The sequence below is a fragment of the Pseudomonas sp. NPDC079367 genome, assembly GCF_044542195.1.
Taxonomy (GTDB): domain Bacteria; phylum Pseudomonadota; class Gammaproteobacteria; order Pseudomonadales; family Pseudomonadaceae; genus Aquipseudomonas.
This window is the reverse complement of record NZ_JBITTW010000001.1, coordinates 1-57,671: the sequence shown is the minus strand read 5'-3', so window position 1 is coordinate 57,671 and position 57,671 is coordinate 1. Positions and strand designations below refer to the sequence as shown.

General features: G+C 58.7%; 45 protein-coding genes (1 of these 45 running past the window's edge). 25 read left to right on the top strand and 20 right to left on the bottom strand.

From position 1 onward, the window contains the following. The 4 genes in view from ACIGDJ_RS00225 to ACIGDJ_RS00210 are tightly spaced (at most 55 nt apart) and all read right to left on the bottom strand, a layout consistent with a single transcriptional unit that may run on beyond the window. Window positions 1-493, bottom strand: partial view of a polyamine ABC transporter substrate-binding protein gene (locus ACIGDJ_RS00225; protein WP_397478102.1) — the beginning only. Its footprint begins 593 nt before the window's first position; the window shows 493 of its 1,086 coding nt (coding positions 1-493); its start codon is at window positions 491-493; the stop codon falls past the left edge of the window. A gap of 55 nt (window positions 494-548) precedes the next feature. Continuing rightward, entirely contained in the window at window positions 549-893 is a 345-nt protein-coding gene (locus ACIGDJ_RS00220; RefSeq protein WP_101160392.1) for a cupin domain-containing protein, read from the bottom strand. Between the two features lie 31 nt (window positions 894-924). Continuing rightward, window positions 925-2,331, bottom strand: a complete 1,407-nt coding sequence (locus ACIGDJ_RS00215; protein WP_397478101.1) for an NAD(P)/FAD-dependent oxidoreductase — start codon at window positions 2,329-2,331, stop codon at window positions 925-927. A gap of 51 nt (window positions 2,332-2,382) precedes the next feature. Further along, a complete protein-coding gene (locus ACIGDJ_RS00210; protein WP_101160513.1) occupies window positions 2,383-3,198 on the bottom strand; it encodes an AraC family transcriptional regulator in 816 nt (271 codons plus the stop codon). 265 nt (window positions 3,199-3,463) lie between these two features. Between ACIGDJ_RS00210 and ACIGDJ_RS00205 the strand changes: the two genes are divergently transcribed. Then, complete coding sequence (locus ACIGDJ_RS00205; RefSeq protein WP_101160516.1) at window positions 3,464-3,736, top strand: DUF1652 domain-containing protein; 273 nt, start codon at window positions 3,464-3,466, stop codon at window positions 3,734-3,736. A 49-nt stretch (window positions 3,737-3,785) separates the two neighbouring features. Here the strand turns inward: ACIGDJ_RS00205 and ACIGDJ_RS00200 are convergent, their stop codons facing one another. Then, window positions 3,786-6,260: a UvrD-helicase domain-containing protein gene (locus ACIGDJ_RS00200; protein ID WP_397478100.1), complete on the bottom strand. Its 2,475-nt coding sequence runs from the start codon at window positions 6,258-6,260 to the stop codon at window positions 3,786-3,788. 257 nt (window positions 6,261-6,517) lie between these two features. Here ACIGDJ_RS00200 and ACIGDJ_RS00195 point away from each other — a divergent pair, with 257 nt between their 5' ends. Continuing rightward, window positions 6,518-7,216 (top strand): pirin family protein, encoded by a 699-nt coding sequence (locus ACIGDJ_RS00195; RefSeq protein ID WP_101160519.1) that lies wholly within the window; start codon window positions 6,518-6,520, stop codon window positions 7,214-7,216. 54 nt (window positions 7,217-7,270) lie between these two features. Here ACIGDJ_RS00195 and pgm read toward each other — a convergent pair whose 3' ends face one another. The 4 genes from pgm to ACIGDJ_RS00175 all read right to left on the bottom strand — a co-directional run bounded on the left by pgm (window position 7,271) and on the right by ACIGDJ_RS00175 (window position 13,513). After that, on the bottom strand, window positions 7,271-8,917 hold the full coding sequence (pgm, locus tag ACIGDJ_RS00190) for a phosphoglucomutase (alpha-D-glucose-1,6-bisphosphate-dependent) (protein WP_101160400.1): 1,647 nt from the start codon (window positions 8,915-8,917) through the stop codon (window positions 7,271-7,273). A 108-nt stretch (window positions 8,918-9,025) separates the two neighbouring features. After that, window positions 9,026-10,426 carry an aminotransferase class I/II-fold pyridoxal phosphate-dependent enzyme gene (locus tag ACIGDJ_RS00185; protein ID WP_397478365.1) on the bottom strand — a complete coding sequence of 467 codons (1,401 nt, stop codon included), beginning with the start codon at window positions 10,424-10,426 and terminating at the stop codon, window positions 9,026-9,028. Between the two features lie 50 nt (window positions 10,427-10,476). Beyond that, window positions 10,477-11,943: a hypothetical protein gene (locus ACIGDJ_RS00180; RefSeq protein ID WP_397478099.1), complete on the bottom strand. Its 1,467-nt coding sequence runs from the start codon at window positions 11,941-11,943 to the stop codon at window positions 10,477-10,479. 547 nt (window positions 11,944-12,490) lie between these two features. After that, complete coding sequence (locus ACIGDJ_RS00175; protein ID WP_101160407.1) at window positions 12,491-13,513, bottom strand: zinc-dependent alcohol dehydrogenase family protein; 1,023 nt, start codon at window positions 13,511-13,513, stop codon at window positions 12,491-12,493. A 270-nt stretch (window positions 13,514-13,783) separates the two neighbouring features. Between ACIGDJ_RS00175 and ACIGDJ_RS00170 the strand changes: the two genes are divergently transcribed. Then, complete coding sequence (locus ACIGDJ_RS00170) at window positions 13,784-14,698, top strand: LysR family transcriptional regulator (protein ID WP_101160410.1); 915 nt, start codon at window positions 13,784-13,786, stop codon at window positions 14,696-14,698. 18 nt (window positions 14,699-14,716) lie between these two features. On the opposite strand, the gene ACIGDJ_RS00165 is transcribed toward ACIGDJ_RS00170, so the two are convergent. The 3 genes from ACIGDJ_RS00165 to gcvA form a co-directional block, all read right to left on the bottom strand. Continuing rightward, window positions 14,717-15,478, bottom strand: coding sequence for an SDR family oxidoreductase (locus tag ACIGDJ_RS00165; RefSeq protein WP_397478098.1), 762 nt, complete (start codon window positions 15,476-15,478; stop codon window positions 14,717-14,719). Between the two features lie 27 nt (window positions 15,479-15,505). Then, window positions 15,506-16,333: a DMT family transporter gene (locus ACIGDJ_RS00160; RefSeq protein ID WP_101160416.1), complete on the bottom strand. Its 828-nt coding sequence runs from the start codon at window positions 16,331-16,333 to the stop codon at window positions 15,506-15,508. A gap of 75 nt (window positions 16,334-16,408) precedes the next feature. Next, window positions 16,409-17,314: a transcriptional regulator GcvA gene (gcvA, locus tag ACIGDJ_RS00155; RefSeq protein WP_397478097.1), complete on the bottom strand. Its 906-nt coding sequence runs from the start codon at window positions 17,312-17,314 to the stop codon at window positions 16,409-16,411. Between the two features lie 308 nt (window positions 17,315-17,622). Between gcvA and ACIGDJ_RS00150 the strand changes: the two genes are divergently transcribed. From ACIGDJ_RS00150 to ACIGDJ_RS00135, 4 genes are all read left to right on the top strand, one after another. Continuing rightward, window positions 17,623-18,075: a DUF805 domain-containing protein gene (locus ACIGDJ_RS00150; RefSeq protein ID WP_313001409.1), complete on the top strand. Its 453-nt coding sequence runs from the start codon at window positions 17,623-17,625 to the stop codon at window positions 18,073-18,075. A gap of 270 nt (window positions 18,076-18,345) precedes the next feature. Further along, window positions 18,346-19,599: a multidrug efflux RND transporter periplasmic adaptor subunit MexE gene (mexE, locus tag ACIGDJ_RS00145; RefSeq protein ID WP_101160425.1), complete on the top strand. Its 1,254-nt coding sequence runs from the start codon at window positions 18,346-18,348 to the stop codon at window positions 19,597-19,599. Between the two features lie 15 nt (window positions 19,600-19,614). Further along, entirely contained in the window at window positions 19,615-22,806 is a 3,192-nt protein-coding gene (locus ACIGDJ_RS00140; RefSeq protein WP_101160428.1) for an efflux RND transporter permease subunit, read from the top strand. Beyond that, entirely contained in the window at window positions 22,803-24,224 is a 1,422-nt protein-coding gene (locus tag ACIGDJ_RS00135) for an efflux transporter outer membrane subunit (protein WP_397478096.1), read from the top strand. Before ACIGDJ_RS00140 ends, ACIGDJ_RS00135 begins: the two co-directional genes overlap by 4 nt. A 223-nt stretch (window positions 24,225-24,447) precedes the next feature. On the opposite strand, the gene ACIGDJ_RS00130 is transcribed toward ACIGDJ_RS00135, so the two are convergent. From ACIGDJ_RS00130 to ACIGDJ_RS00120, 3 genes are read right to left on the bottom strand one after another with little or no spacing between them, the layout of a single operon-like run. After that, window positions 24,448-25,371: a biotin/lipoyl-binding protein gene (locus ACIGDJ_RS00130; protein ID WP_397478364.1), complete on the bottom strand. Its 924-nt coding sequence runs from the start codon at window positions 25,369-25,371 to the stop codon at window positions 24,448-24,450. 25 nt (window positions 25,372-25,396) lie between these two features. Then, window positions 25,397-25,597 (bottom strand): DUF1656 domain-containing protein, encoded by a 201-nt coding sequence (locus ACIGDJ_RS00125; protein WP_101160436.1) that lies wholly within the window; start codon window positions 25,595-25,597, stop codon window positions 25,397-25,399. Next, on the bottom strand, window positions 25,587-27,722 hold the full coding sequence (locus ACIGDJ_RS00120) for an FUSC family protein (protein ID WP_313001423.1): 2,136 nt from the start codon (window positions 27,720-27,722) through the stop codon (window positions 25,587-25,589). Before ACIGDJ_RS00120 ends, ACIGDJ_RS00125 begins: the two co-directional genes overlap by 11 nt. A 170-nt stretch (window positions 27,723-27,892) precedes the next feature. Between ACIGDJ_RS00120 and ACIGDJ_RS00115 the strand changes: the two genes are divergently transcribed. The 3 genes from ACIGDJ_RS00115 to ACIGDJ_RS00105 all read left to right on the top strand — a co-directional run bounded on the left by ACIGDJ_RS00115 (window position 27,893) and on the right by ACIGDJ_RS00105 (window position 32,256). Then, window positions 27,893-28,948 (top strand): tetratricopeptide repeat protein, encoded by a 1,056-nt coding sequence (locus ACIGDJ_RS00115; RefSeq protein ID WP_101160442.1) that lies wholly within the window; start codon window positions 27,893-27,895, stop codon window positions 28,946-28,948. 132 nt (window positions 28,949-29,080) lie between these two features. Further along, the gene (locus ACIGDJ_RS00110) at window positions 29,081-30,583 is read left to right on the top strand and encodes an ATPase domain-containing protein (protein WP_101160445.1); all 1,503 of its coding nucleotides are present in this window, start codon (window positions 29,081-29,083) and stop codon (window positions 30,581-30,583) included. Further along, window positions 30,580-32,256: an ATP-binding protein gene (locus tag ACIGDJ_RS00105; protein WP_397478095.1), complete on the top strand. Its 1,677-nt coding sequence runs from the start codon at window positions 30,580-30,582 to the stop codon at window positions 32,254-32,256. The genes ACIGDJ_RS00110 and ACIGDJ_RS00105 overlap by 4 nt, the downstream gene beginning before the upstream one ends. Before the next feature lie 60 nt (window positions 32,257-32,316). Here the strand turns inward: ACIGDJ_RS00105 and ACIGDJ_RS00100 are convergent, their stop codons facing one another. Genes ACIGDJ_RS00100 through ACIGDJ_RS00080 form a run of 5 tightly spaced genes read right to left on the bottom strand, consistent with a single transcriptional unit; the run spans window position 32,317 to window position 38,843 of the window. Continuing rightward, the gene (locus ACIGDJ_RS00100; protein WP_016774860.1) at window positions 32,317-32,694 is read right to left on the bottom strand and encodes a response regulator; all 378 of its coding nucleotides are present in this window, start codon (window positions 32,692-32,694) and stop codon (window positions 32,317-32,319) included. 44 nt (window positions 32,695-32,738) lie between these two features. Further along, window positions 32,739-33,953 carry a hybrid sensor histidine kinase/response regulator gene (locus ACIGDJ_RS00095; RefSeq protein ID WP_101160450.1) on the bottom strand — a complete coding sequence of 405 codons (1,215 nt, stop codon included), beginning with the start codon at window positions 33,951-33,953 and terminating at the stop codon, window positions 32,739-32,741. Beyond that, a complete protein-coding gene (locus ACIGDJ_RS00090) occupies window positions 33,947-34,540 on the bottom strand; it encodes a chemotaxis protein CheB (RefSeq protein WP_101160452.1) in 594 nt (197 codons plus the stop codon). Before ACIGDJ_RS00090 ends, ACIGDJ_RS00095 begins: the two co-directional genes overlap by 7 nt. After that, window positions 34,537-35,370: a protein-glutamate O-methyltransferase CheR gene (locus ACIGDJ_RS00085; protein ID WP_101160455.1), complete on the bottom strand. Its 834-nt coding sequence runs from the start codon at window positions 35,368-35,370 to the stop codon at window positions 34,537-34,539. The genes ACIGDJ_RS00090 and ACIGDJ_RS00085 overlap by 4 nt, the downstream gene beginning before the upstream one ends. Further along, on the bottom strand, window positions 35,370-38,843 hold the full coding sequence (locus ACIGDJ_RS00080) for a response regulator (protein WP_101160457.1): 3,474 nt from the start codon (window positions 38,841-38,843) through the stop codon (window positions 35,370-35,372). Before ACIGDJ_RS00080 ends, ACIGDJ_RS00085 begins: the two co-directional genes overlap by 1 nt. Window positions 38,844-39,107: 264 nt before the next feature. Here ACIGDJ_RS00080 and ACIGDJ_RS00075 point away from each other — a divergent pair, with 264 nt between their 5' ends. The 15 genes from ACIGDJ_RS00075 to tssI form a co-directional block, all read left to right on the top strand. Further along, the gene (locus ACIGDJ_RS00075) at window positions 39,108-39,473 is read left to right on the top strand and encodes a response regulator (protein ID WP_101160460.1); all 366 of its coding nucleotides are present in this window, start codon (window positions 39,108-39,110) and stop codon (window positions 39,471-39,473) included. Between the two features lie 154 nt (window positions 39,474-39,627). Continuing rightward, window positions 39,628-42,174, top strand: a complete 2,547-nt coding sequence (locus tag ACIGDJ_RS00070; protein ID WP_397478094.1) for a hypothetical protein — start codon at window positions 39,628-39,630, stop codon at window positions 42,172-42,174. Next, window positions 42,171-43,454: a hypothetical protein gene (locus tag ACIGDJ_RS00065; RefSeq protein WP_397478093.1), complete on the top strand. Its 1,284-nt coding sequence runs from the start codon at window positions 42,171-42,173 to the stop codon at window positions 43,452-43,454. The genes ACIGDJ_RS00070 and ACIGDJ_RS00065 overlap by 4 nt, the downstream gene beginning before the upstream one ends. A gap of 101 nt (window positions 43,455-43,555) precedes the next feature. Continuing rightward, window positions 43,556-44,848, top strand: coding sequence for a glycosyltransferase (locus ACIGDJ_RS00060; RefSeq protein WP_397478092.1), 1,293 nt, complete (start codon window positions 43,556-43,558; stop codon window positions 44,846-44,848). Window positions 44,849-44,971: 123 nt separating this feature from the next. After that, window positions 44,972-45,829, top strand: coding sequence for a phospholipase (locus tag ACIGDJ_RS00055; protein ID WP_101160465.1), 858 nt, complete (start codon window positions 44,972-44,974; stop codon window positions 45,827-45,829). A gap of 79 nt (window positions 45,830-45,908) precedes the next feature. After that, on the top strand, window positions 45,909-46,814 hold the full coding sequence (locus ACIGDJ_RS00050) for an AraC family transcriptional regulator (protein WP_101160467.1): 906 nt from the start codon (window positions 45,909-45,911) through the stop codon (window positions 46,812-46,814). Window positions 46,815-47,151: 337 nt separating this feature from the next. Next, window positions 47,152-48,462: a sugar ABC transporter substrate-binding protein gene (locus ACIGDJ_RS00045; protein WP_313001469.1), complete on the top strand. Its 1,311-nt coding sequence runs from the start codon at window positions 47,152-47,154 to the stop codon at window positions 48,460-48,462. Between the two features lie 156 nt (window positions 48,463-48,618). Next, window positions 48,619-49,545: a sugar ABC transporter permease gene (locus ACIGDJ_RS00040; RefSeq protein ID WP_341637392.1), complete on the top strand. Its 927-nt coding sequence runs from the start codon at window positions 48,619-48,621 to the stop codon at window positions 49,543-49,545. Between the two features lie 8 nt (window positions 49,546-49,553). Continuing rightward, on the top strand, window positions 49,554-50,384 hold the full coding sequence (locus ACIGDJ_RS00035; RefSeq protein ID WP_016774872.1) for a carbohydrate ABC transporter permease: 831 nt from the start codon (window positions 49,554-49,556) through the stop codon (window positions 50,382-50,384). 162 nt (window positions 50,385-50,546) lie between these two features. After that, complete coding sequence (locus tag ACIGDJ_RS00030) at window positions 50,547-51,650, top strand: ABC transporter ATP-binding protein (protein WP_397478090.1); 1,104 nt, start codon at window positions 50,547-50,549, stop codon at window positions 51,648-51,650. Between the two features lie 15 nt (window positions 51,651-51,665). Continuing rightward, on the top strand, window positions 51,666-53,141 hold the full coding sequence (locus ACIGDJ_RS00025) for a mannitol dehydrogenase family protein (RefSeq protein WP_101160478.1): 1,476 nt from the start codon (window positions 51,666-51,668) through the stop codon (window positions 53,139-53,141). Between the two features lie 123 nt (window positions 53,142-53,264). Continuing rightward, the gene (gene xylB / locus ACIGDJ_RS00020; RefSeq protein ID WP_397478089.1) at window positions 53,265-54,761 is read left to right on the top strand and encodes a xylulokinase; all 1,497 of its coding nucleotides are present in this window, start codon (window positions 53,265-53,267) and stop codon (window positions 54,759-54,761) included. A gap of 13 nt (window positions 54,762-54,774) precedes the next feature. Next, on the top strand, window positions 54,775-55,713 hold the full coding sequence (locus tag ACIGDJ_RS00015; protein WP_397478363.1) for a carbohydrate kinase: 939 nt from the start codon (window positions 54,775-54,777) through the stop codon (window positions 55,711-55,713). Window positions 55,714-55,757: 44 nt separating this feature from the next. Next, on the top strand, window positions 55,758-56,378 hold the full coding sequence (locus ACIGDJ_RS00010; protein WP_101160487.1) for a hypothetical protein: 621 nt from the start codon (window positions 55,758-55,760) through the stop codon (window positions 56,376-56,378). Window positions 56,379-56,658: 280 nt separating this feature from the next. Beyond that, window positions 56,659-57,671 (top strand): type VI secretion system tip protein TssI/VgrG (tssI, locus tag ACIGDJ_RS00005; protein WP_397478088.1); only part of this gene is annotated, 1,013 nt, incomplete at its 3' end.

The following is a 57,671-nucleotide window of genomic DNA, read 5'->3' as shown; positions in this document are numbered from 1 at the left end:
GCAGTTTTTCCATGTATTCGGGTTTGAAGATCAGATCCCAGGAATTCACCGGCGCGTTGTCGCCCAGCACCGCTTTGACCTTGGCAATGTTGTAGCCGATACCGGTGCTGCCCCAAAGATACGGGAAGCCGTGCTCGTTGTTGGGGTCGTTGGTCTGCAAGGCCTTGAGCAGCGCCGGGTTTAGATTCTTCCAGTTCGGCAACTGACTCTTGTCGAGTTTCTTCAGCGCCCCACCCTGAATCTGCCGCGCCATGAAGTGGTTCGACGGAAAAACCACGTCGTAACCGGATTTGCCGGTCATCAACTTGCCGTCGAGGGTTTCGTTGCTGTCGTAGACGTCATAGGTGACGCCGATACCCGTGTCTTTCTGGAAGTTCTTTGTGGTGTCCGGGGCAATGTAGTCGGACCAGTTGTAGACCTTGACCGTCTCGGCCGCGTGACTGACGGAAGCGGCCAGCAGCAGCGGCGCCAATGCGAGGGTTTTCTGGATCATGGGGCGATTCCTGTATGGGCTTTTTTTGTTGGCAGGCAATCAAAGGATCAAACAATCAGAAAATCAGCACGTAGCTCTTGCGCACGGTTTGCTGGATATCCCAGATTCCGAGCGTGTTGGCCGGCAACATCAGTGCGTCGCCGCCTTGTATGTGAAGGGTTTCGCCGCCGCCGTCGGGGGTGAACGTGCAGCGCCCGGAAATGAAATGGCAGAACTCCTGCGCGGTGATCTGCCGGCGCCAGCGACCGGGGGTGCATTCCCAGACGCCGGTTTCAACGCCGTCGTCGCGCTCGACGCTGGTGGTCGAAGCAATTGCGACGGGCTCGCCGAGGGGGACGGCGACCGGGTTGGATTCCTCAAGCTCGAGCGTGGCAGTGTTCTTGAATTGGGTGATGCTCATGGCGTGACCTGTTTATTGAGGGAAACGGCGTTTAGTGCATGAAACCTTCCATGAACCCGGCGACACGGCTGGCGAGCTTGCGCCGCCACGGTGCGGTCGCCGGATTGGCCAGCGTCTGGTCTTCATGCACGAAGCTTTTGATGATCGCGTTGTAACCGAGCCAGCGGCATGGCTCCGGCTCCCAGGCACGGAGCGCGTGAATGCCGCCGTCAGGCAGCACCCACGGTTGTTGGGTCAGCTCGCTGTCGCGCTCGAGAATCAGATCGGCCAGCGTCCGGCCGCCGAGATTGCTGGCACCGACGCCCTCGCCGCCGTAGCCGCCCGATAGGGCGATGCCGTTGGCGCGATCGCAGAGCATGTGCGGTTTGAAATGCCGCGACATGCCGAGGTTGCCGCCCCAGGCGTGGGTGATCTGCACATTTTTCAGTGGCGGGAACAGTTCGCCGAACAGATAGCGGCGCAACTCGACCTCGTCACGGGTCAGGTTGAAGTCATGGCGCAGCTTGCCAGCGAACTGATAACCGCCACGGGCGCCGAAAATCAGGCGGTTGTCGGCACTGCGTTGGCCATAGGTGACCTGACGGCTGAACTCACTGAAGGCCTGCCCGCGATTGAGACCAATTTCGTCCCAGGTCGCAGCAGACAGCGGCTCGGTGGCGACGATCAGGCTTTGCACCGGCAACTGGTAGCGACCGAGTGGCGGCAACGTCACCGAGTAACCTTCCACGGCCGGGACGATCCAGCGGCTGCGCACGCTGGCCTTGGCGGTGCGCAAACTGCCGGATTGCCATTGAATGACCGGGCTGTTTTCGTAGATTTTCACGCCCATGTTCTGCACGGTCCGCGCCAGGCCACGCACCAGTTTCGCCGGGTGAATGGTCGCCACGTGAGGGGCAAAGATTCCGCCGTAGGGTTTCGCCACACGGATCTGCTGAGCCAACTGCTCGGGGCTGAGCCAGCGGTAATCGTTGTCGGTCAGACCCTGAGCGTGCAGCTTGCTCAGGTATTCGCGCAACACCGCCTCCTGCTCGGGATAGCGCGCCGCACAATAAAGCACCCCGCCCTTACGGTAATCGCAGTCGATGCGTTCGCGTTCGAGGACGATCTCAACTTCGTCCGGGATGTTGTGCAGCAGGTCGTACGAAGCGCGGCGCTGCTCTGGCGATAATGCTGCCAGCAGACGATCCTCGCCGAGCAGATTGCCCATCAGCCAACCGCCATTGCGTCCGGATGCACCGAAGCCGGCGGTTTGCGCCTCGACGATGGCGATATCCAGGCCAGGCGCGTGTTTCTTCAGGTAGTACGCCGTCCACAATCCGGTATAACCGGCGCCGATGATTGCTACGTCGACATCCAGGTCCCGCTCCAGCGCAGGCCGCGCCAGTAGGGGCTCATCGAGCTGATCCATCCATAAACTGATCGTGCGCCACGCCGACATGCCAGACTCCGCCCTGAAAACCTTCGATGGCGTCGATCCTAGTGGTTGCCTTCAGTGGCTGTCTTGCGCGCGTGCCCGCAGAGAAATTTGTTTGGCGTAGGCCTTGGGTGATTGGCCGGTGTGCTCGCGAAAGCACTTGTAAAACGCCGACAGCGAGTTGAAGCCAGCGGCAAAGGCCAACTCGTCGACGCGCAACGGCGGCATGGCGCTGTTCAGCGCACGCAGCAAATGCTGCAGGCGCGCCTGATTGACGTAGCGATAGAAGCTCTGCCCGAGCACCTGGTTGAGCAAATAGGAAATCTGATTGCGGCTGTACCCGCACTCCTTTGCCACCCGTTGCAGGTCGAGTTCAGGATCGAGATACGGTTGCTGTTTTTCGAAATATTGCTGCAGGTCCTCAGCCATGAAACTCAGTTGCCGTGGCGACAGCCCCAGACGGCTGACCGCCGGGCGCTGATTCGGCGCTGTGCTGCCATCGGCTTGGGTGCGCACCAGCGAGGCGTACTCATTGACGCGCCAGATCAAGCCATCCTTGACGGTGATCGCTTCGCTGGAACGGAACGACACCAAGCCGTCGCCGCCGCGCAAGGTCACTTCGTACTGAATGAACGCGGTGTCGCCATCCACCCGAATACGATCGCAATGCTCGAGCAGTTCGTCTGATTCTCGCGGCATGCTTACGCGCACGTATTCGCGCAACTCATCCAGAGCAAGCACGCGGTTCTGAAAGAAATCGTTGTACCGGATATCGGCGTGATAAAGCGCCATGACGCTGTCCAGATCCCGGTGTTTCCAGCTCAGGTGATAGCGCATGACCGTGGCGGCCGTGGCCTGGGTCTGTTCTGGGCCGTCGTCATCGGCGTGCATAAGCGGCTCGGCGAAAAAGAACCGAGCTTGCCCAACTTCCACTGCCGCTTCAATGAAAAATCCATAGTGGCGTTTTGGCGATAATCGATGAGCCAGTGACTTACATCAAAAAATGCGAATCAATCGCTAAACGGACTGAAAAATCTCACAGTTTTTTCACACACGGATGCTACTTTTAAAGCTCAAGCACTGGTTGAGCCAATGAAGGCTCTTCCCACCTAACATGAGCAAAAGGAAGCGCTCGATGAAGCAGGCGGGCAACACCATGAACAAAGGGTTCAGCAAAGTCACCTTTCCCAACGCTTGCCAGCTGATGCGCTGGCATTTTCATCCTATGGGTTTCGAGGCGACGATGGATGCGCCGGGCAGCATGATTGCCCGTCTATTCGATCGCGCCAGCGGCGAAACCATGATCGCCATCGCCGGCATTCCCTGCGCGACGGTGATGAACGCGGCGGATGTCGAGCGAATCATTGAAGCCATCGAGGATGAGCTGGAAGCTTTCACTCCTCCTGCATCGCTGAAGAACTACGCCTAACCTTATGATTTAAAAGAAAAAGCCCGCAGCAATGCGGGCTTTTTATTGCTCAGGCAATGGTCTTTTCCATCCGGTGATCGACGAAGAATGGCTTGTCCTTCGCAACTCGGTCTGACGCTCGCGGCATGTTCACCGCCTGGGCCTCCTGCGGTTCGACGTACCAGTAACAATGGCTGACGGCCCGAGTGATGCCCACGTAGGCCAGACGCAGGATTTCGTCCTTTTGCGCAGTGTCGTACGGCTCGCTGTCGCCATGTTTACCCAGCCCGGCCATGCGGTAGACCTGATTTTTGTACGGTGAACTGGTCAGGTGCTGACAATCGCCAAGCATAAACACCGCATCGGCCTGCAAGCCTTTGGCGCTGTGATAGGTCAGTTGTTTCAGCCGCCGAGCTTCATGCGGCAAGCTCGAATCTACATTAAGAACAGGCGCAATGTGCTTTTCAATCAATAACTTATCGCTGCTTTTTCGATACAGCATCAGGATTGAATCACCCCGCCGGTAATGCTCGGCCAGTTGCTGACCCAGCGCTTCATCGTCACGCTCAAGCACGTTGACTGGCTGCAGCGATTTAGGCTCGCCACTCGCCTTGGCCTTCTTGCCCGCGATCGCTGGCGCTGCGCGGACAATGTGTTCGGCGGCGTCGATGATGTGCTGGTGGCTGCGGTAGTTGTCACTGAGCATGACCCGCGTGGTGCTCGGCGAAGGGAATTGCTTGTTGAACTCCATGAAGTAGCTTGGCGAACTGCCGCGCCAGCCGTAAATCGATTGCCAGTCATCGCCAACGCACAACAGCGACGACCGTTGCGCCCCTCGGCCGATGTGCATGGCCGGGCCACGGCTGCGGATTTCATTGAGGCTGGCACGAATCCACGAAACGATCTGCGGCGATACGTCCTGGAATTCGTCGATCATCAAATGTGCCATCGGCCGCAGCAACTCATCGCTGAGCAGCTTGAGGTTTTCCGGCGAGTGTTCACTGAACAGCGCGAACATACGGTTGTAAGTCATCACTGGCGGTTTCTGATCCAGCAAGTGATCCTCAAATGCGCGCCAGAACAGGCTCAGAGCCTCGAAGAAAAAGCGATCTGGATCGTCCTTGGCGAAGCTCATCCGACTGACCGCGTCCGGCACATCCAGACCGAGGTTTTCGATGAAGCCTGCGGCACTGACAAAACAATCCAGCAGCGGTGCTGATGCCAGCTCGCCCTTGACCTTGTAATCGAAGCCGGGGCCGGCGCTGGCATCACCGGCCAATGTCGCCAGAACACGCTTGGATGACTCATAAGTATCAAGCCATATCAACGGCTTACGGCAGAAAGCTTGAAACAGGGTGCGCTTTACCGCCCATTCCGCGCGGACACTCAGCCTGGCATTGGCTCGACTTAGCTGGGCGTTTTCCCTGGGATCAAACCCCAACACCACCCAGGCATCGAGGCTGGGAATATAGCCGTGAGCGTGGAAGTTCGACCCATTGATTTCGAAGGTCTGACGATTGGGCTCGATGCCTTTGATGGGCCACGCTTTGGCGCGAATCCACAGGTCCTCGATGACGTCGCACAGTTCTTCATCGCGCTTGGCCGCCAGTTCCGTGACCGCCATGCGCTTCTGCACATCGGGATGATCGCGCTCCAACTCCTTCAACTGCAACCCGGCGCGGGACAATGGCTGAATCAACTGACGGAAACGCTCATCGTCGTTGAACAAGCGGTGATAACAAGCGTTCAGTTGCTGTCGCTGCGCATCATTGATGCGCAGGTCAAACGGATTGCTGTCGACCGCCTCTGCGCCGCTTTGCGGGCGATCGCTGAGGTTCTCGAAGGCCTGCAAGCGCTCGAAACCCGGCAGACTGCGGACCATCGGCAGAATGCGCGAGTGAAATGTTCGCACCAGTTCCCGGGCCTGCTTGAGGTTCAGCGCCTGCCCCCATAGCGTGAAGATTTCGATGAGCTTGTTGATGAAGTCCTTGCGCGATTCGCGGGTGAAGGTCACCACGGTCATTGAATCCAGCTCAAAACCCAGATAATGGCTGAGCAATAGAATGCGCAGCACCAACGTAGTCGACTTCCCGGCCCCGGCGCCCGCCACCACCGAGGTGGACGGCGTCTCGCTGAAGATCATTTTCCACTGCGCAGCGCTGGGCTGAGCGTGGGCCGGGAGTAAACGGGCGACGTCAGCCTTGATGCGTTTTTTCAATTCCGCCGTCAGTGGCAGACGCCAGTCATCGAACAGGTTGTTATCGACACTGGGCGGACGATGCTCGGTGTTGCGGCTGTCGCGAATCAGCAGAACCTGGCGGCCCTCTTCCAGCCCCTCGAGTTTGCCTTCCTTGAAGCCGTATTCGACACCGGCGGTGTGTCCGCTGCGAAATCCGTCGGCTTGCCCGTGCAGCCACGACGCCCGGTGCTGGGCGCGTAGTTTTGTCAGGCCGTGACCGAAGAATCGCGCGGCCAGACGCTTGAACCATGGCATCTCGGCCAGTGGGCGAAGTTCAGGAGGAATATCGGGGGTGTGTTGCGCCACGCTGACGGACTCCAGGTGAGAGGCTGTGGCGGCTATGGTGTCTGGATTTACCGTTCAGTTCTAGCGAAATGCTTACAGGTCATCGGTTTAGGCGACGAATTGAAAGTCGGATGAAATGATCCCGAGGCAAGATTCCATCTAATTCTCTGATCCTGATGCGGCAGTTTTTGCGCTTTTTATCGATGATTGTTTGATAGATGATCGCCGTCATCAACCACGGGGCCCGTTCCCTGACGAACCTTATCGAGGAGACGATCATGCTTGAACTCAGACCCTTCAGCTCGCTGGGCGGCGCTCATCATGGCTGGCTGGACGCGCATCACCACTTTTCGTTTGCCGAATACTACGACCCGCAACGGATGAGCTGGGGCAATCTGCGTGTGTGGAACGATGACATCATCGCCGCAGGCACCGGTTTCCCTCAGCATCCGCACCGCGACATGGAAATCATCACTTATGTGCGTGAAGGCGCAATCACGCACCAGGACAACCTCGGCAACAAGGGCCGTACCGAAGCCGGCGATGTGCAGGTAATGAGCGCTGGCACTGGCATCGCCCACAGCGAGTACAACCTGGAGGACAAGGAAACCAGGATCTTCCAGATCTGGATTCTGCCGACGGAAACCGGTGCGCCGCCGTCATGGGGAGCCAAGCCATTTCCAAAAGGTGAGCGCGAAGGGTTTGTAACCCTGGCCAGCGGCAAGGACGGCGACGACGACGAAAGTCTGCGCATTCGCGCCAATGCACGTCTGGTCGCCGCCAACATCAAGGCCGGTGAAACCGCTGAATACCGGCTGGACGAAGGGCGTCGCGCCTATCTGGTACCGGCTACCGGCGTGATCGAGGTCAATGGCTTGCGTGCCCATGCGCGTGACGGTGTGGCGGTCGCGCACGAGCAAGTGCTGACGGTCAGGGCGCTCGAAGACAGCGAGATCGTATTGGTCGACCTGGCCTGATCCGCAGGCAGCAAAAAAGGGCAACCATCACGGTTGCCCTTTTTCATGTGCGCCTCACTTGCTGGAAATAGCGCCATCTACCAGTGTTTGCGCTTCGGCCACCAATTGCTTGAGGTGGTCGTCGCCGAGGAAGCTTTCTGCGTAGATCTTGTAAATGTCTTCAGTGCCTGAAGGACGCGCGGCGAACCAGCCGTTTTCGGTCATGACTTTCAGACCGCCAATCGCCTGATCGTTGCCCGGTGCGTGGCTGAGAATGCTCTGGATCTTCTCGCCAGCCAGTTCGGTCGAGGTAACCTGCTGCGGCGACAGTTTGCTCAGCAGTGCCTTCTGCTCCGGGTTGGCCTTGGCATCAACACGCACCGAGAACGGTTCGCCCAGTTCCTCGGTCAATGCGCGGTAGGCCTGGCTTGGATCGCGCCCGGTGCGCGCCGTCATTTCGGCAGCAAGCAAGGCTGGGATCAGACCGTCCTTGTCTGTACTCCAGACCCCACCATCCTTGCGCAGGAACGAAGCGCCGGCACTCTCTTCGCCGCCAAAACCCAGCGAACCGTCGAACAGACCGTCGGCAAACCATTTGAAGCCGACCGGCACTTCGTACAGGCGACGGCCCAGGCGCTTGGCCACGCGATCGATCAGGCCACTGCTGACCACGGTTTTACCGACGGCGGCATCGGCGCGCCACTGCGGACGGTTCTGAAACAGGTAATCAATCGCCACCGCCAGATAATTGTTCGGCGCGAGCAAACCACCGGACGGTGTAACAATGCCGTGGCGGTCATGATCCGGGTCGCAGGCAAACGCCACGTCGAAACGTTCTTTCAGACCGATCAGGCCCTGCATCGCATGGCTGGACGATGGGTCCATGCGGATCTGGCCGTCCCAGTCGACGGTCATGAAACGGAAGGTCGAGTCGACCTGTTTATTCACCACGTCCAGATCAAGACGGTAGTGCTCGGCAATGGCGGACCAGTAGCGCACCCCTGCTCCGCCCAGCGGATCGACACCCAGACGCAGCTTGGCGTCGCGGATCGCATCGAAGTCGATCACGTTGATCAGGTCGGCGACGTAGGTGTTGAGGTAATCGTGGCGATGGGTCGTGCTGGCCTTGAGCGCTTGCTCGTAGCTGATGCGTTTGACCCCGGCCAGTTTGTTCGCCAGCAGTTCATTGGCCTTGGCTTCGATCCACTTGGTGATGTGGGTATCGGCCGGGCCGCCGTTGGTTGGGTTGTATTTGTAGCCACCGCTTTGCGGCGGGTTGTGCGACGGGGTGATGACGATCCCGTCGGCCAGACCGGAGGTACGGCCGCGGTTGTAGCAAAGAATGGCGTGGGAAATTGCCGGGGTCGGCGTGTACTCATCGCCTTCGGCGATCATCACCGTGACACCGTTGGCGGCGAGCACTTCCAGTGCGCTGGCGCCGGCCGGGGTCGACAGTGCGTGGGTGTCGATACCGACAAACAGTGGCCCGGTAATGCCTTGAGCTTCGCGATACAGGCAAATCGCCTGGCTGATGGCCAGAACGTGCCATTCGTTGAAACTCGAATCGAAGGAGCTGCCACGGTGGCCGGAGGTGCCGAACGCCACTCGCTGGGTAGAAATAGATGCATCAGGCTGGCCGGTGTAATAGGCCGTAACCAGTCGCGGGATATCGACCAACAGTTCTGCCGGTGCCGGTTTGCCCGCAAAAGGACTGAGTGTCATGCAAAAACCTCTGAAATCGGAGTGGTTCAGGAAATGCTGTGCAGTTTACTGGCAGTTTGACCACTGTGCGACGGGATGTATCCAAACCTCGTCCGATGTTTTCTAACGTTATGGATCGGGCGACAGACGCAAGGCATCGCCGAGCAAGCAGATGACACTCGCCAAATCCCGTTCGCCATGGCTCAACGCACTCAACCGCAGGTGGTCGGCGTATAAGCCCTGCAGGCTGAACAGCTCGCCCGGTGCCACGATGATCTGTTGCCTGAGCAATCGTTGGAACACATTTGCCATGTCGACCGGGCGCAACGAACGCACCCACACCGTCGCCCCGCCCTGCGGCTCGACAATCTGCAAGGTATCGCCCAAACGCTCGCGCAACACTTGAATCAACAAGGTTCGACGTTCGCAGAGCATGCGCCGCAGCACAGGAAGATGCTGATCAAGCCGCCCGCCACTCAACAATCGGGCAATCGCCTTCTGCCGGATTGGCGACAAGCGAAACGCGCGTAACAGAAAATGACGTTGCAGCTCCTGACGCCAATGTCGCGACAGTACAAAACCGAAGGGCGCTTCTGTGCCGATGAGCTTCTCGAAAGTGGAAAACACCAGCAGCCGTCGCGGATCCAGCCAGTGCCGCAAGCGCTGGTTATCACAGCGCTCATCAAGCTCGCTGTAACAGTCATTCTCCAGCACCCAGATGCCATATCGATCCAGCATTTGCGCAATGGCCTGCTGATGCTCATGGGTGAAACCGGTGCCTTGGGGTGTGCTCAACACCGAAGACAACAGGATCAAGCGCACCGACTCCCGCTCCAGCAGCGACTCGAGCAAGCGGAGATTGAGCTCGCCTTCCACCAGTGCAGGCCACTCGATCACACGCACTCCGCAAGACTCGAGCAGGCGCAATATCACCCAGTCACAGGGTGATTCAACAATGACGGCGGATTGACGCAACTCCAGTACCGAAATCAGGATCTCCAGCACTCCCCGCAGGTCGGCTCCGATGTAGACGTCATCGGCATGCCAGAAATGCTCCGTCGAGCAGGTGTATCGCGCAGCCAGGGCAACTCGCAGTTCCAGCTCACCGCAAGGCTGTATGAAGGATTGAAGCTGACGAGGGTATTGACGCAGGAGCTCGCGCTCCAACGTTAACAGAGGACTGTCCAGCGGTTGCAGCGAAGCCGGGTCGTCGTCGCTCAAAACGCACATTCCGGGACGCCTGGCGTTGACGTAAACGCTTTCCAGCAGATCTCTGCCGTTGCCCGGGGTATCGATGCCTGGCAGCACCTGCGCGTAATACCCCGACTTGGCTATCGAATAGACCCGTCCTTCCTTCTCCAGCAATGAATAGGCGTATTGCACTGTCGAGATCGACACATCCAGCCGGTCGGCCAGTTGGCGTAACGAAGGCAGACGTACCGCCGTGCTACCGCCGGCGTCATCAATCAGTGTTGTCAGATATCGATAGACCGCCTGATAAACAAAGTCGTTGTCCCGTGCGCCCTTCACGCCCTCTTTTGCACAGGCATTTGTTTCGCGCCCCAGGCTTCGGTTCACCGTCAGCGTTCCGTCGACCGCTCGAATGGCGAGGCTGAAACCACCTCATCCAGGCCCGCATTCTGCGAGGCGAATTCTGCGGGCGCGTGAACCTGCACAGGTCCCATGGCATAGAGGCGGATGATCATCCCGACGGGCAAACCACTGACTTCCGTTATCCATTTCACCACCTGTTCAGGGGCGTGCAGGCCTTGCATGGCACGGTGCAGATCGGGCATTGCCACCAGCATCCCGGGGTGACAGTTGCGCAGAAACCGCTCAAGTCCTCTGCCGTTGTCAATAAACGGTGCGAACAGCAGGCACGTCAATTGCGTTTCGTTCAGAGCGAAACCATGCAAGAGATAATCCTGTGCCAGTAAACGCAGCGGCTCTGGCCCCCCGAGACTGTCGAAGCTGCCCATCAAATGTTCGCAGACGGACTGCGCAGCTTCTTTTCGATGCAGGTCGGCCAGCGTCTTGTGCAAATAGTCGTCGACACCCGCTTCATAGGTTCGTCCCTCGATGAACCGGGCGTGCATACCGCGCACGTGTGCGGAAATCAGCGGATCGGCAAATAGCACTTCACCTTGATACAGCGTCAGTTCGTCAGGCTCGAACCCCAGAAATTCACCCAGCAGCGGCCAGCGATCCTCAAGCTTGCCGACCATCATGTCGTTCACATCGATGAAGCTGGTGCGCCGGCAGGCTTCGAATTCGCCTGCGGGGCGCCAGACGACACGGTCATCACCGCGACGCAGCTCGCGATAGAAATCGTCACCGAGCCCGTCAAGCAGAGGGAACAGCGCCTCGAATCCGCACGGGACAGGTTCGGGACCCGCGATTGCCACCCTCTGCATCGCGCGGTTCAGACCCTCGAGAAAATGCCGCTGGCTGCTCCGCGATTCAGTGCTGATCATGGCGTCGACACCATTGCTCCAGCGAGCGATGTGGCTGTAATACTCGGCGGTCGCCAGATAGGCGTCATCCCATAATTCGGGTGTTTCGATCCAGGTACGACAGTGCCCGACAAGCAGCAGGTTGACACGATTGCTTTCATGCCCCTGCGCACTGACCGGCGTGCGGTGGTCGAACGCAAGCACCTCGCGGTTATCGACCATCAGCAGCTCGACGCGAGGATCGTCGTAGAGAAACAGTGCGCTGTAGCTTCGATGCAGGTTTTGCTGGGTGGTCGGGCCATTGCCATTCCAGCGCAAGGTGGCCACGCGCAGCTGAAATGTGGCTGGCGCCCGGCCCGCGATGGTCAACTGAGCAGCTCGTAGCAATGCCAGCGTATAGCAGCTGTCACGGGAGCCGGACTGATTGACCAGAACCTTGAACTGACCGATGTTCTCCGTGCCGCCGGCAGCCACGACAAGGCGCTGGATCAACAGCTGCAAGGCCGTGCGCTCTGCCCGTGAAAAGAAGCCCAGCAAACGTTGCAAGACTTGCTGGTAAACGTAGTTCATTGCCTGATCGTGGATCGTGCTCATCGGAATATACCCGGTATAGAAAGTTTCATGCCGCACGCACTGAACAGTGGGTCCGCGACAATTGGATCAATAAGTAATAGACGCTGAAATGCTAACACTTACAAAGTTGTAGTTATTTGAAACACTTGATCTGAAAAAATCGCAAAAGACGCCGACCTGCATGCTCAAACACCCGTATTCATTGGATATTTTCGGTCGAAAAATAGTCTGAGGAAACTTCTTACAGCGTCCCACGACATTTCATTACAAGAAAAGAAGAAGTAACTTCCGAATCGCCCTACAGCAAATAAACAGAAAATTACGAAGTCAGCCGGGCCAGCCGTTTGATATTGCCCTGAATAAATTGAACGCACAGCCATAGCTCATTCCTTGAGATGAAAGTAATCATTCAATTATCAGCGCTTATAGTGTGATTAGAAGATACAGATCGAGAGCAAAAACCAGTTCAGTTGCTGAAATGGTCAGCGCTTCGGTGACGGACAGGATCAGTTCCGGAACGGAATATAAACAAAAGAGTCCGTGGGGCCACGGACTCTGTTTAGCGGGTTTACGCGGGTTCGACCTGCAGTGCGACCCGCTCGCGGCATGGGCATTCGTCCATGTAGCGGTGTGCTTCGACGAACTCGTTGAAGGCAAATACACGCGTTTTGAGCGGCAGCAGCACGCGGTCAGCGGTCAACTGGTTGATGTCACGCAACGCGCGTTGCAGCGCGACATGGTCCTGAACAATACCCAGTTCCGGCTTACCGGTGAAATTGCCAATGCAGTGCACAAAGAACTGGATGTTCTTCTGGAACGCTGCGCACGCCGGAAACGGTGTCTGATTACCGCCCTGCAGTCCGTACAAAACCAGACTGCCGCGTGGCGCCAGCACATCGCCGAGCAACGACATCTGCGGACCGCCGAGGCCATCAAACACCACGTCGACGCCGCGGTTATCGGTGATCTTGTTGATACGCATCAACAAATCTTCCTCTTCGGTGACGATGACCTTCTCAGCACCGAGGGACAGCAGGTACTCGCGCTCCTCCGCCGACTTGGTCGCTGCAATCACTCGCACACCGAGCGCTTTACCGAGTTGGACGAACGAGGGGCCGGCGCAGTGGCTGGCATCAGTGACCAGCGCAAATTGTCCTGGTTTGACCCGCGCCAGATCGGCATAAGCGAAGTAGGCGATCAACAGCGGCGTGTAATGCACGCTGGCTTCGATCGGGCTGAGCACATCCGGGTAGCGGGTCAGTGCCGTGCGCGGCAAGACGATCGACTCGCCGTAGACCGGATAATCGTTCGGGCTTTCAGCCGGGAAACTGGCGACTTTGTCACCGACGGACAGGTCTTCAACGTCGGCACCCACCGCCGTGACCACGCCAGCCATTTCATGACCAAGACCCGAAGGCAGACGGGCCTGGGATGACGCCAGATTCTGACGCCACAGGGTGTCGTACCAACTGATGCCGATTGCCTCGACACGCACCTGCACTTCGCCAGGACCTGGCTGAGCAGCCGCATGCTCTTCGCATTTGAGCACCTCGGCCGGACCAAACTTGTGAAAACGGATCGTGCGGGACATCGCAAACCTCGTCAAAGTAACCTCTAATGCCATGAACTCTATCTGGGCTTTCGACCCAAGACCATCAGTGGCTATTAATAGTCGACATGCCTGTCATTGATTCCGCATCAGGGGCGGCATTGGCAAAAACCAGCAAAAAAGCGCTGCAGCCGTCTCGTAAAAGCTGAATTTTCCGGTGCAGAGTACCAGCCTTTCCCCGTAAGATTCATGCCGGCCATTGTTCTCATATGGCCGCTCTCGTCAAGCTTGATGACTCTGCCAGGACTCCAGATGAATCGTAATGACCTGCGTCGTGTCGACCTGAACCTGCTGATCGTGTTTGAAACATTGATGCACGAACGCAGTGTGACTCGGGCCGCGGAAAAATTGTTCCTCGGCCAACCGGCTATCAGCGCCGCGTTATCGCGCCTGCGCAGCCTGTTTGACGATCCGCTGTTTGTCCGCACCGGCCGCAGCATGGAACCGTCCGCTCGCGCGGTGGAAATCTTCGCGCTGCTCTCACCTGCACTTGATTCGATCTCAACGGCTGTCAGTCGTGCCGCCGATTTCGATCCGGCGACCAGCACGTCGGTGTTCCGCATCGGTTTATCCGACGACGTCGAATTCGCCCTGCTGCCGATGCTGCTCAAACGCCTGCGCGCCGAATCACCGGGCATCGTCCTTGTCGTGCGGCGGGTCAACTACATACTGATGCCGGGCCTGCTGGCTTCCGGCGAGATTTCGATTGGCGTCAGCTACACCACCGATCTGCCGGCTAACGCCAAGCGCAAGGTCCTGCGCCGCAGCGCACCGAAGCTGCTCCGTGCCGACACCGTGCCGGGGCCGCTGAGCCTGGACGACTACTGCGCCCGACCGCACGCGCTGGTGTCGTTCGCTGGCGATCTCAGTGGTTTCGTCGATGAAGAACTGGAGAAACTCGGACGCAAACGGCACGTGGTGCTGGCTGTTCCGCAGTTCAACGGACTGGGAACGTTGCTGGCGGGCACCGATATCGTCGCCACCGTGCCGGATTACACGGCGGACGCACTGACAGCGGCTGGTGGTCTGCGCGCTGAGGACCCACCGCTGCCAACGCGCACTTTTGAATTGCACATGGCCTGGCGCGGTTCGCAGGACAATGACCCGGGTGAGCGTTGGTTGCGGTCGCGGATTCAGATGTTTTTTGGCGATCCGGATAGCCTGTAGCCCGTCCCTCTACCCGAGCTACTTGCCACCGGTCACATCCAGAAATGTACCGGTGACAAACGAGGCTTCCGCGCTGGCCAGCCACAGGATAGCCCGCGCCACCTCCTCCGGCTGGCCGCCCCGCCCCATCGGGATGGACTCCTTCACGCGATCAACCCGCCCCGGCTCCCCGCCGCTGGCGTGCATGTCCGTGTAGATGTGCCCGGGACGAATGCAGTTGACCCGAATTCCCTCCCGCGCCACTTCCTTGGCAAAGCCGATGCTGAAGGTTTCCAGCGCGCCTTTCGACGCTGCGTAATCGACATATTCATTCGGGCTGCCCAAGCGCGCCGAAGCAGACGACACATTGATCACCACGCCACCCGCTCCGCCGTGGCGCGAGGACATGCGCTTCACCGCCTGCTGCGCACACAGAATCGGCCCCAGAGCATTGACCGCGAAGATCCGCTGCATGCGTTCGAAGCCGAGGTCTTCCATGCGTGACTGCTGCGCCAGCACGCCAGCGTTATTGACCAAAACGTCGATGCGCCCGAATGAACGATCAATCGCCGAGAACAGCTCAATGACCTGCTCGGGCTCGGCGCTGTCGGCTCGCACCGCAAGCCCCTTGCGCCCCAGCGCTTCGACTTCGGCCACCACCGCCAGCGCGGCGGACTCACTGGCAACATAGCTGATCGCGACGTCGTAACCTTGTGCAGCAGCGAGTCTGGCAGTGGCGGCGCCCACTCCGCGACTGCCGCCGGTGATCAGAATCAGCGGGGCCTGCGAGACTTTATCCATGAGACGTGCTCCCGGGTTTGGGCTGTATCAGCCAATGATGATGGCGCCACTGGCGATGACCACACACGCCAGCATCCGGCGGACAGTGAGTCTTTCGCCGAGGAACAGGGAGCCGAGCAGCGCCGCGAACAACACGCTGGTTTCGCGCAGGGCCGACACCGCGCCCAGCGGCGCCTCGTTCATGGCGTAGATCACGATTGCGTACGCCAGCAAGGACACCAGTCCGCCGATCACAGCGGTGAACATTCCTGGCCGCACGGAAAACAGACTGCGGGCATCGCGCAGGCCGATATAGACCGCTGGCATCAACATCCCCCACAGGGCGCTCATCCACACTGTGTAAGCCAGCGGCGCGCCGGAAAGCCTGGCGCCGATGCCGTCGACGACGCTGTAGGCGGCGATGAAACAACCGGTGCCCAACGCGTAAGGCAGGCTCGGCACCGACAGGCTGCGCCCCCGGAATGCCAACGAAATAATGCCCCCGGACACCAGACCGATGCCGAGCAGCTCGCTCGCAGTGATCGTTTCACCGACGAACAGCGCGGCACCAAGTGCGATCAGCGCCGGCGACGAGCCGCGGGAAATCGGATAAATCTGCCCAAGGTCACCGACTCGATAGCTGCGCACCAGAAACAGGTTGTAGCCAACATGCAGCAGTGCCGACAGCAGCGCATAACCCCAGCTCTGTGCTGCAGGCGGGGCCATGAAAACGGCGGCGACGGCGCAAACCATGGCGATGGCAACGCACATTATCGTCATCGACCAGAGCCGATCGGCACCGCCGCGCAACATCGCGTTCCAGCTGGCGTGCAGGAGCGCGGCGAACAGGACGAGGAACACGAGGTGCAAAGGCATGCCGCATTCTAGGCATCCGCAGCATTCGCGTTACAGAGAAGTCTCCTCATCGCCTCATGAGCAATACCTCATGGCTCAATACTGTGCGCTCTGCACCTTGCACGCCTCACCCAGCAACCATTGGCGAAATCTGAGGATGTGCGCCTGCGCTTCGATGCCTTTGGGGCAAACGAAATAATAGGCAAGCGGCGACTGGAACGGCACATCGAACAGCCTTACCAGCCGGCCGTCGCCGATTTCATTTTCGACGTGCCCGCTGCGCACCAGCGCCACCCCCTGCCCGAGCAACGCGGCTTCCACCGTCATGTTGGTGTCGCCAAACCTGACGCTCTCGCGCAGCGGTAAAAACTCCAGCCCGACTGACTGAAACCACACCTCCCATTTCGGCGCCAGCTCGGCGCCGTCGCGAATAAGTAACGGCATTTGCAGCAATTCGGCGGGACTGCCCGGCATGCCGACGCGCTGCAGCAGTTCGGGACTGGCCACGGGGAACACCTGCTCGCCGAACAGGAACTCCGAGTACAGGCCAGGGTAATTGCCCTTGCCCAAACGGATCGCGACATCAGCGTCGCCGCTGGCGAAATGGATCACCTTGTCCGTGGTATCGAGCGATACCAACAATTCAGGGTGCTGGCGCGACAGACCAGGCAAGCGTGGCAGCAACCACTTCAAAGCAAACGAATAAGTGGTGCTGACGCTCAGCCGAACCCTGCCTTTTTGTTCGCGCAGATCCTCCAGCGTCGCCTCAAGGCTGGTGAAAAACTCACGTACGATCGGCGCCAGCGCAGCCCCGGCGGCTGTAAGGCGCAACGCTTTGCCGCGCTCGAACAATGGCAATCCCCAAAGATCTTCAAGGTGCCGGAGCTGATGACTGACTGCGCTCTGGGTCACATGCAGTTCCTGCGCGGCAGCAGTGAATGTCGGGTGTCGAGTGGCCACTTCAAAAGCGCGCAATGTGGCGGTCGGGGGCAGGTCTTGCATATAGGAAAGGTCCGGCGGGGCTGAAGGTCATGGCATGAATTACCGCTCATGTTAGAGCCAAATGCTTTTGCACGCTTCTTGCCCGAAGTGGATTTGGCAATGATCGGGTTTTGCTTCAGCAGCACACCCACACATCGAAAGTCGAGAGCCGATGACAAAACCCATGTTAACGATTAGATTACGCCGCCCCGCCAATGGAGAGTCGGGCGTTCAGTCTCCTGCTCTCTTTTGCGGACGTCTGCACCAACGGAAACATTCGGGAAGCATCTGCCCCGTCTTTCGACTGATCAATTTTTAGGGAAAAAAACATGAGCCTGGTTTTCTGCCGTGGTTGCGCCAAGGAAATAAGTACGCTGGCGCTGGCATGCCCACAGTGCGGCGCACCCCAAGCGCCACTGCATTCCATTGCCAGTGGCCCCGTCATGGCGAGCGGCAACCCGTACGTGGAAGCACTGAAGAAATATGCCGTGTTCACCGGACGCGCCACGCGCCGTGAATACTGGATGTTCTTTCTGATCAACATGGGCATCGCAATTGCCATCAGCATTGTGGACGGTCTTCTCAAAACCGGTGGTGCCCTGCAAAGCCTGTACAACCTGGCAATGCTGTTGCCGAGTCTTGCTGTTGGCGTACGGCGCATGCACGACACTGACCGCAGCGGCTGGTGGATTCTGCTGCCCATCGTCAACATTGTGTTTCTGGCGCAAGACAGCCAACCCGGCCCCAATCGGTTCGGTGCCAACCGCAAAGGCTTCAACTGATCAATCGCCGCCATCGCGGATCGAAACGGCCTTCATGGCCGTTTTTTTGTGCGGAACGCATTCACAGCTGCGCTGGATCGTTGCGGTTAAAGCAACAAACTTTTGCCAGCAAGCCAATTGATAGCCACCTAACGAAAGGCGCATGCTAGAGGGCTGCCTCGGCGCTTATATCATTCCGAATGATAGTTACCTTTGCTTCATTCGATTCGTGCCATCACACCCGCGCCGAGCATCATCCGCCCATCTTCAATACTTCGGCGGATTGCATCCATGGAACAATCACTCAAACATTTGCGCTTCCCGTTGGCCATGCTGGCCGTACTGGTGATGAGCGCCTGCGGCAAAACTCCGGAGACTGCCGGCGCCCCGCCCGCTGCCAAAGTCAGCGTAGCCAAGGTGCTGGAACAACCGGTCAACGAGTGGGACGAATTTACCGGGCGCCTCGAGGCGCCGGAAACCGTTGAAATCCGTCCACGGGTTTCAGGCCAGATCGATCAGGTCGCATTCACCGAAGGCGCACTGGTCAAGAAAGGTGACCTGCTGTTCCAGATCGACCCGCGTCCGTTCCAGGCCGAGGTACGCCGCCTCGAAGCTCTGGTCGCGCAAGCCCGCGCTACCGCCACTCGCAGTGAAAACGAAGCCGCTCGCGGTGAACGTCTGCGCACCAGCAACGCCATTTCCGCTGAATTGGCCGACTCGCGCACCAGCGCTGCCCAAGAGGCCCGCGCCGCCGTCGGTGCTCTGCAGGCACAACTGGATCTGGCGAAACTGAACCTGAGCTTTACTCGCGTCACTGCACCGATCAGTGGCCGCGTCAGCCGCGCCGAAATCACTGCCGGCAACCTGGTGACCGCCGACACCACCGCGCTGACCAGCGTCGTGTCCACCGACAAGGTCTACGCCTACTTCGACGCCGACGAGCGTGTATTCCTCAAGTACACCCAACTGGCCCGCAACGGTCAGCGCGGCGCAACTACGCCGGTGTACATGGGCCTGTCCAACGAAGATGGCAACCCGCACCTGGGTCAGATGAACTTCGTCGACAACCAGGTCAATCCGAAAACCGGCACCATCCGTGGCCGCGCCGTGTTCGACAACACTGACGGCACCTACACCCCAGGCTTGTACGCACGGTTGAAACTGGTTGGCAGCGGCACCTACAACGCCATGCTGATCAATGACGAAGCCGTCGGTACTGACCTGGGCAAGAAGTTCGTGCTGGTCATGGATGGCGACAACAAAACCGCCTACCGCGCCGTTGAACTCGGCCCGAAAATCGAAGGGCTACGCATCGTCCGCACCGGTCTGCAAAAGGACGACACCATCATCGTCAAAGGCTTGCAACGGGTTCGTCCTGGCTCACCGGTCACCCCCGAAGTGATTCCGATGGCCAGCGAGCAGACCCTCGCCGCCCTCGCTCAACAACGTCAAGCGCTGGAAGCCAGCAACCTGCCCAAAGTTGCCCCTGCCAAGGGCGCATCGGGTTCGGCTGCGAAGCTGGCCGCTACGACCCCACGCGGTTAAGGGACGACAACTCCGATGAATTTTTCCCAATTCTTCATTTCCCGGCCGATCTTCGCAGCGGTGCTGTCGCTGTTGATCCTGATCGCCGGTGCGATCTCGCTGTTCCAGTTGCCGATCAGCGAATACCCGGAAGTCGTGCCGCCGACCGTGGTCGTACGCGCCAACTTCCCGGGCGCCAACCCCAAAGTCATCGGTGAAACCGTGGCCGCTCCGCTGGAGCAGGCCATCACCGGCGTCGAGAACATGCTGTACATGTCCTCGCAATCGACCGCTGACGGCAAGATCACCCTGACCATTACCTTCGCCCTGGGCACTGACCTGGACAACGCGCAGGTGCAGGTACAAAACCGGGTGACCCGAACCGAGCCGAAGCTTCCGGAGGAAGTGACGCGCATCGGTATCACCGTCGACAAGGCTTCGCCCGACCTGACCATGGTTGTGCACTTGACCTCGCCGGACAAGCGCTACGACATGCTCTACCTGTCCAACTACGCGATCCTCAACATCAAGGATGAGCTTGCTCGCCTCGGTGGTGTCGGTGACGTGCAGTTGTTCGGTATGGGCGACTACTCGCTGCGGGTCTGGCTTGACCCGAACAAGACCGCCTCGCGCAATCTGACCGCGACCGATGTCGTCACGGCGATTCGCGAGCAGAACCGTCAGGTCGCCGCCGGCCAATTGGGCGCGCCCCCTGCCCCGACGGCGCAAAGCTTCCAGCTGTCGGTCAACACTCAAGGCCGTCTGGTTTCCGAAGAAGAGTTCGAGAACATAGTCATTCGCGCTGGCGACGACGGCGAAATCACTCGTCTGAAAGACATCGCGCGCATTGAACTGGGTTCCAGCCAATACGCCTTGCGTTCGCTGCTGAACAATCAGCCGGCTGTAGCGATTCCGATCTTCCAGCGTCCGGGTTCCAACGCGATCGACATTTCCAACGAAGTGCGCGGCAAGATGGAAGAGCTGAAGAAAGGCTTCCCGCAGGGCATGGACTACAGCATCGTGTACGACCCGACGATCTTCGTCCGTGGTTCGATCGAGGCGGTGGTTCACACCCTGTTCGAAGCACTGATCCTCGTGGTGCTGGTGGTGATCCTGTTCCTGCAGACCTGGCGCGCCTCGATCATTCCGTTGGTGGCGGTGCCGGTATCGTTGATCGGTACGTTTGCGGTCATGCATCTGTTCGGTTTCTCGCTCAACGCGCTGTCGCTGTTCGGTCTGGTATTGGCCATCGGTATCGTGGTCGACGACGCCATCGTGGTGGTGGAGAACGTCGAACGGAACATCGAACTCGGACTCACACCGGTCGAAGCGACCAAACGTGCCATGCGTGAAGTGACCGGCCCGATCGTGGCCACGGCACTTGTGCTGTGTGCGGTGTTCATCCCGGCGGCGTTCATCTCCGGCCTTACCGGGCAGTTTTACAAACAGTTCGCATTGACCATCGCGATCTCGACAGTGATCTCGGCGTTCAACTCGCTGACCCTGTCGCCGGCGCTGGCTGCTGTGTTGCTGAAAAGCCACGACGCACCGAAAGACCGCTTCTCGAAAGGGCTCGACAAAATTTTCGGTGGTTGGCTGTTCCGTCCATTCAACCGTTTCTTTGATCGCGCCAGCCATGGCTACGTCGGTACTGTGCGCCGGGTCATTCGCAGCAGCGGCATCGCCCTGCTCGTGTATGCAGGCCTGATGGTGTTGACCTTCTTCGGTTTCTCCAGCACACCGACCGGTTTCGTACCCGGCCAGGACAAGCAGTACCTGGTGGCCTTCGCGCAATTGCCGGACGCCGCAAGCCTGGATCGCACCGAAGACGTGATCAAACGCATGTCCGACCTGGCGCTGAAACAGCCGGGCGTGGAAAGCGCCGTAGCATTCCCGGGCCTGTCGATCAACGGCTTCACCAACAGCCCGAACGCCGGCATCGTTTTCGTCACCCTGAAACCGTTCGACGAGCGTAAAGACCCGAGCATGTCCGCCGGCGCGATTGCCGGGGCCTTGAACGGCCAGTACGCGAACATTCAAGAGGCGTACATGGCGATCTTCCCGCCACCGCCGGTACAGGGTCTGGGCACCATTGGTGGTTTCCGCCTGCAAATCGAAGACCGAGGCAACCTTGGCTACGACGAGCTGTACAAAGAAACCATGAACATCATCAACAAGAGCCACAACGTGCCGGAACTGGCCGGCCTGTTCACCAGTTACACCGTGAACGTGCCACAGGTCGATGCCGCCATCGACCGTGAAAAAGCCAAGACCCACGGCGTGGCCGTCAGCGACATCTTCGACACCCTGCAGATCTACCTGGGTTCGCTGTATGCCAACGACTTCAACCGCTTCGGGCGCACCTATCAGGTCAACGTCCAGGCCGAACAGCAGTTCCGTCTCGAATCCGATCAGATCGGTCAGCTGAAAGTACGCAACAACAAGGGCGAAATGATTCCGCTGGCGACCTTCATCAAGGTCAGCGACACCTCGGGTCCGGATCGCGTGATGCACTACAACGGCTTCATCACCGCAGAAATCAACGGTGCCGCCGCCCCCGGCTACAGCTCCGGCCAGGCCGAAAAAGCCATCGAGAAACTGCTCAAGGAAGAACTTCCGAACGGCATGACCTACGAGTGGACCGACCTGACCTACCAGCAGATTCTGTCCGGCAACACGGCGCTGTTCGTGTTCCCGCTCTGCGTACTGCTGGCATTCCTTGTACTCGCTGCCCAGTACGAAAGCTGGAGCCTGCCACTGGCGGTGATCCTGATCGTACCGATGACCCTGCTGTCGGCCATTACCGGCGTGATCATCTCGGGTGGTGACAACAACATCTTTACCCAGATCGGCTTGATCGTACTGGTGGGACTTGCATGCAAGAACGCGATTCTGATCGTCGAGTTCGCCAAGGACAAACAGGAAGAAGGCCTCGACCCGCTCGCTGCGGTACTGGAAGCCTGCCGTCTGCGTCTGCGGCCGATCCTGATGACCTCCTTCGCCTTCATCATGGGTGTGGTGCCACTGGTGTTCTCCAGCGGTGCCGGTGCCGAGATGCGTCACGCCATGGGTGTGGCGGTGTTTTCCGGGATGCTCGGGGTGACCTTCTTTGGTCTGTTGCTGACGCCAGTCTTCTACGTACTGATCCGTAACTTTGTCGAACGCGGCGAGCAGCGCAAAGCAGCCAAGGCGCACACTCTTCAAAAGCCACTGGAGGCGCAACAATGAGTCTGAAAGTCTTCCTGCCGAGTCTGCTGGTGCTGGCCCTCAGTGCCTGCGCCGTCGGCCCCGACTACAAGACCCCAGCCACGGAGGCGGCCAATATCACGACCGCCACCGACGGCGCCGCCGGGCAAAAGAACTTCGACCGTTCGAAATTCGAAGGCATCTGGTGGCAGCAATTCGATGACCCGACCCTCAACCAGTTGGTGACGCAATCGCTGCAAGGCAACCGTGAACTGCGCGTGGCATTCGCTCGCTGGAAAGCCGCCCGGGCGATCCGCGACGACGCCAGCAACGACGCGATGCCGACCATCACCAGCCGCGCCAGCAGTGACTTGGGCAAGGGCCAGATTCCCGGCCAGACCACCGACCGGGTCAACAGCGAACGCTATGACCTCGGCCTGGACATGGCCTGGGAGCTTGACCTGTTCGGCCGCATCCAGCGCAATCTGGAAGCCAGCGATGCCGATCAGCAGGCCGCCGAAGCCGATCTGTATCAACTGCAAATCACCATGATTGCCGAGCTGGTCGATGCTTACGGTCAACTGCGCGGTGCCCAACTGCGTGAAAAGATCGCCGTGGCCAACCTGAACAACCAGGTGGAATCGCGCAAGATCACCGTCAGCCTGCGTGATGCCGGTGTCGGTGATCAGCTCGACGTTGAGCGGGCCGATGCGCGTCTGGCCAATGTCGAGGCGACCGTGCCGCAGTTGCAGGCGGAACAGGTGCGGCAGAAAAACCGCATCGCCACCCTGCTCGGGGAGCGCCCGGACAAACTGACCGTAGACCTGAGCCCGAAAGACCTGCCAGCGATTGCCAAAGCGCTGCCGATCGGGGATCCCGGTGAACTGCTGCAACGTCGTCCGGACATCCGTAGCGCCGAACGGCAACTGGCCTCGGCCACAGCGCGAATCGGCGTGGCCAAAGCCGACCTGTTCCCACGGGTCAGTCTCAGCGGCTTTCTCGGCTGGACGGCCGGGCGAGGCTCGCAGATAGGCTCCTCGGCAGCTAACGCCTGGGCGCTCGGCCCTAGCATCACCTGGGCTGCGTTTGACCTGGGCAGTGTCCGCGCCCGTTTGCGCGGCGCCGATGCCGAAGCCGAAGGCGCACTGGCGACTTATGAGCAGCAAGTGCTGCTGGCGCTGGAAGAATCGGAAAACGCCTTCAGCGACTACGGCAAGCGTCAGCAACGTTTGATCTCGCTGATTCGTCAGAGCGAATCGAGCCGCAAGGCCGCCGATCTGGCCGAGATTCGCTATCGCGAAGGCACCACCGACTTCCTCGTCCTCCTCGATGCCCAGCGTGAACGCCTGAACGCAGAAGACAGTCAGGCGCAGGCCGAAGTCGAGCTGTATCGCGGCATCGTCGCGATCTACAAGGCCCTTGGCGGTGGCTGGCAACCGGAGACGGTTGCGAGCAAGTAAAGATTGTTAAAGAGCTCCTTTGGTTGGCCGCAACCAACCAGATTTTTTGCCCCGCGTATCATTCGGTCGCGGGGTTTTTTTATGCCACTGAATCACCGATCCCGTGTAGGAGCTGTCGAGTGCAACGAAGCCGAGATTCTTGATGGCAATGCAGCCGGGGCGCACCGCGTCCCAAGATCAAAAGATCGCAGCCTCGTTGCACTCGACAGCTCCTACAGGGGAATCAGGGTTCCAGGACGGTAACGGTGGCGGTGGTACCAGCGCGCAGGCGATGCTTGCCGGCAAAGTCGCCGTCGATGCCAATGCGCACCGGCACCCGCTGCGCCAGTTTTACCCAGGTGTAACTCGGGTTGATATTCGCCAACAACCGGCTGCCCGGCGCGTTTTCGCGGTCGGCGATGGCGAAGGCGATGCTTTCGACGGTGCCGCCAAAACTCTCCCCGCTCATCAATTGAATGCGCACCCGGTCACCCTCCTCGATACGTGGCAGCTTGGTTTCCTCGAAGTAACCGCTGACATAGAACGAATCACTGTCCACCAGTGCCAGCAGTGCTCCGCCCGCCTGTGCGTAGTCACCTTGACGGGTCAGCAGGTTGGTGACGTAACCGCTGACGGGCGACTCGACGCGGGTACGCTGCAAGTCCAGCTCGGCCTGAGTCAACGCGGCAATTGCCAGCTGCACGTTGGCTTCAGCCAGGCCGAGGTTGGCCTGATTGCGCAACAGATCCGCCTGGGCAACCGCCACGTCGGTGCTGGATTTCTCCCATTCCTCGCCAGAAATGGCAAAACCCTGCTTCAGCGTGCGGCGACGGCGCTCCTCGCTTTGACGTTGTTTTAGCAACGCTTCACTGGCGACGATCGCTGCTTGCGATTGCCCCAGCGAGGCCCTGGACACTTCAACCGAACGCCGGGCATGTTCGACCGCCAGTTGATAGCGCGCCGGATCGATCTCCAGCAACAACTGACCCTTGGCGACATGCTGGTTGTCCTGCACCGCCAGTTTGACGATTCGCCCCGAGACATCCGCCGACAGCGTCACCACATCTGCCCTCACCCGGGCATCCCGTGTCCACGGCGCGCGGGTGTAATACTCCCAGGCGAACCAGCCAAGTACGATCGCCAGGATCACCACTGCCAAGGTCATCATTCTTGCAACTAACGCTTTCAAGACATCAGGCTCCCATCAACAGAATCAGCGTGGCGCAGACACAGGCATACAGCGCGCCTTCGAACAGCGCTTCATGCCAGACCAGGCGCAGCACGCCCAAGCGCCGCAGACACCAGTCCAGCACGATGAAAATCGGAATCGCCAGTAACAGCGCCTGGGCAATCGGCGGCAGATAGACTCCGCCAATCTCGAAATCAATGGGCAAGTTGCGGTTCTCCTTGCAGAACTTGAGGTTGCAAATGCTCGCCGTGGCGCTCAAGGAACGACACCACTATCAGCAGTGCCACACGCATGCGGAACACTGACCATAAATGCTCATGACTGGCGGCGTGCAGCTCATCCAGCTCATCTCCGAGCTCATGCAGCGTGGCCAGCAGTGCTGGAAACTGCGCATCGTCGCGTCCGGCAACCAAACGACCGGTCTTGCGCAACGCCGAAGCCAGACGCTGACTGAACGCATCGGTGAGCAGCGCGTTGTTCTGCGCCTGCTGCCTCAGTTGATGCATGGCCACGCCCAACGCCACGCAAGCCAGGCTGATTTCATACAAGCGCTGCATGGCACGATCATTCGCCGCCGGCAGCAGGCCGAGCATGCTGGTCAGGCGATCGGTCATCCGACTCTCGAAGGCGAATTGTTGTTCATCGGTCGCCGGCATTTTGCTCAGTTGGTACACCTGCTCCCGCGCTTCGCCGTACAAGCGGCGGATGCGCAAGGCCGGGCGGAACGGGAAAATCAGCGCGTAGACGATCAACGCCAGCATCGCTGCACTGACGTAGGCACCGGCAAACTCGAACCATTGAATCGCCGTGTTTTGCCCAGTGCCGGTATTTTGCGGGCCGAGCATGAGGAAACTGGACAAGCCCAGGCCCATGCCGATACCGGCGGTGGCCGGACTGGAAATGCCCACGGCAATCGCATACAGCAGCGGCGCCAACAGCAAGGCCAGCAGCTCGAAATCACTGATCGCCGGCACCAGCATGAATTGGTAGAACGCTGACACCAGCAGCGCCAGGCCCAAGCCTCGCGCATAGCTTTGCGCAGCCATCAGCGGCCGCGGAAAAGTCGCCATCAGCGAGCAGAGAATCCCCACCAGAATCATCCCTCCCCGTGCGCCATCCCACGCGGTTTCGATCCAGATCAACCCGCTGACCAACAGCGCGGTAAAGGCGCGAATGGCATTCATCGAGGCCAAAGTGAAATCCAGATGCAACGGGCTGCTCTGGCCGCGATAGAGGCAGCTGGCCGGGCGCCCTTCCTGAATGGCGTCGCTGAGTTCAAGAATCTGTTCCAGTTGCTGTAACAGGCGCGCCTGTTCCCAACGCAGCGCCCAAGCGAGTGAACGCAGGGTCGCGCTCATGTTCTCGTGCTGCTGCTCGGCCTTGTAAGCCAACGCTTCGAACTGTTGCTGCAACGTGACGAAACGTTGCCGATCCGCCCCAGACAGTGCTCGGCCCTGTTGCGCCAGTTGTTCCAACAATGCCAGCTCCTCGGCCCGCAGTTGCTGAACGTCCAGCGGCAGATCGCCCTCCCATCGCTCGATGAGCAATTCCCGTTGATGCCGCAGAGCGGTCAATCGGGATGTCAGCAACATCAGTTGGTTACCGAGCAGCAACACCAGGTTATCGGCACTGCGCAAACGTGGCGCATCGAAATACAAATGACGCCGCAACCCTTCCAGTGCGCTGATTTCACCGAGCAATTGCATTTGCCGGCGCTGGAAATCGGCTTCGCTTTCTTCCGTGCGAAGCACTTCGGCGGCGTGGCTGGCGGCCAGTTTGATCACCTGATCGATTTTGGCGAAGTAACCTTTTGCCACGGCTTCAGGGCGAGCGGTCAGCAAACTGACCACACACACGCAGGCGACCGCGAGCAATGTTTCGGTAACTCGGGTAACCGCCAGCAAAAACGTGCCGTCCTGATCCGGAATCGCCAGCAAAGCCACGACCACAGCGGTGTAACCACTGAGCACGAACGCCTGGGAACTGGTGTAGCGCAACAGCGTGCCGCCCGCCGTGCACAGCGCGAGCCACAACGCCAATGTCGTAATGAACGGCAGCGGCGCCTGAGGAAAGATCGCCATGATCAGCACCGCCACCGCCGCGCCTACGGTCGTGCCGATCACCTGGCCGAAACTGCGTGCCAACGCCATCCCCGCCAACGGTTGGCTGACAATCACCACGGCCATGATCGACCATTTGGGCTGTTCGAGATCGAAAACGAACGCCAGATACAGGGTCAACAGCCCGGCGGCGATGGTTCGCAGGGCAAACAACAGAACAGCCTGACCGGGATGGATCAAAGCCTTGAAATAAGCGAACAACGCAGGCATGGGCACACTCTTTAAAACGACTTCTGCAAGCGTAGACACTGCCACAAAAGCCTGACGGATTTCACAGTCGACACGTGTCGTAGGACGATTCGCTGGCAAGGGTTTGACTCACGCGCCAAGCTGACCGAAGCTTGCCGCTCTGCTCAAGTTCGAAGCTCTCGGAAACCCGCATGACTCAGTCCCGCCGCAACCTGCTGATCGGCCTTGGCCTCGTACTGATCGTCGGCGTCGTCTGGCTGATGTTGCGCAGCAGCACACCGACCATCCCCGATGCTATCAAACATGGTTACAGCGAAGCGCTGAACGCAGCGCGCACCGGTGAACCGGGTGCGGCGCGCCAGTTGTACCAGCAATTGGGCCGCCCGGACATTTCGGTCAAGCGCCGGGTCTGGCTGCATGGTGAGCTGGCCAATTATCCAAGCCCGCAGGCATTGAAACTGGCCGACATCGACTTGCACCATGAATCCCCGCTGGTACGCGTGGCTGCGATAAAAAGTGTCGTCGGCCTAGTGCCCGGCGGGCAGCGCAGTCTGTTGCTTGGGCCGCTGCTCGACGATCAAGAGCAAACTGTGCGATTCGCGGCGATCAACGCCCTGCTCGGCCTGAGCCCGGATGAGCTGGGCCTCTACTTCGCGCCGCTGCAACAGGCTGTGGATGGCTGGCAACAGACGCTGGAAAGCCAGCCGGAAAGCGCCGCCAACTACGCGCAACTGGCACGCCTGTATATTCACAACGCCGAATACAAACAGGCCCGACAAGCGCTGGACAATACCTTGCGCCTTGAACCCGCCAACCTGCCCGCGCTTGTCATGCAGATTGACGTACTTGACCGTCAGGGCCAGAGCGATGCCGCCCGCCAGTTACTTGCCGAGCAACTGAAGGCGCAGCCTGATTCGGCTTATCTGCAACACGCACTCGGGCTATGGCTGTTGCACCATGGTCAGCGCGAGTACGCGCTGCTCGGCCTGTCCAAAGCCGTCGAGCTGGAACCGGACAACAAGGATTATCGCTACGACCTCGCGACCACTCTGCACAGTGCTGAAGAACTGGAAGCGGCGCAGAAACAATTGCAGGAGATCGTCCAGCGCCATCCCGCCGATCGCAAGGCACGAGTACTGCTGATCAACTACTGGAAGGAAAGCGGGCAGTTGCAGAATGTGCAGATTCTGCTGGCGCAACTTGAACAATTGAATCCGGACGACCCGGCCTTGCAACAAGGTCTTTAATCAAGGTAAAGCGCGCTCCAATTGCCGTCGGTCTAAAGAAAAAGCGGAACCGTGAACACGCCATGAGGTCAAGTTATTCAGGCGGCTCACTCAAACCAGCCGCCGGTTACCCTAGTCATAAGAGGGCATTTTTTGACTACATCAAACGAGTTGATCAGTGCGAAAGCTGCCGTCGGCATTGAAGGGCTGGACGACATCCTCGCCGGTGGCCTGTCTCGCGGCCACGTGTTTTTGCTTGAGGGTGAACCTGGTACCGGTAAAACCACGGTGGCGCTGCATTTTCTGCGCGCCGGCGCGCTGGCCGGAGAGCGCTGCCTGTACATCACTCTCTCGGAGACCGAGAAAGAACTGCGCCAAGGCGCGCTGTCCCATGGCTGGGAGCTTAACGAGAACATCAAGATCTTCGAACTGACGCCGCCGGAAAGCCTGCTCAACGCTGAGCACCAGCAAAGTCTGCTGTACTCCTCGGACCTTGAGCTGGGTGAGGCGACCAAGCAGATCTTCGAAGTGGTCGAACGCTTCAAGCCAACCCGCGTAGTGCTCGACAGCCTCTCGGAAATCCGCCTGCTGGCGCAAAGCTCCTTGCGCTATCGCCGGCAAATTCTGGCGATCAAGCACTACTTCGTGCGCTATGACGCCACCGTCCTGCTGCTCGACGATCTGACCACCGAATCCCTCGACAAAACCGTACACAGTGTCGCCCACGGCGTGATTCGCCTTGAAGAGCTGACACCGAGCTATGGCGCCGAGCGCCGTCGGGTGCGGGTGGTCAAGTATCGTGGGCAGAAATATCGTGGTGGCTTCCACGACTTCACCATCATGGGCGACGGCGTGCATGTGTTCCCACGTCTGGTTGCGGCGGAACATCGCGGCGACTATGCGCGTCTGCAACTGTCCAGTGGCATCGCGCAAATGGACGCCCTGCTCGGCGGCGGCATCGAAACCGGCTCGAGCACGCTGATTCTCGGCCCGGCGGGTACCGGTAAATCGCTGATCTCGATGATCTTCGCCGCCGCCGCAGTGGCCCGAGGCGAAAAAGCCGCGCTGTTCATTTTCGATGAAGAGCTGGGCTTGCTGTTCGAGCGCATGCGTCATATCGGCATTGACCTGAAAGCTTTGCAGGCCACTGGCAATCTGCTGATCGAACAGGTCGACGCCGCTGAGCTGTCTCCCGGTGAACTGTCGCACCGTGTGCGCCGTTGCGTCGATGAGCGTGGCATCAAGACCGTGGTAATCGACAGTATCAACGGTTATCAAGCGGCAATGCCGGAAGAAAATGCGTTGGTGCTGCACATGCATGAACTGCTGCTGTACCTGAACCGCAAAGGCGCGGCGACCTTCATGACTGTCGCCCAGCACGGTCTGGTCGGTGACATGCAGGCGCCGGTCGATATCACTTACCTGGCCGACACGGTGATCCTGTTGCGTTACTTCGAAGCCCTCGGCAAAGTCCGTCGGGCGATCTCGATCATCAAAAAACGTACCGGCAATCACGAATCGACCATTCGCGAATACCGGATTTCTTCGCGCGGCATGACCATCGGGCAGCCACTGGAATCCTTTCAGGGCGTGCTACGGGGCGTACCGACGTATCTTGGAGCGAGCAATCCGTTGCTTGAGGATGAAAGCCCGTGACGGACACTGCGCCGCTGATTCTGGCCGAACGGGTGTTGATTCTGGCGCCTTTGGGGCGCGACAGTCAGATCGCGCTGCAAATTCTCAACGAGGCCGGCTATAGCGGCCTCGTGACGCCCGGTCTCGGGGACTTGTGCACGGAGCTGGAACACGGCGCTGGCCTGTTGCTCATCGCCGCAGAAGCGCTTCGCGGACCGGAACTGGAAACCCTGATTGTGTACCTCGACGAGCAGCCAGCCTGGTCGGATCTGCCCATTGTCCTGCTCACGCATCACGGCGGCCAGGAGCAAGGCCCACCGTCACGCCTGAGTGCGCTGCTGGGTAATGTGACGTTCCTTGAGCGGCCGTTCCACCCTGCGACCATGGTCAGCCTGGTTTCCGCTGCTCTGCGCGGACGGCGACGACAATACGAAGCTCGCGATCGGCTGATCGATCTGAGCGAAAGCGAACGTCGCCTGCAATCAACCCTGGAAACCCTTGAGCAGCAGGTTGAAGAGCGCACTGCACAACTTCGCCATAACGAAGAAGCGCTGCGTCAATCGCAGAAAATGGAAGCGGTCGGTCAACTCACCGGCGGCATCGCTCACGACTTCAACAACATGCTCACCGGCATCATCGGCAGCCTGGAACTGCTGCGCCGGCGTCTGGCTCGTGGCCGCACTGAAGATCTCGACAGCCTGATCGACCTCGGCGTGACTTCCGCCAATCGCGCCGCCGGCCTGACGCACCGCCTGCTGGCGTTCTCGCGCCGTCAGTCACTCGACCCGAAAGCCGTGCAGATGAACACGCTGGTGCTGTCGATGGGTGAACTGCTGCAGCGCAGCCTCAATGAAAGCATTCAGCTGGAAATGTGTCTGGATGATGACCTGTGGGTGGCTGAGGCGGATCCCAATCAATTGGAAAGCGCCCTGCTCAACCTCGTGATCAACGCCCGCGATGCGATGCCCGAAGGCGGCAAACTGGTTGTTGAAACCAGTAATCAGGTGCTGCACCACGACTTTACAGACGCCTACAGCAATCTGGAACCGGGCGACTACGTAATGCTCAGCGTCACCGACAATGGCAGCGGCATGCCGCAAAGCGTGGTCAACCGAGCATTCGATCCATTCTTCACCACTAAACCGATCGGCCAAGGCACCGGCCTCGGACTTTCAATGATCTATGGCTTCAGCAAGCAGTCACGAGGGCATGTTTCGATTGACAGCGAAGTCGATCAAGGCACCACCGTGAGACTGTATCTGCCACGCTTTCGTGGCGAAGAAGTGGAAATTCCCGTCTCGGATTCGCTGCAGGCTCCGTATGCGATGGACGGTGAAACCGTGCTGATTGTCGAAGACGATCCTGCGGTGCGCGTATTGGTCAGCGCGGTGCTCAGTGAGCTGGGTTACGCCTTTGTCGAGGCCAGCGATGCCGATGGCGCAGTGCCGATCCTCAACTCGACGCAGCGCATCGATCTGTTGATCAGCGACGTCGGTTTACCTGGCATGAACGGTCGCCAACTCGCGGAAGTCGGCCGCCAGTATCGGCCGGGTCTGAAAGTGTTGTTCATCACCGGTTACGCCGAACACGCGGCGGTGCGCGGTGGTTTCCTCGACTCGGGGATGCAAATGATCACCAAGCCGTTCACATTTGATCTGCTCACCGCCAAGGTGCGGGAGATGATCAATAGCTGAGCCTGTGGGAACTGCCGAAGGCTCGTTCCGCGATCGGCAGCCTTCGGCAGCTCCTACCTATCAGGCCAGTAATTCCTGAATCTTTTCCTGCAGCACGTCCAGATCGAACGGTTTTTCGAGGATCGGTGCCTTGCTGGTGATCGGGCTGCCGGTCTCACGGATTTCCTGCGGATAGCCGCTGATGAAAATCACTTTGAGGTCCGGTCGCAATTTCACCGCCGGCTCGGCGATCTGTACGCCGGAGATGCCGCCCGGAAGGCGGAAATCGGTAATCAGCATGTCCAGGTGAGGTTTGCTGGCGAGGATCTCGAAAGCCTGCTCGCCATTTTCCGCTTGCAACACGCGATAGCCCTGCCCTGACAGATAATCTGTCAGGACCATCAAGATAACCGGTTCGTCTTCGACGACGAGTACTACATCTTGCGCATCTACGCTCATGGGAAGCCTTTGTTCGGTCAATAGCTGCTGATACGACCGTGTGGTCACTCAGAGGTTGCGTCGGATATGCCGTTTTCCTGGATCGGCAGACAAACGCGAAACAGGGCGCCTTCGTTGATTTCGCTCTCGACGACGATGGAGCCGCCATGGGCGGCGACGATCTGATCGGAAATGAACAGACCCAGCCCGAGCCCGGCCACCACCGTCTTGGCAGACACCCGCTCGAACTGCTGAAAAATGCGCTTCTGGTTCTCAGCGCTGATGCCGATGCCGTGGTCCTGAACTTCAACCCACGCCTCGTCACCTTCGCGATAAACGCGCACCTGAATCGGGCTGCGACCGCCGTAACGCAACGCATTGGTCAACAGGTTGGACACCACTTGCTCAATGCGGAACTCGTCCCAGCAACCTTCGACCGGCGCCCCCGCTTCAAATGAAACACTGGTTTCTGCCGCTTCCATTTGCGGAGCAAAGTTCTGCAGCAGATTGCTCACCAGCTGTACCAGATCGAAACGACTCGGTCGGATCGACAGTTTGCCGGTGCGGATTCGCGACACATCGAGCATGTCCTCGATGAGACGGATGAGGCTTTTGATTTGCCGCTCATCGCGGTCGACCATCGCCTGCATCTTGTCGAGGGTGAACGCCGACGCGTTGTCCCGGGCCAGATGCATCTTGCGCAACTGGGTTTCGAGAATCAGGCCATTGAGTGGCGTACGCACCTCGTGGGCGACGATGGACATGAAGTCATCGCGCATTCGCACCGCTTGCTCCAGCTCAAGCTGCGTGCTTTGCAGCTGTTGCAGCAGCGCTTCCTGCTCACGTCGGGCCTGCTCCAGCGCCTCGACCTGCTGCTTCATGGCCTTGCTCTGACGATACAGATCGACGAAAACGTTGACCTTGCTCTTCACCGCGTGGATATCCAGCGGCTTGTGGAGAAAGTCCACCGCACCGCTTTCGTAGCCCTTGAACGCATAGTTGAGTTCACGGCCGGCGGCACTGACGAAGATGATCGGGATGTTCTTGGTTTTCTCGGTGCCGCGCATCAACTCGGCCAGTTCGAAGCCGTTCATGCCGGGCATTTGCACGTCGAGAATGGCCATGGCGAATTCGTGTTGCAGCAGCAGCGACAGTGCTTCGTCCGCCGACAGAGCCTTGTAGACCGTGCGATCCTCACGCTTGATCAGCGCTTCCAGCGCCAGCAGATTTTCTGGCAGATCGTCGACGATCAACAGTTTGGCTTGGATATTACTCAGCATGCGATTCGTTCCAGCTCGACTAGCAGACGGCCGATGCCGTGAATGGGTAGGACATGATCCGGCTGCAGAACGTTCAGTGCAGCCTGGGGCATGGTGGCAACTTGTGCATCCTCGGGGTCTTGAACAATGGTCAGGCCGGCGCAACGCTTGACGTAAGCCAGCCCGCGCGCGCCATCCTGATTGGCTCCGGTCAGCAGCACGGCGGCAAGCGTCGCCCCGTAAACATCGGCGGCGGATTCGAACAGGTAATCGATCGAAGGCCGCGAATGGTGCAAGCGGTCTTCAAGGCTCAGCGACAGACTGCGATCCGCTTCGACCGACAAGTGATAACCCGGGGTGGCGAAATACACCGTACCGGGTTTGATGTCCTGCTTGTCTTCGGCTTCTTTGACCGGCATCGCCAAGCGGCGGGAAAACACTTCGGCCAGATGGCTACGACGCTCCTCTGGCAGATGCAAAACGACAACGATGGGCAACACGTAGCCTTTGCGCAACGGTCCGAGCAGGCTCAGCAAAGCCTCGACACCGCCCGCAGAGGCGCCGATCACGACAGCCTCGATGCGAGGCAGGCCTGGGGCGCCGTTCATGATTTGCGGTAGATCCGTTCTTGTTTGACCAACGGCTCGAACTGGTTCGAATAGTTGGAAAAATCCAGGGTTTCCTTGCTGCCCAACACCAGGAAGCCGCGATGCGACAGCGATTCATGGAACAGCCCGAACGCCCGGTCCTGCAGCTTCTTGTTGAAATAGATCAACACGTTGCGGCAGGAGATCAGCTGGGTTTCGGAGAACACGCTGTCGGTGGCCAGGCTGTGGTCGGCGAATGTCACGTTCTCGCACAGGCTCTTGTCGAAAATCGCGTAGCCATAGGCTGCGGTGTAGTAATCGGCAAACGAACGCTGGCCGCCCGCCTGCTGATAATTGGCGGTGTAGGCGCGGACGTTTTCCATGGAAAAAATCCCCTGTTTGGCCTTTTCCAGCGAGCGCGGGTTGATGTCAGTGGCATAGATGATCGTGCGGTCGAGCAGGCCTTCTTCGCGCAGCAGAATCGCCATCGAATAGACCTCTTCGCCCGTGCTGCAGCCGGCGATCCATATCTTCAGCGACGGATAGGTGCGCAACAGCGGCACCACTTCGTTGCGGATCGCCAGAAAGTGCGACGGATCGCGGAACATCTCGCTCACCGGAATCGTCAGCAGTTGCAGCAGCTGCATGAACGCGGTCGGGTCGTGCAGGACTTTCTCCTGCAGGGCCGAGATGGTCGCGCATTCGAACTGACCCAGCGCGTGCTGCACCCGGCGCTTGATCGAAGCGCCGGAGTAGTCGCGAAAGTCGTAGCTGTATTTCAGGTAAATCGCCTCGATCAACAAGCGTAATTCGATTTCGCTGTTGCGTTCGGCTGAACTGCTGCGTTCCACTAGATGCGTTCCATTTTCGGTAACCACACACGTATCAGGGAGAACAGTCGATCCAGGTCGATGGGCTTGGCCAGGTAATCGTTGGCGCCTGCCTGCAGGCAGCGCTCCTGATCGTCCTTCATGGCCTTGGCCGTCACCGCGATGATCGGCAGCTTGCGCCAGCGCGGGTCCTTGCGGATTTCCATGGTGGCTTCGAAGCCATCCATTTCCGGCATCATCACATCCATCAAGACCAGATCGATGTCTTCGACTTCATGAAGTTTCTCAATCGCTTCGCGGCCATTACGGCCGATCACCACGACTGCGCCCTTGTGTTCCAGCGCGCTGGTCAGGGCGAAGATGTTGCGCACATCGTCATCCACCAGCAGCACTTTGCGACCTTCGAAGACCTTGTCGCGGCTGCGCGCGGTCTTGAGCATCTTCTGCCGTTCATGGGACAGCTGCGATTCGACTTTGTGCAGAAAGAGTGTGACCTCATCGAGCAACCGCTCCGGCGAGCGCGCGCCTTTGATGATGATCGAGCGTGAATACTTGCGCAGCTCAGCCTCTTCGTCGCGGGTCAGGTTGCGTCCGGTGTAGACGATGACCGGCGGGAACGAGCAGATGTCTTCGGTGGACATGCGCTTGAGCAGATCGTTACCGAGCATGTCTGGCAGTTTGAGGTCGATGACCATGCAGTCGTAGATGGTCGTGCGCAGCAACTCCAGCGCATCCTGAGCCAGACCGACGGCAGTGATTTCGATGTCTTCGTCGCCGATCAGCCGCGCGATGCTTTCGCGTTGCAGATCGTCATCCTCGACCAGCAGCACGCGTTTGACCTTTTGTGTCAGCTTGGCTTCGAGACGGGCGAACACGTCCTTGAGCTCTTCGCGGGTGGTCGGTTTCACGGCGTAGCCGATGGCGCCCATGTGCATGGCCGCTTCGACGCGATCCTCGACGGAAATCACGTGCACTGGAATGTGCCGGGTTTCGGCGCGTTCTTTCAGACGTTGCAGCACGGTCAGGCCGGAGTGATCCGGCAGGCGCATGTCGAGCAGGATAGCGTCCGGCACAAACTCGCGGGCCAGGTCATAACCTTCATCGGCGCCATGGGCAACCAGACACATGTAGCCCAACTCGTGGGCCAGGTCATAGAGGATACGGGCGAAGTTCGGCTCGTCTTCCACCACCAGGATGCAGCGCGTAGCAAATGGCGCCTTGTCGCGGTCATCGGCAAAACGCGGAATAACCGCCGGAACCGCTGATGCCACCGGGGCCACTACGCCCACTGGCGCAGGCGCCGAAGGTGTTGGGTGAAAGGTCAGTGGCGCGGCAGACGTATCACCAAGTTCGTGATACTGGCGCGGCAACACCAGCGTGAACGTACTGCCCTGCCCCGGTACGCTGTCGACGCTGATTGAACCGCCCAACAGCGTCGCCAGATCCCGCGAGATCGACAGGCCAAGACCGGTGCCGCCGTATTTGCGGTTGGTGGTGCCATCTGCCTGACGGAATGCCTCAAAGATACTTTCCTGCTGGTCGGCAGCGATGCCGATCCCGGAATCCTTGACGCTGAAAGCGATGTGATCGTTGGGCTGCGCGGTGATCGTCAGGCTGACGGCGCCGTGCTCGGTAAACTTGATCGCGTTGGACAGCAGATTCTTGATCACCTGTTCCAGACGCTGACGATCGGTAAACAGCAAGCCCGGTGCGTCCGGTTGCACTTCGACGTTGAAGGCAAGTTTCTTGTCCGCCGCGAGCGGCTCGAACATCGAACGCAAACCATCGACCAGCCGATCGACGCGAGTATTTTCGGCAATCACTTCGAGCTTGCCGGCCTCGACCTTGGAGATGTCGAGAATGTCGTTGATCAGGTTAAGCAGGTCGTTGCCGGCCGAGTAGATCGATTCGGCAAATTTCACCTGTTCCGAAGACAGATTCTGCTGCGGGTTTTCCGCCAGCAACTTGGCCAGAATCAGCGAACTGTTCAGCGGTGTGCGCAGTTCGTGGGACATGTTGGCGAGGAATTCGGACTTGTACTTGCTTGAGCGTTGCAGCTCTTCGGCACGCTCTTCGAGCTGAATCTGCGCCTGATTCAGCTCGGTGTTTTTCTTGTCCATCGCATCGCGCTGTTCGGCGAGCTGCTCGTTGGTCTGCTCCAGCTCCACCTGCTGGGTTTCCAGATGCGCCTGGGATTCCTTGAGAATCCGCGACTGCTCTTCGAGCTCTTCGTTGGCGGTTTTCAGCTCTTCCTGTTGCACTTGCAGCTCTTCGTTGAGCTGCTGGGTTTCGGCCAACACTTCCTGCAAACGCTGACGGTAACGCGCCGCTTCGATCGACGTGCCGATGTTACCGGCAATCAACTCCAGCAACTCGATGTCGCGTTCGGACAATGGGCGCAGGAAGCCCAGTTCGATGACGCCGTTGACCCGGTCGTCATCGCTGGTCGGCACCACCATCACGCTATGCGGCAAGCCTGCGCCAAGCCCGGAGCTGACCTTGAAATAGTCGGCAGGCACCGAGTCGAGATGGATCAGCCGCGCTTGCTCTGCAACCTGGCCGACAATGCCTTCGCCGCTGTAGATCGTCTGGTTCAGCTCCTCCTGCTCGCGTGAGAAACCGTAGGTTGCAACGCGTTTGAGGCCGCCATGTTCTTCGCGCACATAAAGAGCCGCGACGGCGGTGCCCAAGTATTGCGCGCAGAATTGCAGAATATTGCGTCCCAGCAAATTCAGTGTGAGTTGCCCCAGCACTTGCTCGGCCAGTTGTGTCTGACCATTGCGCAGCCACGCCTGCTTCTCGAGGCGTTCGGCGCTGGCCTGTTGTGCAGAGAGGTTGGCGCTGTAGTTGGCCGACAGATTGAGCAGGTCACGGCGGCCGATGTAGGCCAGCAAACCGCTGATACCGACGATGAACATCAGATAAAGGCTGATGCTCCAGATCGTCGTGCGGCGCACGTCTTCGTTGCGCGTGGCGCGCAGCACCTGCTCGGTCTCGATGACGTCTTCGAACTGCTTGCGGATTTCGTCCGTCAGCCGCTTGCCCCGCCCGGCCTTGACCGCACCGCGATAATCACCGCTGCTACGCTGCAGGTCGATCATCGATTGTGCGTAGTTGGCCCATTCCACCTGCAACGCCTGCAAACGCCGCAGTCGATCGGTCTGCACCGGATTGTCGGCGGTCAGCTCCAGCAAAGTATTAAGAGCGACCTCGATGCGCGGTTTGGCGATTTCATAGGGATCGAGGAAGTGCTCGTCGCCGCTGAGCAGATAACCGCGCATGCCAGTTTCAAGGTCGACGGTGAGCTTCACCGCCTCATTGGCGTTATTGATCACCCGGTCGGTGTGCTCGACCCATTGGATGACCGACAGCAAATAGGTGATCAGCGAGACGAAAAACACCGCGCTGAGCACGCCGACGCCCAGCGGCAGGCTGACGTTGCGACTCAGAAGTTTGCGGAACCGTTGCTCATCAACCGAGGACGGAGAGGACATGGGGCAGCCTTGTCGAACTGTTGAAAACCCGAGAGTTTGCCCCAAAACCCAGGCATGGATCCATTTTTCTCACATAAATGATGGCTTTTTCCTACGCACGCCTGAGCATTAGACGACGTCAACAGTTATCCTTGCTGCGCCGCAATGATCCGTTTTTTTTGTATCAGACCGGGAACTTGTGGCTACGCGCCACTTACTCATGCAAGAGTCCGGCGATTCCCGATCGCCCGGCACCCCCCGATTTCATTTTTCGAGAGTCCCGCCATGTCTACCAACGCCTCCACTATCCTTGTCGTAGAAGATGACGACATCGTGCGCATGCTCATCGTGGATGTGCTTGAGGAACTGGAATTCACTGTGTTGGAGGCTGAAGACGGCGACAAGGCGCTTGAGATTCTCGCCGCCCATGAAAAACCGATCAATTTGATGATGACCGACCACGGTCTACCGGGCATGAATGGCCGCGAACTCGCTAAAAAGGCACGTGATCTGCGTCCTGCCCTGCCCATCCTGTTTGCCAGCGGTTATGCCGAGAATATCGAGGTGCCTGTCGACATGCATGTGATCGGCAAGCCCTTTTCCATCGAACAACTGCGCGAAAAAGTAAATCAAATAATCAATTCTGGCTAATAACCCCCCAGACTTGGCAGCCTCTCATTCAATACCTCGACACAATAAAAACAACGTTCGAGTACTGAAAAACTCACACATACAAAGCCTGTTGATCGCCACTGATTTAACGAAGAGCATAAGTCGCACTTACCAAACCACAGCAAGTGAACTTATGAGCATTGACCATGCGAACTCTTTGAGCCATCGCAATTTATCCCGCACTCCTTATATAACGGGCTTTCAGCGCGATCACATTCCCAGTGATATTGGTGAAAGAGAAGAGGCGATTTACAAACTCAAACAAATCGCAGAGGGTCACACCCCTTCTCAAACTATTACTTTGACCGGCACCAAACTTTCTTTGCTGGCCGGCTCTTCTCTGGAGGACGCGCTACTGCCAGGCAGGCAACTACTGCAAAAACTGTGCGAACAGCCCTCCTTCAAAAAATTACAGGCGACATTGCAGCTCTCCGAACGTTTCATCTTCGAAGTAACATCTGCTGGCGAGATCTCTGCAGCCAGCTGGAACAACACCACTGATTTTGCAAACGCTTTTGTACTTTCTCCGGACCTGAAAGAAGACCTGCAGACACTGTTTGAAATGGCACAGTTGACCGGTGGCAAGATTTCCAACACCGATCAAATCGATTTAGCGCAATGGCTGGCATTCCATGGCTTTTTGATCCCCCGCAGCGCCGCCGACATTTCCCGCCTGGTGGCATTCATGAGTGCTACGCCCACTCCAAGTACAGTGTTCGGTAACTATCGGGACATGATCAAGGCCAGTGATGACAACACGGCCACGTTGTCTGCCGCTCAACGCGATGAGCTCCGTAAGCTGATTGCCAGTTATTTGAAAGGACAGTCACTACTGGAACATTTGTCGGAACGCATTCTGGGTGGCCGGTCGGTGCCGTTCAAACGCTCCGAAGCTGAACACATCATTGACCAACTGCTCTCCAGTCCAATCGCCGCGCATTGGGCGGACGCTTACGTTCGCGATCTGGGCTGGTATGGCGCGCAGCCGGATCAGCCACAATCGGCAGCGTCGCGCAAACAAATGATTCTGACCTCTCTTTTGCTCGATCTTCATCCGCAAGTCGGAGAGCAAGCACCGCGCAACCATGTAGCTGGCTTCGATTTATATGCTGCCGAGCATCTGGAAAAGTCCTTCGCAGAGATTCAAACCCGTTTCGAAAATCATCTGATCGCACATCATCGGGTGAGTCAAACCGACGTCGCGCTGGCCGCTCACCTGTTACTGGCGGAGCCCGCGCCGGAGTTTCTGGTCAAACATCTGCCCGCCACGCTATTAGTAGGCACACCGCAATGCGTCGAATACTGCCGAATCGTGGCAGTGCAAGAAATCGTCGCGCCAGGTTCGACCCGCTCGATGAATTACGCGCAGTTGCAACAACTTTCGACACTGGAACCGGTGACCGAATCGCGCAAGAAACTCGATGCCCTGGCGGCTGTTGATCCTGTCATCGATTGGGCGGTACTCAATAAAATAGTTCCACCTCAAGACGTCGAAAAGTCGGTCCCTGAGGCATTGGAAATTGCCACCGAGGCTTACGTACAGCATGCCAGGACCCTGGCCGCAAATGCTGAGACGTTGGCGCGTCCTTTGCCGACGCGCAAAGGCGTTGCACTGGACATTCTCAAGCAGGTCGCCAAGGGCTGCACTTACCTGGAACGGGACGTCCTTCAGCAAACACGCAATGTACCGCTTGAAGACGCCTATACCGCTCTGCGCCTGTCGCCGGTTGAACTACACATGTCCAACGATCTTGCGACCGGCGACTGGGATCGGAAAGAAGGGGAAAGCCTGTATAAAACGTTTCCTGGTCTCCTGCGCAATCTGGTTTCTCCAGATGGCGAATTTCACCGTCAGTTCAACAGGGCCTATGTTACGCATACCCAGGCCATGCATACGCATTTGAAGCAGGCCTTCGCATTCTTGCCACCGCCTGACCGGACTCGTCTGCTCAATGGCAAGGTGACAATGTTCACAGTGAGGCCCTCGGTCGCAAAACTTCAGACCATTACGAGTTTGCCTGTCAATCCCATTGCATCGGTCATTGATGCGATCGTAAAGACGACTGAGCGTAAACCCACCGAAAGTCATAAAGAAATCGACCAAGCCAAAGGCCGCTACGGCGTCGTGATCTATTGCGAGTACGAAGGTCAGGGCTCATGTTACGAACTACTCACGTTGCACGGCGTCTGCCGTGAGAACGCTCAAATGGCAGCGCTGATCAAACAGGAAAACCTGTTGAATGCAAAGGTTCGTCCTGCCGGGATAAATTACTCCGCACCTGCTACAGAGTATCTATTACCGACGGATATCGAGTCTTATACCCATGGTGTGACGCCCGGTCTCGTCGCTTTCAGTTCGGGCATCATCGACAGGATCGATGAACTGCCCGCTGAGCCACCGCCGCAGATCAACGGCTATTATCAGAGTTTCTATTCCAAGGAGTTCGATCGTTTGGTCAACTTCGTGCTCAAGCACAGACCGATAGCCACTTACGATGAACTGGTCAAGGAATGTTGGGGGCAGACCCGGCTTGAGGCATTGCGGATCAAAAGGGACAACGATCTGGATACATTCCTGAATGTCATCGTGCCGTTCAAGTCCTGTATCGAAGATTTGAATTCCGACGATGTAGAACGACAAGCTCAAGGGCAGCAGCTTGCACGCTGGAAGCCGCAATGACCGTTCTGTTGATCGTCGCGGCCCTCGCAAAAGTGGCCACCGTGGTCGCCACGGGCGTGAGTGTTGCCACAAAGGCCGGCAGAATTGCCGCGACCGGCGTTGGACTGGTGAGCAGCCTGCTCAATCCGCTCGACGGAGCGACAGATGCGCTGGCCAAGGGGGCGAAATTTTTACGTAAAGGCTGGCACAGCGGTGTGGCTGCGCTGGAAGGCGCTATACACGATGCCCGGAAATGGGCTGTAAAACCGGCCTACCACGCACTTTCCACGGTGGCCGATACGGACGGTCTGCGACTGGGCATGCGGCAATACGCGCAAAACTCCACCGACCTTTTCCAGGTCTGGGGCATTCGCCACACAGATGAATGGTACGCCGTGAACCGCCTGGGGGAACCGTGGGGGCCAACATTAAGAAACCTGAAATTTGTCAGTTTCTTTCACAATCCTCTCAAGCGAACAAAGCCGTTCAGTTACACCCGTGGCTATCTTAAAAAAGCGATTCCTCACGCTAAAAACAAAATCGACAACACAATTGAGCTGATCTCCAACGCCCGGAACGGAGAGATCAGAACCGTCCTGTTGCATGTATTTGGTATCAACTCGAATGCGGCAGTCGAGCACATCACAAAAAATCTGCGATGCATGCGCAAAGATCTCGACTATTTGCGCCTCGAAAACATGATCTTTCGGCCACCGGGCAGCGATGCCTATGCTGCGTTACAGCCTCAGGCCTATAAACGCTGGCAAGCCGCCGTGTACTCGAATACCAAACTGGACGTCAACACAAGGTCTTTCCTGTCCATTTACCCGGACAATCTGGATGAATTATATGCCGCGTCGAAATTTGACGATGCCAGGATCGGTGATGTTCTGGTACATGAAATGTCTCATGGCGCCCCAGACACCCTGGACTTCTACTACGGAGATATAGTCAAAGGTGCAGCCCCGGCAAAGTACGACGCCGTCGGGTTGCTGGAGTTCGCGAGGGATCCGCGCAAGGCGCATCCCGATAATCCGATGAACCCTCACTACCGTTACGCCAGACCAGAAGACTTTAAAGAGTTTGAGGCTATTACAGACTGGCCAGATATCATCAAAGAGCACCCGGCACTGTTGAATGCCGAATCCTATTCATTGGCGGTTTCCTTGATAGATCAATACCGCTCCAGCCCCAGCACTTTCCAATTCAACCGCTCGGTTATCACCAACACGATCAATAACACCGCTGCCGGAGAGTTCCTTCCGGGGCCACTCTTGCTCGATCTGGCTAGACCTGCGTAGTAAAACGGGTGCACTGCTGACAATAGGGGCGCAGACAACCTTCGCTGTGGTTTAATTGCGCCCTTTTTTTGCCGACCCGGATGATGCTCAGGACTGCCCTCATGACCCTGCCTTCCACCACTAAAGTCCTTGTCATCGGCTATGTCTGGCCGGAACCACGTTCGTCGGCGGCCAGCGGACACGTCATGCAGATCCTTGAGGCTTTCCTCGCTCAAGGCTGGGACATCACCTTCGGCAGCCCGGCCGGCCCCGGTGAACATAAAGAAGACCTCACTGCGATGGGCATTCACGAAGTGCCGATCGAGCTCAACAGCAGTAGTTTCGATACATTCATCAGCGCGCTGGCCCCGGATATCGTGCTGTTCGACCAGTTCATGATGGAGGAACAGTTCGGCTGGCGTGTGGAAAAACACTGCCCGAACGCTTTGCGTATCCTCGAAACTTCCGATCTGCAAAGTCTGCGTCACGCGCGTCACCAGCGGCTCAAGGATCGTTTGAAGTCCAACGAGGATCAGGACGATTTCAGTGAGCTGTTTTCACCGACCTTGCGCGACGAATTCGAGCTGATGAGCGCGAGCGATCTGGCAAAACGGGAGATCGCCGCGCTCTACCGATGCGACCTCAACCTGATCATTTCCCACGTGGAAATCGACTTGCTGGTGGAACATTTTGGCTTGTCTCGCGAGTTGCTGCACTGGTGCCCGCTGATGATTGATGCGCCCGACGCCGCGCCAACCGGGCATGCGACACGTGCGCATTTTTTAAGCATCGGCAACTTCCGCCATGCACCGAACTGGGATGCCGTGTTGTGGCTGAAAAACACGATCTGGCCTTTGATCAGAGCACAACTTCCTACAGCGCAAATACACATCTACGGCGCTTACACTCCGCCCAAAGCCACGGCGCTGCATAACGCAGCGCAAGGTTTCCATATCATGGACTGGGCTGAGGATGCCTTGGAGGTGATGTCAGCAGCGCGGGTTTGTCTGGCGCCGCTGCGATTTGGCGCCGGTATCAAAGGAAAATTGATCGACGCCATGTTGTGCGGCACGCCAAGCGTCACCACGCCTGTCGGCGCTGAGGGCATGCATGGCGACCATCCGTGGCCCGGTGCTGTGGTGAATACAGCGCAGGATTTCGCGCGGCAAGCGGCGCAGTTGTATAACGACCAGACGCGGTGGCAGCAAGCGCAGTATCTGGGTTCGCAATTGCTTGAGCAGCGCTATCAGCGCACAACTCACGCTGCGGCGCTAATTGCGCGAATCGACCACTGCCGACAACAACTAACACAACTTAGAAGAAACAACTTCACGGGCGGCATGTTGCGTCACCACACGCTGAAAAGCACTCAATACATGGCGCAATGGATTGAAGAGAAAAATCGCGGCAAATAGCTACGTACAAAACAACAACTTGCATCAATCAATGCATTGGCAACCAAACCACACCTCTTTATAAACAACCTGCCGCACCAACCATATAGTTGGTGCAAACCAATTAATCAATGCAGGTTCTTTATGAATACTCAATACGACACTTATCAATGGATGACGGCAACGCCGGCCATTGATACGTTATCGCTTCTGGAACTGACACTTCCGGGCACACATAACGCGGGCAGCGATTGGAAAGCCTCATATCCCTTTTTCAGCCCGCCGCGTCATTGGCTGGCGTGCCAGCACGATACTTTCTTCCATCAGCTCCATCACGGCTCCAGAGCGCTGGACATCCGCCTTTCCTATGATCACGGGGCAGAAGGGCTGGGTAAATTCCGTCTACATCACGAGGGCTACCGTAACTCACGAACACTCGGCAACCTGTTTACAGACGTTAAAGACTTCCTTAAAAAATACCCTGACGAATTTATCGTGCTTGACTTCCATGCACTGGACGGCGCGAACTTTGACTTCGTATATTTCAATCAAATGATCATTCACTTGTTGGGTGCGCACATCGTCCCCCGGCGAAATCACAACTTGCCGCTCGAGCAATTGAAGCGTATCAGTCCACAGCAACGTGTTGTGGTAGCAGCGCAATCTCACCGGGATCTCAGCGAAAGCGTATTTGTCGGCAAAATCAATCACCAATGGAGCGGCAGCAATATAACCAACGTTCAAGAACTGCAGCACTTCATCGGCCAGGTACTGAAAAACCCGCCTGCCTATTGGGAGCTTTGGTCCTTGTCGGCAACAAGTTACAGCGCTCTTGGTGGGCCCGTGGATATTCATACCGAACTGGACGGCTGGTTTGATCCAGACAAAAGCGACTGGGCGCAAAAGTGCAACATTATCAATGTCGACTTTATTGAGGAGTCGCGAATAGTGGATTTTTGCCGCACGGCCAATCTGAACAAGGTGCACCAACGCTCGGCATGATCTGCCTCTCCTGCAGACTGGCGCCGGGCGTGGCAAACCGGGCATGATCCTGCGCAGAGAACAGGAAAAGTGCCTCGTCATGACCCGAACCGCTCGCGTGACCGACCCCTCGTACGAATTGATGGATGACCATAACGGGTTGTCCATCATCTACCGGCAGCACGGCTTCCCCTGCCCGCTGGTACGTTGGCACTTTCACAAGGAATACGAACTGCACCTGATCGTAGCCAGTTCCGGCAAGGTGTTCATTGGCGATTACATTGGCAATTTCTATCCGGAAACGCTCTTTCTGACCGGGCCCAACTTGCCGCACAACTGGATCAGCCAGGTGGCCGAAGAGGAAGTGGTTGAGAAGCGCGACATGCTGGTCAACTTCACTGACGAGTTGTTCGAGAGCGGCCATCAGGTCTTCGCTGAACTGAAAAGCCTGGCGCCACTGCTTGAGCGTGCACAGTACGGCATCGAGTTCCGCTGCAAACGCACAATCCGCCAGGCCATGACGCTTATGCAGCGGATCGCCGACAGCACCGGCATCACTCGTCTCGGGCACTTTTTCATTCTGATGGAGCTGCTTGCGGCGAGTGACGATTTCCAGTTGCTGTCCGGCGCCACCACGCCGCAACTCGCCGACGAACACAACATTGACCGCACCAACCGCGCGGTCGATTACATCTTCAGCCACTACGCGCGGGACATTTCGCTGGAAGAAGTGGCTGAGCACCTGGGCATGACGCCGACCTATTTCAGCCGGGTATTCAAACAGGCGACCGGGCGTAACTTCATCGAATTCGTCAATCGCCTGCGCATCAGCAAGTCCTGTGAGCTGCTGGCCGATGGCGACAAACCGGTGACGGAGGTTTGCTTCGAGTCGGGTTTCAACAATATTTCCAATTTCAATCGACGCTTCCAGCAACTCAAGGGCATGACGCCTTCGCACTACCGGCGCCTGGCGGTGCAGCGCCTGACTGAACAGAACCACGTCTGACAACCCATCATCCTGTGTGGGAGCGGGCTTGCTCGCGAATGCGGCTTGTCGAAATCCGTGGTGCTGACCCACCGCCTTCGCGAGCCAGCCCCCTCCCACAGGCTGACGTGTTGCATCAGAAACCTGTACGCATCCGCCAGAGCATTTCTGCTGCGTGCCCCTTCTCTGCGTTCACTCAACCAACCCCCTGTGCAAAAAAGTATCGGCAAAAGTGCTAGGGATGATTTGTCAGCCCCGCCATTGAAGGCTGTAATCAGCGCAGATTCTTCCTGCATTCGGAAGACACAAAAACAATAACCGTCCTTCTGCCCCCCGGGTGCCAGAAAAGGAGTGCACGATGCAACCCACTGCAAAAGCTCTGCTCGCTCTCACCTGTATGACCCTCAGCAGCGTCAGCCTTGGCGCTCAGACCCTGACCATCGCCACCGTCAACAACAGCGACATGATCCGCATGCAGAAACTCTCGAAAACGTTCGAGAGCGAGCATCCGGACATCAAGCTCAATTGGGTGGTGCTGGAAGAAAACGTCCTGCGTCAACGCCTGACTACCGACATCGCCACTCAGGGCGGGCAGTTCGACGTATTGACCATCGGCATGTACGAAGCGGCACTCTGGGGCGGCAAGGGTTGGCTGGAGCCGATGAAAGACCTGCCGGCCAATTACGCCCTCGACGATGTCTTCCCATCGGTGCGCGAAGGCCTGTCGGTGAAGGGTTCGCTGTATGCACTGCCGTTCTACGCGGAGAGTTCGATCACCTATTACCGCACCGACCTGTTCAAGGATGCCGGGCTGACCATGCCGGAGCGTCCGACCTGGGAAGAGATTGCCGGGTTTGCCGAGAAGCTCACCCAGAAAGACAAAGAGCAGTACGGCATCTGCCTGCGCGGCAAGGCTGGTTGGGGCGAGAACATGGCGCTGATCACCACGGTCGCCAACGCCTACGGCGCTCGCTGGTTCGATGAGCAGTGGAAACCGGAATTCAGCGGCCCGGAATGGAAAAACGCACTGAATTTCTACGTCAACACCATGAAGAAATCCGGTCCGCCGGGTGCATCCAGCAACGGCTTCAATGAAAACCTCGCTCTGTTCAACAGCGGCAAATGCGCGATCTGGGTCGATGCCAGCGTCGCCGGTTCGTTTGTCACCGACAAGACCCAGAGCAAGGTCGCCGATCACGTCGGTTTCACCTTCGCTCCGCATCAGGTCACCGACAAAGGCTCGGCGTGGCTGTATTCGTGGGCGCTGGCGATTCCGACCAGCTCCAAGGCCAAGGACGCAGCAAAAACCTTCAGCGCCTGGGCCACGTCCAAAGAGTACGGCGAACTGGTTGCCAAGACCGATGGCATCGCCAACGTGCCGCCGGGCACCCGCGCTTCGACCTATAGCGACGCGTACATGAACGCCGCGCCGTTTGCCAAGGTGACGCTGGAATCGCTGAAAGCAGCTGACCCGAGCAAACCGACGCTGAAACCGGTGCCGTACATCGGCATTCAGCTGGTGACCATTCCTGAATTCCAGGCAGTGGGCACCCAGGTCGGCAAGTTGTTCTCGGCGGCGCTGATCGGCCAGACCACGGTGGATCAGGCGCTGGCGGCGGCGCAGCAGACTACGGAACGAGAGATGAAGCGTGCGGGTTATCCCAAGTAAGCGCTGAGCGACTTGCTCCTGCCTCTTGTGGGAGCGAGCCTGCTCGCGAAGGTGTCGTGTCAGCCAACACACATGACACTGATCCGGCGCTTTCGCGAGCAGGCTCGCTCCCACATGGGGATCTCCATAGGTCTGTATGACTCGGTTGTGAATGCCATGAATACTTCAACTGCCAAAGCCCACATCGACCTGTCGCCACCGCAGCGCAAGCTGCGGGTACGCAATCCCGGCTGGTTTCTGGTCAGCCCTTCGGTGGCGCTGTTGCTGCTGTGGATGATCGTGCCGCTGGGCATGACCCTGTACTTTTCGATGATCCGCTACAACCTGCTCTACCCCGGCGAGAATGAATTCGTCGGGCTGGAGAACTTCACTTACTTCCTCACCGATGCGGGCTTCATGCCCGGCGCGACCAATACGTTGTTACTGGTCGGCAGCGTGTTGCTGATCAGCGTGGTCTTTGGCGTATTGATCAGTGCGCTGCTGGAGGCCAGCGAATTTCTTGGTCGCGGCCTGGTGCGGGTGATGCTGATCTCGCCGTTCTTCATCATGCCCACCGTCGGCGCGTTGATCTGGAAGAACCTGATTTTCCACCCGGTCTCGGGGATCCTCGCCTACATCTGGAAGCTGTTCGGTGCGCAACCGGTGGACTGGCTGGCGCACTACCCGCTGTTGTCGATCATCATCATTGTTTCGTGGCAATGGCTGCCCTTCGCGATCCTGATTCTGATGACCGCCATGCAGTCGCTGGATCAGGAACAGAAAGAAGCCGCACGCCTGGACGGTGCCGGCCCGATCGCGATCTTCTGGCATCTGACCCTGCCGCACCTGGCGCGGCCGATTGCAGTGGTGGTGATGATCGAAACGATCTTCCTGCTCTCGGTGTTCGCCGAAATCTTCACCACCACCAACGGTGGCCCCGGCTACGCCTCGACCAACCTCGCCTACCTGATCTACAACCAGGCGCTGGTGCAGTTCGACGTCGGCATGGCCTCGGCGGGCGGTTTGATTGCCGTGGTCATCGCCAACATCGCCGCGATCATTCTGGTGCGGATGATCGGCAAAAACCTGACTGACAAAGCGTGAGGCCTGCCATGACCCTCCAACAATCCCGCCGCCTGCAAAGCCTGCTGCTCGGCACCCTGGCCTGGGCCATCGCGATCGTGATTTTCTTCCCGATCTTCTGGATGGTGATGACCAGTTTCAAGAGCGAAATCGACGCTTTCGCCACGCCGCCGCAGTTCATCTTCACGCCAACGCTGGAGAACTACCTGCACATCAACGAGCGCAGCGACTATTTCAGCTTCGCCTGGAACTCGGTGGTGATCTCCTTCAGCGCCACCGCCCTGTGCCTGTTGATCGCGGTGCCGGCGGCCTACTCGATGGCGTTCTACGAAACCCAGCGCACCAAAGGCACGCTGCTGTGGATGCTCTCGACCAAGATGCTGCCGCCGGTGGGCGTGCTGATGCCGATCTACCTGCTGGCCAAGAGTTTCGGCCTGCTCGACACGCGCATTGCGCTGATCGTGATCTACACGCTGATCAACCTGCCGATCGTGGTCTGGATGGTTTACACCTACTTCAAGGACATCCCCAAAGACATCCTCGAAGCCGCCCGCCTCGACGGGGCGACGCTTTGGCAGGAAATGGTCCGCGTGCTTTTGCCGATCGCCAAGGGCGGCCTCGCCTCGACCGTGCTGCTGTCGCTGATCCTGTGCTGGAACGAGGCGTTCTGGTCGCTGAATCTGACCTCATCGAACGCCGCACCACTGACCGCACTGATCGCCTCGTATTCAAGTCCCGAAGGGCTGTTCTGGGCCAAGTTGTCGGCGGTCTCGACTCTGGCCTGTGCGCCGATTCTTATCTTCGGCTGGATCAGCCAGAAGCAACTGGTGCGCGGCCTGTCGTTTGGTGCCGTGAAATGATCTCAAAGCGAAACCTTCCCCATGTGGGAGCGGGCTCGCTCGCGAATGCGGTGTGTCATTCAACACTGATGGTGACTGACAGGGCCCCTTCGCGAGCAAGCCCGCTCCCACAAAAAGCCTGCAAGGCTTCAAACGAATAACAATATTGCGGAGGCCCATCTCATGGCCAACCTGAAAATCAAGAATCTGCAAAAAGGCTTTGAAGGCTTTTCCATCATCAAGGGCATCGACCTTGAGGTGAACGACAAGGAATTCGTGGTCTTCGTTGGCCCGTCGGGCTGCGGCAAGTCCACTTTGTTGCGGCTGATCGCCGGCCTTGAAGAGGTCAGCGGCGGCACCATCGAACTCGATGGCCGCGACATCACCGAAGTCAGCCCGGCCAAGCGCGATCTCGCGATGGTGTTCCAGACCTACGCGCTGTACCCGCACATGACCGTGAAAAAGAACATGTCGTTCGCCCTCGATCTGGCCGGCGTGCCGAAAGCCGAAGTCGAGCGCAAGGTTGGCGAAGCGGCGCGCATTCTTGAGCTCGGGCCGATGCTCGAGCGCAAACCGAAACAGCTCTCCGGCGGCCAGCGTCAGCGCGTGGCGATCGGTCGGGCCATCGTGCGCAACCCGAAGATTTTCCTTTTCGATGAACCGCTGTCCAACCTCGACGCGGCGTTGCGCGTGCAGATGCGGCTGGAGCTGCTGCGCCTGCACAAAGACCTGCAAGCGACGATGATCTACGTGACCCACGACCAGGTCGAAGCGATGACCATGGCCGATAAAGTCGTGGTGCTTAATGGCGGCAGAATCGAACAGGTCGGCTCGCCGCTGGACCTGTATCACAACCCGGCCAATCTGTTTGTCGCAGGCTTTCTCGGCACGCCGAAAATGGGTTTCCTCAAAGGCAAGATTGCCCGCATCGACGGCTCCAGCTGCGAAGTCTCGCTGGACGCTGGCACACGCATCACCCTGCCATTCAACGCGGCCAACCTCAGTGTCGGCAGCGCAGTCACATTGGGTATTCGCCCTGAACACCTGGAGCTGGCACAACCCGGCGACTGCACGCTGCAGGTGACTGCCGACGTCAGCGAACGCCTCGGCAGCGATACCTTCTGCCACGTCACCACCAGCGCCGGCGAAGCCCTGACCATGCGCGTGCGCGGCGACCTGGTCAGCCGTTACGGCGAGCAATTGAGCCTGCGCCTGGATCCGGCTCACTGCCATCTGTTCGACGCTGAAGGTGTGGCGCTGATCCGTCCACTGCGCGCTGCCGCCTGACTTCGAGACTATCCAATGAAACTCAACCAACAGAATCTCAACCGCCTCTCCGCCGAAGTCCAACTGCCGGCCTATAGCCTCAGCGACACGCGTCAGGGCATCGCCCACATCGGCGTCGGCGGTTTCCACCGCGCGCATCAGGCCTATTACACCGACGCCTTGATGAACACTGGCGAAGCGCTGGACTGGGCAATCTGCGGCGTTGGCCTGCGCCCGGAAGATCGCCGTGCCCGCGATGATCTGCGCGAGCAGGATTACCTGTTCACCCTGTTCGAACTGGGCGACAGCGACGACACCGAAGTGCGCGTCATCGGCGCGATCCGCGACATGCTGCTGGCCGAAGATGGCGCGCAAACACTGATCGACAAACTCGCCGAACCGCAGATCCGCATCGTCTCGCTGACCATCACCGAGGGCGGTTACTGCATCGACGACAGCAACGGCGAGTTCATGGCGCATCTGCCGCAGATTCAACACGACCTGGCGCATCCCGAAGCACCGACCACCGTGTTCGGCTTCCTCTGCGCCGCGTTGGCCAAACGCCGCGGGGCGGGCGTTCCGGCGTTCACGCTGATGTCCTGCGATAACCTGCCGCACAACGGCGCCGTAGCGCGCAAAGCGCTATTGGCCTTCGCTGCACTGCGCGACCCGGAACTGTGCGAGTGGATCGATCAGAACGTCAGTTTCCCCAACGCCATGGTCGACCGCATTACGCCGATGACCAGCACCGCGCATCGACTGCAACTGGCCGACAAACACGGCGTCGACGATGCCTGGCCGGTAGTTTGCGAACCGTTTGTGCAATGGGTGGTGGAAGACAGATTCGTCAACGGCCGCCCGGCCTGGGAAAAGGTCGGCGTGCAGTTCACCGACGACGTTTCGCCCTACGAAGAAATGAAGATCAAACTGCTCAACGGCAGTCACCTGGCGCTGACCTATCTGGGTTTCCTCAAGGGTTATCGGTTCGTCCACGAAACCATGAACGATCCGCTGTTCGTGCGCTACATGCGCGCCTACATGGACCTGGATGTCACGCCGCAACTGGCGGCGGTACCGGGCATTGATCTGAGCGAATACAAGGACACGCTGGTCGCGCGGTTCTCCAATCAGGCGATTGCCGATCAACTGGAACGGGTGTGTTCGGACGGCTCATCGAAGTTTCCCAAGTTCACCGTGCCGACGATCAATCGGCTGATTGCCGATGGACGCGAGACCAAACGCGCGGCACTGGTAGTGGCAGCGTGGGCGCTGTATTTGCAGGGTGTGGATGAGAATGGCGATACCTATTCGATTCCGGATCCGCGAGCGGCTTTCGTTCAGGGATTGGTGGCGGACGATGAGCTGATCACCGAGCGGCTGCTGGGCGTGGAAGAGATTTTCGGCACGGCGATACCGGAGTCGCCAGAGTTTGTTGCAGCGTTCGAGTGGTGCTGCCAGAGTCTGCGCGAGGTTGGGGTTACGCGAACGCTGGAAAAAGTTCTCGCGACCTGATCGTTCCCACGCTCTACAGGGGAATGCAGCCCGGGACGCTCCGCGTCCCATCAAAAGCGGACGCAGAGCGTCCATTGAGGCGTTCCCACGCAGAGCATGGGGACGAGCAGCCGTGGAGTTTTCATGACAACAACAAAGCTCTTCCTGGGTATCGACTGCGGCACCCAAGGCACCAAAGCGATCATCCTCGATGCCGACAGCGGGCAGGTGCTCGGTCTGGGCGCAGCGCCACACACGATGATCAGCGGCGCCAACGGCCGCCGCGAACAAGACGTTCAGCAGTGGCTCGACGCATTCGTCAGCGCTACCCGCCAGGCCTTGCAAGCGGCCAATGTCGACGGCCAGGCGATACTCGGCGTCGGCGTCTCCGGCCAACAACACGGCCTGGTTCTGCTCGATGAGCAAGGCGCAGTGCTGCGCCCGGCCAAGTTGTGGTGCGACACCGAAACCACGCCGGAAAACGAGCGATTGCTCGCGCAACTGGGCGGCGAGCAAGGTTCGCTGGAACGCCTCGGTGTGGTCATTGCGCCGGGCTACACGGTGTCGAAACTGCTCTGGACCAAAGAGCAGCATCCCGACGTCTTCTCACGCATCGCACGCATTCTGTTGCCCCACGATTACCTCAACTATTGGCTCACCGGCCGCGCCTGCAGCGAATTCGGCGACGCCTCCGGCACCGGCTATTTCAATGTGCGCACGCGACAGTGGGATGTGCAGATCCTGCGCGACATCGACGCCAGCGGCCGTTTGCAAGCCGCGCTGCCGGAGCTGATCGACGCGCACGCGGCCGTTGGCACTATCCTGCCGGCAATCGCCCGGCAACTCGGCATCAACCCCAACGCCGTGGTCTCAAGCGGCGGTGGCGACAACATGATGGGCGCCATCGGCACCGGCAATATTCAGCCCGGCGCGATCACCATGAGCCTCGGTTCGTCCGGCACGGTCTACGCCTATTCAGAGGAGCCAAACGTCAGCGCCGATGCCTCGGTTGCCACGTTCTGTTCCTCCAGCGGCGGATGGCTGCCGCTGATCTGCACGATGAACCTGACCAATGCCACCGGCGCCATTCGCGAACTGTTCAAGCTCGACCTGCCGACCTTCAACGAGTTGGTCGCGCAATCGCCCATCGGCGCCGAAGGTGTGAGCATGTTGCCGTTCCTCAACGGTGAGCGCGTCCCCGCCCTGCCCCACGCCACCGGCAGCCTGCATGGTCTGACCATGGACAACCTGACCCAGGCCAACCTGTGCCGCGCCGCTGTCGAAGGCACCACCTTCGGTTTGCGCTACGGGCTGGATTTGCTCCGCCAGAATGGTTTACAAAGCCTGCGCATTTGCCTGATCGGTGGCGGTTCGAAGAGTGCGGTGTGGCGGCAGATCGTCGCTGACATCATGAACGCCCCGGTCATCTGCACCGAACAAAGCGAAGCCGCCGCACTGGGTGCGGCGATTCAAGCGGCGTGGTGCGCGTCGGGCTCTAACGGCGATGATGTGTCCCTGGCCGATCTGTGCGAACGCTGCGTGAAACTCGACGCGCGCAGCGAAACCCTGCCGATCGCCGCCAATGTCGCGGCGTTCCAGCAGGCCTACGAACGCTATCAACAGCATGTCGCAACCCTATAACGAGCAAACAACTATGTACCTGGTGTGTGGCGAAGCCCTGTTTGATTTCTTCAGCGAAAACGATGCCAGCGGTCTGGCCTCGAAAGTCAATTTCAAGGCGATTGCCGGCGGCTCGCCGTTCAACGTCGCCATCGGTTTGCGGCGTTTGGGCGTGGACTCGGCGCTGTTCGGCGGCTTGTCCACCGACTACCTCGGCCGCCGTTTGCAGCAAGTGCTGCAGGACGAAGGCGTGCGTGCGGATTATCTGGTGGATTTCGCCGCGCCGACTACCCTGGCGATGGTTGCCGTGGGCGCCAATGGTTCGCCGCATTACAGCTTTCGCGGCGAGGGTTGTGCAGATCGGCAATTGAGCGAGGCGCATCTGCCGACACTCGGCGACCAGGTTCGCGGCCTGCACATCGGCTCGTTTTCGCTGGTGGTGCAGCCGATTGGCGACACGTTGCTGAAACTGGTCCGGCGCGAAAGCGGCAAACGCCTGATCAGCCTCGATCCCAACGTGCGCCTCAATCCCGAGCCCAACATCGGGCTATGGCGCGAGCGCATCGCCACACTGGTGCAACTGGCCGATCTGATCAAAGTCAGCGACGAGGATCTGAGCCTGCTCTATCCCGAGCAGGATCCGCAAAACGTGATTGAAGGCTGGCTCGAACATCGCTGCCAGATCGTCTTCCTGACGCGCGGAGGCGACGGCGCAACGGTGTTCAGTCGCGCCCATGGCTCGTGGTCGGTACCGGCGAATCCGGTGAAGATTGCCGATACGGTAGGCGCTGGCGACACCTTCCAGGCCGCGCTGATCACCTGGCTGACCGAGCACTCGCTGGACTCGGTAGAAGGCGTGCAGCAGCTCAGTCGAGAGCAAATCGACGGCATGCTCAGGTTCGCCGTGCAAGCCGCCGCGCTGACCTGCAGCAAAACCGGTCCGGATCTGCCCTATCGTCATCAATTGAGCTGAGCGCGTAGACTGTCGGCCTTTTTGCGCACGACGGAAAACAGCTCTTGAATCACAGGCACATCTTCGCCCTCCTGACCCTGGCCACCCTGCTGAGCGGTTGCGGCACCTCGCCGCCCCGCTCGCCGGAAGACATCTGCGCAATCTTCCGCGAGAAAAGCGACTGGTACGACGCTGCGCAAGTCACCCAGAAACGCTGGGGCGTGCCGATCCAGGTGCCTTTCGCGATCATGTATCAGGAATCCGGCTACCGCTACGACGCCAAGACGCCGCGCAAATACCTGCTCTGGGTGATTCCGTGGGGCCGCGTCTCAACCGCTTCCGGTTACGCGCAAGCCAAGGATGAAGTCTGGGCCGACTACCAGAAAAGCACCGGCCGCAACTGGGCCGATCGCGAAGACTTCGACGACGCCATCGACTTCGTCGGCTGGTACATGGACAAGACCACCTCGATCAACGGCGTGTACAAATACGACGCCTATAACCAGTACCTGAACTACCACGAAGGCTGGGGCGGCTTTCGCAACAAGACCTACGCGAGCAAACTCTGGCTACCGCCGACCGCGCGCAAGGTGCAGAACCGTTCGGATCTGTATGCGCAGCAATATGCCGGGTGCAAGGAAGACTTGAATCGCGGGTTCTGGAGCCGGTTCTGGCATTGGTTGTAGCGGTGTTGAAGACGCCATCGCGGGCAAGGCCCACAGGACCTTAGTGAACGCGGATTTTGTCTACACCCGAAAAACCTGTGGAAGCGGGCTTGCCCGCGATGGCAATCTCTCAAACACCGTCAAAGTCTATGAAAGGCCCGATTTCACTGACCCAAATCGCCCTCCTAAGGGTTTTCCCTATGGCACTGACGCCCCACACCTACGCCATTTGCGCCTTGAATGAGGCCGTCTAATCCTGCAACATCCATCACCTGCTTATTCAACGGACGGAATTCAAGGCATGCTGGACGCCAATGCAACCCACATCACCCTCTCGATCGAAGACGCCAACGCCGACCTGCAAGTCCTCAGCTTCACCGGTCGCGAAGCCCTCAACGAACCGTTCCGTTTCGACCTCGAACTGGTCAGCGCCCGCCCCGACCTGAAGCTCGAAGAGCTGCTGCACAAGCGTGCCTGCCTGACCTTCGGCACCACCGGCGAAGGCAAGATTCACGGCCAGGTCTATCGCATCGAGCAGGGCGACTCCGGCAAGACCCTGACCCGCTACAGCATCAGCCTGATGCCGCAACTGGCCTATCTGCAGCACAACCATGATCAGCAGATCTTCCAGCAACTGACGGTGCCGAAAATCATCGCCCAGGTGCTGGAAGATCGCGGCATTCTCTCCGACGCCTACAGCTTCCAGCTCGGCGCCGAGTACCCGGAGCGTGAGTATTGCGTGCAATACGATGAGTCCGACCTGCATTTCATTCAGCGCCTGTGCGAAGAAGAAGGCATTCACTTCCACTTCCAGCACAGCAGCAGCGGCCACAAACTGGTGTTCGGCGACGACCAGACCGTATTCCGCAAACTGAAGCCGGTCAGCTACCAGCAGGACTCCGGCATGGCCGCCGAGAAGCCGGTGATCAAGCGCTTCAACCTGCGCCTGGAAACCCGCACCACCCGCGTCAGCCGTCGCGACTATGATTTCGAAAAACCCAAGCTACTGCCCGAAGGCGCGGTCAAATCCGAATTCGCCCCGGACCTGGAAGACTACGATTACCCCGGCCGCTTCACGACTCGCGAGCGCGGCAAGTTCCTCTCGACCCGCGCCCTCGAACGCCATCGCAGCGACTACAAACTCGCCGAAGGCAAAGGTGATGAACCGACCCTGACCAGCGGCCATTTCCTCACGCTCGCCGAACACCCGCGCGCTGAATGGAACGATCTGTGGCTGCTGCTGGAAGTCTTCCACGAAGGCAAACAACCGCAAGTGCTCGGCGAAAACGTCACCAGCGACGTCACCGACAACAA

Bases quoted from the DNA above. Each gene is read 5' to 3' on its own strand.
- ACIGDJ_RS00220 (WP_101160392.1), bottom strand. From the start codon at position 893: ATGAGCATCACCCAATTCAAGAACACTGCCACGCTCGAGCTTGAGGAA.
- ACIGDJ_RS00215 (WP_397478101.1), bottom strand. From the start codon at position 2,331: ATGTCGGCGTGGCGCACGATCAGTTTATGGATGGATCAGCTCGATGAG.
- ACIGDJ_RS00210 (WP_101160513.1), bottom strand. From the start codon at position 3,198: ATGCACGCCGATGACGACGGCCCAGAACAGACCCAGGCCACGGCCGCC.
- ACIGDJ_RS00205 (WP_101160516.1), top strand. From the start codon at position 3,464: ATGAACAAAGGGTTCAGCAAAGTCACCTTTCCCAACGCTTGCCAGCTG.
- ACIGDJ_RS00195 (WP_101160519.1), top strand. From the start codon at position 6,518: ATGCTTGAACTCAGACCCTTCAGCTCGCTGGGCGGCGCTCATCATGGC.
- pgm (WP_101160400.1), bottom strand. From the start codon at position 8,917: ATGACACTCAGTCCTTTTGCGGGCAAACCGGCACCGGCAGAACTGTTG.
- ACIGDJ_RS00180 (WP_397478099.1), bottom strand. From the start codon at position 11,943: ATGAGCACGATCCACGATCAGGCAATGAACTACGTTTACCAGCAAGTC.
- ACIGDJ_RS00175 (WP_101160407.1), bottom strand. From the start codon at position 13,513: ATGTCCCGCACGATCCGTTTTCACAAGTTTGGTCCGGCCGAGGTGCTC.
- ACIGDJ_RS00170 (WP_101160410.1), top strand. From the start codon at position 13,784: ATGAATCGTAATGACCTGCGTCGTGTCGACCTGAACCTGCTGATCGTG.
- ACIGDJ_RS00165 (WP_397478098.1), bottom strand. From the start codon at position 15,478: ATGGATAAAGTCTCGCAGGCCCCGCTGATTCTGATCACCGGCGGCAGT.
- ACIGDJ_RS00160 (WP_101160416.1), bottom strand. From the start codon at position 16,333: ATGCCTTTGCACCTCGTGTTCCTCGTCCTGTTCGCCGCGCTCCTGCAC.
- gcvA (WP_397478097.1), bottom strand. From the start codon at position 17,314: ATGCAAGACCTGCCCCCGACCGCCACATTGCGCGCTTTTGAAGTGGCC.
- ACIGDJ_RS00150 (WP_313001409.1), top strand. From the start codon at position 17,623: ATGAGCCTGGTTTTCTGCCGTGGTTGCGCCAAGGAAATAAGTACGCTG.
- mexE (WP_101160425.1), top strand. From the start codon at position 18,346: ATGGAACAATCACTCAAACATTTGCGCTTCCCGTTGGCCATGCTGGCC.
- ACIGDJ_RS00140 (WP_101160428.1), top strand. From the start codon at position 19,615: ATGAATTTTTCCCAATTCTTCATTTCCCGGCCGATCTTCGCAGCGGTG.
- ACIGDJ_RS00135 (WP_397478096.1), top strand. From the start codon at position 22,803: ATGAGTCTGAAAGTCTTCCTGCCGAGTCTGCTGGTGCTGGCCCTCAGT.
- ACIGDJ_RS00130 (WP_397478364.1), bottom strand. From the start codon at position 25,371: ATGATGACCTTGGCAGTGGTGATCCTGGCGATCGTACTTGGCTGGTTC.
- ACIGDJ_RS00120 (WP_313001423.1), bottom strand. From the start codon at position 27,722: ATGCCTGCGTTGTTCGCTTATTTCAAGGCTTTGATCCATCCCGGTCAG.
- ACIGDJ_RS00115 (WP_101160442.1), top strand. From the start codon at position 27,893: ATGACTCAGTCCCGCCGCAACCTGCTGATCGGCCTTGGCCTCGTACTG.
- ACIGDJ_RS00100 (WP_016774860.1), bottom strand. From the start codon at position 32,694: ATGAGCGTAGATGCGCAAGATGTAGTACTCGTCGTCGAAGACGAACCG.
- ACIGDJ_RS00095 (WP_101160450.1), bottom strand. From the start codon at position 33,953: ATGCTGAGTAATATCCAAGCCAAACTGTTGATCGTCGACGATCTGCCA.
- ACIGDJ_RS00090 (WP_101160452.1), bottom strand. From the start codon at position 34,540: ATGAACGGCGCCCCAGGCCTGCCTCGCATCGAGGCTGTCGTGATCGGC.
- ACIGDJ_RS00080 (WP_101160457.1), bottom strand. From the start codon at position 38,843: ATGTCCTCTCCGTCCTCGGTTGATGAGCAACGGTTCCGCAAACTTCTG.
- ACIGDJ_RS00075 (WP_101160460.1), top strand. From the start codon at position 39,108: ATGTCTACCAACGCCTCCACTATCCTTGTCGTAGAAGATGACGACATC.
- ACIGDJ_RS00070 (WP_397478094.1), top strand. From the start codon at position 39,628: ATGAGCATTGACCATGCGAACTCTTTGAGCCATCGCAATTTATCCCGC.
- ACIGDJ_RS00065 (WP_397478093.1), top strand. From the start codon at position 42,171: ATGACCGTTCTGTTGATCGTCGCGGCCCTCGCAAAAGTGGCCACCGTG.
- ACIGDJ_RS00060 (WP_397478092.1), top strand. From the start codon at position 43,556: ATGACCCTGCCTTCCACCACTAAAGTCCTTGTCATCGGCTATGTCTGG.
- ACIGDJ_RS00055 (WP_101160465.1), top strand. From the start codon at position 44,972: ATGAATACTCAATACGACACTTATCAATGGATGACGGCAACGCCGGCC.
- ACIGDJ_RS00050 (WP_101160467.1), top strand. From the start codon at position 45,909: ATGACCCGAACCGCTCGCGTGACCGACCCCTCGTACGAATTGATGGAT.
- ACIGDJ_RS00045 (WP_313001469.1), top strand. From the start codon at position 47,152: ATGCAACCCACTGCAAAAGCTCTGCTCGCTCTCACCTGTATGACCCTC.
- ACIGDJ_RS00040 (WP_341637392.1), top strand. From the start codon at position 48,619: ATGAATACTTCAACTGCCAAAGCCCACATCGACCTGTCGCCACCGCAG.
- ACIGDJ_RS00035 (WP_016774872.1), top strand. From the start codon at position 49,554: ATGACCCTCCAACAATCCCGCCGCCTGCAAAGCCTGCTGCTCGGCACC.
- ACIGDJ_RS00030 (WP_397478090.1), top strand. From the start codon at position 50,547: ATGGCCAACCTGAAAATCAAGAATCTGCAAAAAGGCTTTGAAGGCTTT.
- ACIGDJ_RS00025 (WP_101160478.1), top strand. From the start codon at position 51,666: ATGAAACTCAACCAACAGAATCTCAACCGCCTCTCCGCCGAAGTCCAA.
- xylB (WP_397478089.1), top strand. From the start codon at position 53,265: ATGACAACAACAAAGCTCTTCCTGGGTATCGACTGCGGCACCCAAGGC.
- ACIGDJ_RS00015 (WP_397478363.1), top strand. From the start codon at position 54,775: ATGTACCTGGTGTGTGGCGAAGCCCTGTTTGATTTCTTCAGCGAAAAC.